We start from the raw sequence: 56,602 nt of genomic DNA, 5'->3' as shown, positions 1-56,602 counted from the left end.
CGCGGAACTTCAACTGAATATGATAGAGGTTCAGCGGCAGGTTCTTGTAGGACTTCACATAGGAACGGAAGATGTCGGTGATCATCTCCTCATTGGTGGGGCCGTAGAGCATCTGGCGATCCTGGCGGTCCTTGATGCGCAGCATCTCCTTACCGTAGTCGTCGTAACGGCCGCTTTCCTGCCAGAGTTCCGCGGATTGCAAGGTCGGCATCAGAAGCTCGATGGCGCCGGAGCGGTTCTGCTCCTCGCGGATAATCTTGTTGACCTTGTCCAGCACACGCTTGCCCAGCGGCAGCCAGGAATAAATGCCAGCCGACTGCTGCCGGATCATGCCGGCGCGCAGCATGAGACGGTGAGAAACGATTTCCGCTTCCTTGGGGTTTTCCTTCAGGATGGGCATGAAATAACGGCTGAGACGCATGACGGCTTCCATTGATGCGGACGATAGCGCGCGAAGCTGCGGGAATCGCCCCGAATAGAGGGATATTGGCGCCGGATATAGCGGTTTCCGGGGCGGATGAAAACCCGCCATGAAAAGAGCGTTTAATGGGCATTTCGTTGTATTTTCGCGATAGCTAATTCGCGCCAAAACGCTTTGGCCGAAATATTATTCTTGATCGGGTGCGACAAAATGCACCACAGGGAATTTTTTGCCGACTGTAACAAATATGCAAAAAATGAGATGACAAGGCTGGGGGTTTGAGCTAGCTTTAGCTTACAAAAGAGGCAGGAAGTTTAAATTCTTGTCATTTTCGCGGTCAGTCTTGGGAGGATCAGATCTTAGGCGCGCTCGTTCGCAGCCCCGGTAACGGTTACAGATCACGCGAAAACTGGAAAACAAGGCTGAAAGGCCTTGTTTTTTTTTGCCCTGGCAAATTGCCCCGCTCGCTTCGTCATTCCGCAGAGCTCCGCGATGAATTGAGATCAGCAAGCTCCTGCTGTTTGCACGATAGATATGACATCCATATGACAGTGTTTGGCCGGATTGATGGCGGACTGCCCGATGCTTAGGCAGTTCCGGGGTTCGTTCTCGGGCCGACCCGTCAAGACGCGACTGGGGCGGATACCGCCCCGCTGTCTTTAGTCGAAAACGGGAATAATTCTCGGCAGATCATCAAGGCTGACACCGAACCACCAGGTTCCGCCATACCATAGGCCACAGATCAAAGCCGAGATCAGGGTCGTCCACAAAACGATCCGCCCGCCCTTGAAGCGGGAGGGTGCGCTGGCGACCGTGCCCAGTGCGACATCTCCGTCTTCATCCTGGGTGCGCAGGCCAATCGGCAACACGATGAAAAGCACCGTCCACCAGACGATGAAATAAACGGCGAAGGCCGAAAGAAGCGGCATGTGATCCTCCTGCGCAATGGGCTTCTTGTAACGCATTCATCGGCGAACCGGAATCAATTCTCGGCAAGAAGCGCAAAAAGCCTTGGGAGGACAACCAGAACCGCGCTTTGAGCAGGTGCCATCAGGGCGCTGACGAAGGCGGACGACCTCTCCTCCGTCATGCCGGACTAGATCCGGCATCCAGCCACGGCGCGTCTGCGCCGTGAGACGAGTCTTTGCGCGATCAAGGACTTGATCGCACTGGACCCCGGATCTAGTCCGGGGTGACGGAGTGCGGATGATACTATCGCCTGAAAGCTCCTGCCTCCCGGCTCAGACCTTGGTTACGAAAACCGTCACGATCGGCTTCTTGCCCCAACTCTGGTTGGCGGCGGCGCGTACGGCGCGGCGCACGGCTTCACGCAGCAGTTCCAGATCCTTGCGGCGGGCGCGCGGAATGCTCTCGACGGCGCCGAGCACGGCGTCATAAAGCGTGTCCTCCATCGCCTCATCCTCATCATCGAATTCCGGCAGGCCGAAAGGCACGACATCGGGATCGCCGAGGAAGTCGTAACGGCTGTCCAGCACAACATTGACGGCGACGTGGCCGGCGAAGGAGAGCTTGCGGCGATTGCTGATGCCCATCTCGTCCATGTCACCGACGAGATTGCCGTCCTTGAAGACGCGGCCATGCGGCACGTCATCGATCACTTCCGCCGGGCCGGGTGCGAGGCGCAGAACGTTGCCGTTGCGCACCTTCGGCACCTGCGAGATACCGGCCTGTTCGGCCAGTTCCTTCTGCGCCACCAGATGCGCCGCCTCGCCGTGCACAGGCACGACGATCTGCGGCTTCGTCCATTCATACATCTTGAGAAGCTCGTTACGGCGCGGATGGCCGGAGACGTGAACGAGCGCCTCATTGTCGGTGACGATGTGGACGCCCTGTTCGATCAGGCCGTTCTTGATATCGATGATCGCCTTTTCGTTGCCTGGGATGGCGCGTGACGAAAAGACGACCGTATCGCCGGAGGCGAGCGCCACATTACGCATCTCATCACGGGAAAGCTTGGCGAGTGCTGCGCGCGGTTCCCCCTGCGAACCCGTCAGGATCAGCACCACACGATCACGCGGAATATAACCGAATTCATCTTCAGCGAGGAACGGCTTGATGCCTTCCATAATGCCGAGGTCCTGCGACACGTTGACGACACGCTTCAGCGACGAGCCGAGCAGCAGCACTTCACGACCGGCAGCCTCAGCCGCCTGCGCGATCGAGCGGATACGCCCGACATTGGAGGAGAAGGTGGTAACGGCCACGCGGCCTTCGGCATTTTCGATGATCTGGCGCAGACCTTCCGAAACCTCATGCTCGGAAGGCGATACACCATCACGCACGGAGTTCGTGCTGTCGCACATCAGCGCCAGCACGCCCTCTTCACCGATGGCGCGGAAGCGGGCTTCATCCGTCAACGGCCCAAGTGAAGGCGCCTCATCGATTTTCCAGTCACCGGTATGGATGACATTACCGAGCGGTGTGCGGATGACCAGCGACATCGGCTCGGGAATGGAGTGATTGACGCCAACCGCTTCGATTTCGAAGGGGCCAACATTGATGCGGTCACCCGCCTTGAACGGCGTGATCGGAATTTCCGCGCGGCTACCCTCATAAGCGCGCTTTGCCTCCAGCATGCCAGCGGTGAACGCCGAGGCGTAGACCGGCACGTTGAGGCCGGGCCAGAGATCGTTCAGCGCACCATAGTGGTCCTCATGCGCGTGGGTGATGATGATGCCCTTGAGGTTCTTTTTCTGCGCCTCGATATAGCTGATATCGGGCAGCACGAGATCGACACCAGGCAGATCGAGACCGGCAAAGGTCACGCCGCAATCCACCATGATCCACTGGCGCTTGCTCGCCGGCCCGTAGCCGTAAAGCGCCAGATTCATGCCGATTTCACCCACGCCGCCAAGCGGCACAAAAACCAGTTCGTCCTGTTGAGCCATTGTTTTTCTTATCCATTCAAAAAAGCGCGCAGGACGGCATCACGCCGCGCCATGCCGCTGCTATCAGCATCGGACCTCTTGAACCATCTGATCGACCGGGCCGATGCGGAGCCGGTTTGTCACCCTGCATTTCATGAGCTGCAGGAAAGCTCCAACCTATGGGATCCGGTTCGGCGCGGGTTTTTTACCCGCACCGTGCACCTCATCCGAAAAACACGTCGCCAGCGGCAATGGAGCGTCTTGCGCCCTCGTCCTCATCCAGCAGCAGATAACCATTATCATCAATTCCGACAAAACGCCCGCCGATCGAACGATCCGGGAAATTGACGGTGATATGTTCGCCAATGCCGCAGGCCGCTGCCCGCCAGCTGGCGATGATGGCGGATACGCCCCTGCCCTCATCCCATTCCCTCAGAACCTCGGCCGTTTCACGGAAGAGATGGGCAAACAGTTCCTCGGGCGAGCAAGACGCACCATGTTCCGACAGCATCGTAACGGGATAAAGCGGATTATCAGGTTTATGGGCGATATTGATACCAATGCCGATGACGATGGCGCGCCGGCCGTCAGGCAAAAGCTCGGCTTCCATCAGAATGCCGCAGGTCTTGCGGCGGCCGATCAGCACGTCATTTGGCCATTTGATCTCAAGAGCCTCACCACCCGGCGGCAAAACCGCGCGAATGGCGCGATAGACCGCGAGCGCAAAAGCGAGCGGCAGGGAGCCGATGCGCTCAATCGGCGCGGGATCGATCAGAAGAAGGGAAGCGTAGAGATTGCCGGGCTCCGACACCCAGGGACGCCCACGGCGGCCCCGGCCGCCGGTCTGGCGGATGGCGGTAACCCACAGGTTGCCGCCATCACCCGCCCGCGCCCGGGCGAAACATTCCAGATTGGTCGATGGCGTTTCCGCCATCGCCTCGTGCCTGATATCGTCGATGGACATCCGGCCCGTATTCCTTCGTGTACTGCTCAAAAGAAGGTCTTCGCCGCAGCAGTGACCGCGTTGCCAAGTGCACCGCCGAAGACGATGAAGGCGACGGTGAAGAAGGCCGACAGCGCATAAACCACTTTGAGTTCGCCCGACGGACGCTCGAACTTGTCCTTGGCTTCATCAAACCACATGACCTTGACGACGCGGATGTAATAATAAGCGCCGACAACCGAACCGATCACACCGATGATGGCGAGCGGATAAAGCTTCGCTTCGATGGCGGCCAGGAACACGTAGTACTTGCCGAAGAAGCCGGCGAGCGGCGGAATGCCGGCAAGCGAGAACATCAGGATCGTCAGCACAACCGCCATGAAGGGATTGGAAGACGAAAGACCGGCGAGATCTTCGACATTCTCGACATTGCCGATTTCCTTGCGGCGCATGGCGAGGATGCAGGCGAAGGTGCCAAGCGTCATGACCATGTAGACGGCCATGTAAAGGATAACGCCAGCAACACCAGCCTGCGTGCCAGCAGCAAGACCGACCAGCGCATAACCCATGTGACCGATGGAGGAATAGGCCATCAGGCGCTTGATGTTCTTCTGGCCGATTGCGGCGAAGGAACCGAGCAGCATGGACGCAATGGAGATGAAGACGACGATCTGCTGCCAGTCGGCAAAGACCGGCTGGAACGCCTCGATGACGATGCGAACGAGGATCGCCATGGCGCCGATCTTCGGTGCTGCCGAGAGGAAGGCCGTAACCGGGGTCGGCGCGCCTTCATAAACGTCCGGCGTCCACATGTGGAACGGAACGGCGGAAATCTTGAATGCCAGACCGGCCAGCACGAAGACCAGACCGAAAACGAGACCGAGCGAACGGGTTTCCGAGGCCAGAACCTGGGCAATTTCCGTGAAGCCGGTATTGCCGGTGAAGCCGTAGACCAGCGACATGCCGTAAAGCAGCATGCCGGAAGAGAGCGCACCGAGAACGAAGTATTTCAGGCCCGCTTCCGTAGAACGCAGGCTCTCGCGGTTGATGGCGCAGACGACGTAAAGCGCCAGCGACTGCAGTTCCAGCGCCATGTAGAGCGAGATCAGGTTATTGGCCGAGATCATCAGCAGGATGCCGAGCGTCGCGAGAACCAGCAGCACCGGATATTCGAAACGGCCGATCGGTTCGAAGCGTCCCTGGCCAACGGCCAGGATCATGGCGGTGATGGAGCCGATCAGCGCCAGCACCTTCATGAAATTACCGAAGGCATCGGCGATGTAGACACCGCCGAAAGCAACACCCGATGCGGGGGCAAAGATGATCCAGAGACCGACGACGAGCAGGAGGGCAACGGCAAGGCCGGTGACCGTCGTTGTCGACTTGTCGCCCGAGAAGACGCCAATCATGAGCAGCGCCAGCGCGCCGACCGCAAGGATCAGCTCGGGCGTCGCAATGTGCAGACTGGCAAAAAGGATTTCAGCGGTCATGTCCAACGGGTCCTGTCGTCAATTCATAGTGAGCGCAACATTTTGCGCCGCCTGCAATGCAGCCGTATAGTTGTTTACCAGAAGATCGACCGATGCGGCTGTCGCATCGAACACCGGAGCCGGATAGACGCCGAAGAAGATGGTCAGCACAACCAGCGGATAAAGGATGACCTTTTCGCGGGCCGAGAGATCGAGCAGGCTCTTCAGGCTTTCCTTCTCCAGCGCACCGAAGATCACGCGGCGATAAAGCCACAGCGCATAAGCGGCCGAGAGAATGACACCGGTTGCGGCAAACAGCGCAACCAGCGTGTTGGCGCGGAAGACACCGACCAGCGTCAGGAATTCACCGATGAAGCCTGATGTGCCGGGCAGACCGACATTGGCCATGGTGAAGATCATGAAGGCGACCGCATATTTCGGCATGTTGTTGACGAGACCGCCATAGGCCGCGATTTCGCGGGTATGCAGACGGTCGTAAACAACGCCGACGCAGAGGAAGAGCGCGCCCGAGACGATACCGTGCGACAGCATCTGGAAGATCGCGCCCTGCACGCCCTGAACGTTGGCGGCGAAGATACCCATGGTCACGTAACCCATGTGGGCAACAGATGAGTAGGCAATCAGCTTCTTGATGTCGTCCTGCATCATCGCCACCAGCGAGGTGTAGATGATGGCGAGAACCGACAGCGTAAAGACGAAAGGTGCGAAATAGTCCGACGCCAGCGGGAACATCGACAGCGAGAAGCGGATGAAACCGTAACCGCCGAGCTTCAGCATGACGCCAGCCAGAATGACCGAACCTGCGGTCGGGGCCTGAACGTGGGCATCCGGCAGCCAGGTGTGCACCGGCCACATCGGCATCTTGACCGAGAAGGCGGCAAAACAGGCGAGCCACAGCCAGGTCTGCATGCCGGCCGGGAAGCCGTATTTCAGCAGTTCCGTCATATCGGTCGTGCCGGCCTGCCAGTACATGGCCATGATCGCGAGCATGGTCAGAACCGAGCCGAGCAGCGTGTAGAGGAAGAACTTGTAGGAGGCGTAAACGCGATCCTTGCCGCCCCAGACGCCGATGATGATGAACATCGGGATCAGCGTCGCTTCGAAGAAGACGTAGAAGAGAACGGTATCCAGCGCCACGAAGACGCCGATCATGACAACTTCCAGCAGCAGGAAGGCGATCATGTATTCCTTGATGCGCTTCTCGACCGAATCCCAGCTTGCCAGCACGCAGAAAGGCATGAGGAAAGTGGTGAGGATAACGAAGAGCATGGAGATGCCATCGACGCCGAGATGATAGGCGGCGATGTTGCCGAACCATTCATGCTTCTCGACCATCTGGAAGCCGGGGTTCGAATTGTCGAAACCGATCCAGATGAACAGCGACACGATGAAAGTGAAAACGGTCGTCAGCAGCGAGACATTGAGAATGTTGCGGCGACCATAGGGGCCGTTCTCATTCGTCAGAAGCAGGAGCACCACGCCGACGAGCGGCAGAAAGGTGACCGTTGAAAGAATGGGCCAATCGGTCATCAGAGGGCACTCCCGAGCATCATCCAGGTGACAAGCGCCGCGATGCCGATCAGCATCGCAAAGGCATAATGATAGAGGTAACCGGATTGCAGGCGGACCATGCGGTTGGTCACGTCAACCACACGCGCTGCAATGCCGTTGGGTCCATAGTGGTCGATGACGGCAACGTCGCCCTTCTTCCACAGGAAGCGGCCGAGCGCCTTCGCGGAACGAACGAAGAGGAAGTCATAGAGTTCGTCGAAATACCACTTGTTGAGAAGGAACTGGTAAAGGCCACGATGGGTCTCGGCCAGACGCTTCGGCGTCTCAGGCGACTTGATGTACATGTACCAGGCGGTCACGAAACCAAGGGCCATGGCGAAGAACGGGCTCCATTTCACCCACAGCGGAACATGGTGGAACTCTTCGAGGATCTCGTTTTCCGGGAGCGTGAAGAGAGCGCCCTTCCAGAATTCGGCATATTCGTGGCCGAAGAAGTAACCTTCGAAGGCAACGCCGGCGAAGATCGCGCCAACGGTAAGGATGAAGAGCGGGATCAGCATGACCATCGGCGATTCATGCACATGGTGCATGACGTCGGCAGACGCACGCGGCTTGCCGAAGAAGGTCATGAAGGCGAGACGCCAAGAGTAGAAGCTGGTGAACAGCGCGGCGATGACCAGCAGCGTGAAGGCGAAACCGGACAGAACCGAATGCGAGGCATAAGCGGATTCGATGATGACGTCCTTGGAAAAGAAGCCGGCAAAACCGATCATCGTTCCCGGGATACCAACGCCGGTCAGCGCCAGCGTGCCGACAGTCATGGTCCAGAAGGTGATGGGGATATGCTTGCGCAGACCGCCCATGTAACGCATGTCCTGCTCGCCATCGACGGCATGGATAACAGAGCCGGCGCACAAGAACAGCAGGGCCTTGAAGAAGGCGTGCGTGAAGAGGTGGAACACGGCAGCACCGTAAGCACCGACGCCGAGCGCCACGAACATGTAACCGAGCTGCGAGCAGGTCGAATAGGCGATAACGCGCTTGATGTCGTTCTGCACCAGACCGACGGTCGCCGCGAAGAAGGCGGTGATCGCTCCGATCAGCGTCACGACGGTCAAGGCATCATGCGAGAGTTCAAACAGCGGCGACATGCGGGCGACGAGGAAGACGCCGGCAGTAACCATGGTTGCGGCATGAATAAGCGCCGAAACCGGGGTTGGGCCTTCCATCGCGTCCGGCAGCCAGGTGTGCAGCAGGAACTGCGCCGATTTACCCATGGCGCCCATGAAGAGCAGCAGGCAGACGCCCGTCATCGCGTTGGCCTTGTCCAGCTGCATGCCGAACAGGTTGATGACGGTTTCGGTCGAGGCAGCGCCCTCAGCCGGCAGATAAGTGCCGGCGGCAGCAAAGATGGTTTCGAAGTTGATCGAGCCGAACAGCACGAAGACGCCGGAGATGCCGAGGATGAAGCCGAAGTCACCGACGCGGTTGACGATGAAGGCCTTCATCGCGGCAGCCGATGCGGACGGCTTCTTGAACCAGAAGCCGATCAGCAGATAGGACGCCAGACCCACGCCTTCCCAGCCGAAGAACATCTGCAGCAGGTTGTCGGAAGTCACCAGCATCAGCATTGCGAAGGTGAAAAGCGAGAGATAGGCGAAGAAGCGCGGACGATGCGGATCGTGGTGCATGTATCCGATCGAATAGAGGTGCACCAGCGTCGAGACGGTGTTGACCACGACGAACATGACGGCCGTCAGCGTGTCGATGCGGAACGCCCATTCGACGTCGATACCGCCCGACTGGATCCAGCGCAGCACGGTGACCTTGATCACCTCGCCCGGCTCGCCATGGGCGAGTGCGACATTGAAGAACACGATCCAGGACAGGATGGCAACCACGATCATCAGACCGGTGGTGACATATTCCGATGCCTTGGCGCCGATGGAGCGGCCGAAGAGGCCCGCAATCAGGAAGCCGATCAGTGGAAGAAAGACGATAGCCTTGTAGATCATAGCCTTATCAGCCCTTCATCATATTGACGTCTTCCACGGCGATCGATCCGCGGTTGCGGTAGAAGACAACGAGTATTGCAAGACCGATCGCCGCTTCAGCGGCTGCAACGGTCAGAATGAACAGGGCGAAGACCTGGCCGACGATATCGTTCAGGAATGCCGAGAAGGCCACCATGTTGATGTTGACCGCGAGCAAAATGAGTTCGATCGACATCAGGATGACGATGACGTTCTTCCGGTTGAGGAAGATGCCGAAGACGCCGATCGTGAAGAGGATCGCGCTGACCGTCAGGTAGTGGGAAAGACCGATTTCCATATTCTGTTTCCTTGGATCCGTTCGCGCCTCAGATGCCCTGGCCCGGCTTGACCTTGACCGTGGTAACCGCGGTCTTGGGGTCACGGCCGACCTGCGTGGCAATGTCCTGCCGCTTGATGTCGGTGCGATGACGCAGCGTCAGCACGATGGCGCCGATCATGGCCACCAGCAGCACGAGGCCGGCGAGCTGGAAGAAGTAGACGTAATTGGTATAAAGCACGTCACCGAGCGCCGCCGTATTGGTGCGTTCGGCAACCGGCGGGATCGGCATGGTGATGGACTTGGCCGCCTGCGGGTTGAGCACGCTGCCGCCCACGACGACGATCAGCTCAGCCGCAAGAATGACGCCGATCAGCGCGCCAACAGGCGCATATTGCAGCACGCCGGAGCGAAGCTCGGCGAAATCCACATCCAGCATCATGACGACGAAGAGGAAGAGCACCGCCACGGCGCCGACATAAACCACCAGCAGGATCATGCCGAGGAATTCGGCTCCCGTCAGCAGGAACAGCGCAGCTGCGTTGAAGAAGGTCAGGATCAGAAACAGCACCGAATGAACAGGGTTCTTCGATGCGATGACCATGAACGCAGACGCCACGGCGACGAAAGCGAATATATAAAAGAATACAGCGTGCAGACCCATTTTGGTGCCTTCTTGTCCTCATCGGGAGAAATGGCCGGAAGCCCCCTCGCCCGTTTCGTCCCCGCCGGCGAAAACCGCGCAGGCATTTTACTTTTCATCGCTCTCCGGGGTTGCTCCCCGGAAAGACGGTTGCACCTTAACGGTAAGGTGCATCCAGTGCGAGGTTGCGCGCGATTTCACGCTCCCAGCGGTCGCCATTGTCGAGAAGCTTCTGCTTGTCGAAATAAAGCTCTTCGCGGGTTTCCGTCGCGAATTCGAAGTTCGGGCCTTCAACGATGGCGTCCACCGGGCAGGCTTCCTGGCAGAAGCCGCAATAGATGCACTTCACCATGTCGATATCGTAACGCACCGTGCGGCGGGTGCCGTCGTTGCGACGCGGGCCGGCTTCGATGGTGATCGCCTGAGCAGGACAGATCGCTTCACACAGCTTGCAGGCGATGCAGCGTTCTTCACCGTTCGGGTAGCGGCGCAGAGCATGTTCACCACGGAAGCGCGGCGACACCGGACCCTTCTCGAAAGGATAGTTGATCGTCGCCTTCTGCTTGAAGAAGTGACGCATGGTCAGGAAGATCGCGCCGACGAATTCCTTGAGGAACAGCGAGTTGACGGCTTGGGAGAGGCTTGCCATCTCAGTCTCCAGATCTTTGAGCGAGGAGTTCAGACATCAACCGGCCCACCCCGTCAGCTTCAATACGAATGCAACAATAACGACCATGGCGAGCGACAGCGGCAGGAACACCTTCCAGCCAAGGCGCATGAGCTGGTCATAGCGGTAACGCGGAACGAAGGCCTTCACCAGAGCGAACATGAAGAATACCATGCAGCCCTTGATGGCGAACCAGACGATGCCCGGCACCCAGTTCAGGAACCATACATCGACGATCGGCAGCCAGCCGCCAAGGAACAGGATGGTCGTCAGGCAGCAGATCAGAACGATCGCAGCATATTCACCGAGCATGAACATCATGTACGGCGTGGAGCCATATTCCACCATGTGACCGGCAACCAGTTCCGATTCCGCTTCCGGAAGGTCGAAGGGCGGACGGTTGGTTTCGGCGAGACCCGAAATGAAGAACACGATGAACATCGGGAACAGCGACAGCCAGTGCCAGTCAAGGAACGATGCCGGCAAGCCGAGCATGGTGCCGAGGCCGGTACGCTGCGCCAGAACGATATCCGTGAGGTTCAGCGAACCAACGCAAAGCAGAACGGTGACGATGACGAGACCGATCGAGACTTCGTAGGACACCATCTGTGCCGCCGAACGCAGCGCGCCGAGGAACGGATATTTCGAGTTCGAAGCCCAGCCGCCCATGATGATGCCGTACACTTCAAGCGACGAGATCGCGAAGATGTAGAGAATGCCGACATTGATATTCGCGACGACCCAGCCTTCATTGAAGGGAATGACGGCATAGGTGGCGAGCGCCAGCGTCACGGCAACCAGCGGCGCCAGCAGGAAGACCGCCTTGTTGGCGCCGGCCGGAATGACGGGCTCCTTCAGGATGAACTTCAAGAGGTCAGCGAAGGACTGGAAAAGACCGAAGGGACCAACGACGTTCGGACCACGGCGCAGCTGTACGGCCGCCCAGACCTTGCGGTCTGCAAGCAGCAGGAAGGCGATGGCCACCAGAAGGCAAACGAGAAGCAGCAGGGACTGGCCGACCATGATCAGCGCGGGCCAGACGTAGCTCCAGAAAAACGATTCCATAATCCCCTACCCTTACTCTGCCGCAGCCTGGAAATTGTTGCGGGCCAATGCGGAGCACTCGGCCATGACGGCAGAGGCGCGCGCAATCGGGTTCGTCAAATAAAAGTCTTTTACCGGCGAAGCAAACGCCGACTTCACGAGCGAGCCGGTTTTAGCAGCCAGAGCCTCGATATCCGAAGCCTTGCCGGCAACGATCTCGTCGGTTTCCGCCAGATGCGGATGAGCGACGTAGAGCTGGCCGCGCAGGGCGGACAGCGAATCGAACGGCAGCTTCTTGCCGAGGACGTCGGACAGCGCACGCAGGATCGCCCAGTCTTCGCGGGCCTCGCCCGGTGCGAAACCGGCACGGTTGCCAAGCTGGACGCGGCCTTCGGTGTTGACCCAGATACCGGACTTCTCCGTATAGGCCGCACCCGGAAGGATGACGTCGGCGTTCATTGCACCCTGATCGCCATGGCTGCCAATATAGACGGCGAACTTCGCGCCCTTGTTCGACAGGTCGAGTTCATCGGCGCCGAGCAGGAAGAGAACATCCATCGAGGCGACCATGTCGGCTGCAGCAACACCGCCCTCACCCGGCACGAAGCCGATATCGAGACCACCAACGCGGGCAGCGGCAGTGTGCAGGACCGAGAAGCCATTCCACTCTTCGGTGACAGCGCCGACGGAGGTGGCGAGCTTGGCAGCGGCGGCAAGAACGGCAGCGCCATCAGCACGGGACAATGCGCCCTGACCGATGATGATCAGCGGATTCTTGGCGGACTTCAGCTTGTCAACGAAGCTGTGCGAACCATTGGCGAGATCGGACAGTGTTTCAGCGCCCGAGCCGAGATATTCGTAATTGTAACGCAGCTCACCGGCTTCACCGATAACACCGATCGGGAAACCGCCGCGACGCCAGCGCTTGCGGATGCGGGCGTTGAGGACAGCTGCTTCGTAACGCGGGTTGGAGCCAACGATCAGCAGGGCGTCCGCCTGTTCGATACCTTCGATGGTGGAATTGAACAGGTAGCTGGCGCGGCCGAGCGACGGGTCAAGCGCTGCGCCATCCTGGCGGCAATCAACATTGGCCGAGCCGAGCGACGCGAGAAGCGACTTCAGCGCGAACATTTCTTCGACAGACGACAGATCGCCGGCAATCGCGCCGATCTTGTTGCCTGAGGTCGCAGCCACAGCCTGCTTGATCGCACTGAAGGCTTCGCCCCAGGTTGCGGGCTGCAGGCGGCCATCCTTGCGGACGTAAGGCCGGTCGAGGCGCTGAGTCTTCAGGCCATCCCAGATGAAGCGGCTCTTGTCGGAAATCCACTCTTCGTTGATGGCCTCGTTGACACGCGGCATGACACGCATGACTTCGCGGCCGCGGGTATCGACGCGGATGGCCGAACCGAGCGCATCCATCACGTCGATGGTTTCGGTCTTGTTCAGTTCCCACGGACGGGCCGTGAAGGCGAAAGGCTTGGAGGTGAGCGCGCCGACGGGGCAAAGGTCAACGACGTTGCCCTGCAGCTCCGAGGTCATCGCCTGCTCGAGATAGGTGGTGATTTCGGCATCTTCGCCACGGCCGATGAGGCCGAGTTCGGCAATGCCAGCCACTTCCGTGGTGAAACGGACGCAGCGCGTGCAGTGGATGCAGCGGTTCATGACCGTCTTGACGAGCGGTCCGATGTATTTGTCTTCAACCGCGCGCTTGTTTTCCGCATAACGGGAACCGGCGATACCGAAGGCCATGGCCTGGTCCTGCAGGTCGCATTCGCCGCCCTGGTCGCAGATCGGGCAATCCAGCGGGTGGTTGATGAGCAGGAATTCCATCACGCCTTCGCGTGCCTTCTTGACCATCGGCGTGTTGGTGAAAACCTCAGGCAATTCGCCGTTCGGGCCGCCGCGAACGTCGCGCACGCCCATGGCGCAGGAAGCGGCCGGCTTCGGCGGTCCGCCCTTTACCTCGATGAGACACATGCGGCAGTTACCCGCGACCGACAAGCGCTCATGAAAACAAAAGCGCGGAACTTCGGCGCCAGCCTCCTCGCACGCCTGCAACAGCGTGAAATGATCCGGAACCTCGATCTCTTTACCGTCAACCTTGAGCTTTGCCATGGTTCTACTTACGTCCTGTTGCCTGTTCGTCCCATGTCTCACACGGTCCGCAACAAATCCTTAATCACGCCCGGCACTGATGATGTCTGCCAGGCGCTTCATGGTGTCGCGAGGCCGGAAATCTCCGGCTCCGCCCGAAGCCTTGGTGCTTATTCAGCGGCTTCCAGAACAGCGCCATCATCCATGGCCCTGTAGGTATATTGGTCGATGCGCTTTTCGATTTCCGGACGGAAATTGCGGATCAGCGCCTGTACCGGCCATGCGGCGGCGTCGCCGAGCGCACAGATGGTGTGGCCTTCGATCTGCTTCGTCACTTCGAACAGCATGTCGATTTCGCGCTTCTGCGCATTGCCCTTGACCATGCGCTCCAGCACGCGCCACATCCAGCCCGTGCCTTCACGGCACGGCGTGCACTGGCCGCAGCTTTCGTGCTTGAAGAAGGCCGCGATGCGAGCGATCGCCTTGATGACGTCGGTGGACTTGTCCATGACGATCATGCCGCCTGTGCCGAAGGAGGATTTCACTTCGCGCATGCCGTCGAAATCCATGATGGCGTCCTTCATGTCCTCACCGCGAACGATGGGGCACGATGCGCCGCCGGGGATGACGCCGAGCAGATTGTCCCAGCCGCCGCGAATGCCACCGCAATGGTGTTCGATCAGTTCGCGGAAGGACAGGCCGAGCGCGTCTTCGAAAGTGCAGGGACGCTCGACATGGCCGGAGACCATGAACAACTTGGTGCCAACGTTGTTGGGACGGCCGATGGACGAGAACCAGGCAGCGCCGCGGCGCAGAATGGTCGGGGCAACCGCGATCGATTCAACGTTGTTGACGGTCGTCGGGCAGCCATAAAGACCCATATTGGCCGGGAACGGCGGCTTCAGACGCGGCTGGCCCTTTTTGCCTTCCAGGCTTTCGAGCAGTGCCGTCTCTTCGCCGCAGATGTAAGCGCCCGCGCCGTGATGCACGTAGATGTCGAAATCCCAGCCATTCTTGTTGTTACCGCCGAGCAGACCGGCATCGTAACATTCGTCGATGGCCGCCTGAAGAGCCTCACGTTCGCGCATATATTCGCCGCGAACATAGATGTAAGCGGTGTGCGCGCCCATGGCGAAACCGGCGATCACGCAGCCTTCGATCAGCGTGTGCGGATCGTTGCGCAGGATTTCGCGGTCCTTGCAGGTGCCGGGCTCGGATTCATCGGCGTTAACGACGAGATAATGCGGACGGCCGTCATTTTCCTTCGGCATGAAGGACCACTTGAGACCCGTCGGGAAGCCAGCGCCGCCGCGACCGCGAAGGCCCGAAGCCTTCATCTCGTTGATGATCCAGTCACGGCCCTTTTCGATGATCTGCTTGGTGCCGTCCCAGTGGCCGCGCGCCAGCACGCCTTTCAGGGACTTGTCCTTGAGGCCGTAGAGATTGGTAAAGATGCGATCCTGATCTTTTAACATGCTTCACCTCTTACCGCGGCTTCTTGCCGAAGACCCTGATATACTCGGCTTCGCCACCCTTGGCGAGCGCCTCGGCCTGCTTGACCCAGTCATCACGGCCGATACGGCCCTTGAAATTCAGATATCCATCGACCCAGTCGCATTCGGCCTGCTTCCAGCCGGCGATCTGCGCATAGGTGAAGATGCCGAGCTCGTTCAGCGTACCCTCAATCTTGGGGCCGACGCCGGAAATGAGCTTCAGGTCATCAGGGGCAGCTGGCTTTTCGATGCCTGCCGGACGATCCGCGGAATCCAGCGACGGCTTTGATGCTGCCGCTTCCTTGCCGACCGATTCCTTTTCGCCAGCCTTTGCGTTTTCAGCAGCAGCCTTGGGCTCGTTGGCCGGCGTCTTCAGCTTCGGATCGGTTTCCGGCGCATCCGTCTTCGGCTTGGCGGCGTTGGACGGCGGAACCTGTGCGGCATCCGCTGGCACTTCAGCCGGCTTGTCGAGATTGGAACGGTCAGGCTTGATCTCTTCCGTCAGCGTCGTCAGGCCGCCAACGGGGACGGACTGGTGACGGTCGATCTGGGGACCGGTGTTAACGGTGTCGCCCTTGCCTGCCTCGAAAGCATCGATGATCTCTTCCAGACGCTCGGGCGTCAGGTCTTCATAGGCATCCTTGAAGATGATGACCATCGGCGCGTTGACGCAGGCGCCCTGACATTCCACCTCTTCCCAGGAAAGCGTGCCGCTCTCATTGGTGTGCAGCGGATCGTGATGGATCTTCTTGCGGCAGACATCCATCAGCGCTTCGGAGCCGCGCAGCATGCAGGGCGTGGTGCCGCAGACCTGAACGTGGGCACGCGTGCCGACCGGCTTCAGCTGGAACTGCGTATAGAAGGTCGCAACTTCAAGAACACGGATATAGGCCATGTCCAGCATGTCTGCGACTTTTTCGATGGCGGCGCGGGTAACCCAGCCATCCTGCTCCTGGGCACGCATGAGCAGCGGGATGACCGCTGATTGCTGGCGTCCCTCGGGATATTTCTTGATCGTCTTTTCCGCCCATGCGGTGTTTTCCGCGTTGAAGGCAAATGCCACGGGCTGGAACTGATCTTCGGCTAGTCGACGAACGGACATACTTCCTCACGCCTTTTCAGTTTAACGTCTCACACCGCGATCTCGCCACCGTGACGAATTCGCAGGCATAAGCCGCCTTGTCTTTTTGCATGAACACAATGAACTTGCTGCCATTGGGAACCGAGGCCTTGATCTCGTATCCCGACGACAGAAGCTGCTTGATGGTCGAAGAGCCGCCGCTCGACAGCGCTACAGCACCCTCGTCCGTTGCCGTCTGGGCAAGAACGGGTGCCGTCATCGCTGCGAGAAAAGCCGAAATGGCCAGCGGCAGACGCATCAGCGGTCGACCTCCCCGAACACGATGTCGAGAGAGCCGAGCACGGCTGTAACGTCGGCAAGCTGATGGCCCTTGCACAGAAAATCCATGGCCTGCAGATGGGCATAGCCCGGAGCGCGGATCTTGCAGCGGTAAGGCTTGTTGGAACCATCGGCAACCACATAGACGCCGAACTCGCCCTTTGGCGCTTCGACGGCGGCGTAAACTTCGCCAGCGGGAACGTGGTAACCTTCGGTGTAGAGCTTGAAGTGGTGGATCAGCGCTTCCATCGAACGCTTCATCTCACCGCGCTTGGGCGGAACCACCTTGCCATCCAGCGAGGAGACCGGGCCGATGCGGTGCTTGCCGGACAAAAGCTCGACGCACTGCTTCATGATCTTCACGGATTCGCGCATTTCCTGCATGCGGATCAGGTAACGATCATAGCAGTCGCCGTTCTTGCCAACAGGGATGTCGAATTCCAGATCGGAATAGCACTCATAAGGCTGCGAACGACGCAAATCCCAGGCAGCGCCGGAACCACGCACCATCACGCCCGTAAAGCCCCAGGCAAAGGCATCTTCCAGCGAGACGACGCCGATATCGACGTTACGCTGCTTATAGATGCGGTTATCCGTCAGGAGGCCCTCGATATTGTCGAGGACGGTGATGAAGGGATCGCACCACTTGCCGATATCGTCAACCAGTTCCGGCGGCAGGTCCTGGTGAACGCCGCCCGGGCGGAAATAGGCCGAGTGCATGCGCGCGCCACAGGCGCGCTCATAAAACACCATCAGCTTTTCGCGCTCTTCGAAGCCCCAGACCGGCGGCGTCATCGCGCCCACGTCCATGGCCTGCGTGGTCACGTTCATGATGTGCGAGAGGATGCGGCCGATTTCCGAATAGAGAACGCGGATCAGCTGGCCGCGCATCGGGATTTCGAGGCCGAGCAGCTTTTCGACGGCGAGCGCGAAAGCGTGCTCCTGGTTCATCGGCGCGACGTAGTCGAGACGATCGAAGTAAGGAACGGCCTGCAGATAGGTCTTCGTCTCGATCAGCTTTTCGGTTCCGCGATGCAGAAGACCGATATGCGGATCAACGCGCTCGACGATTTCGCCGTCCAGTTCCAGAACCAGACGCAGCACGCCGTGCGCGGAGGGATGTTCCGGACCGAAGTTGATCGTGAAGTTGCGGACGTTATGCTCAGTCATTCTAGTGCTCCGCCGAGGTGATCATGGCGATGAATTCGGGGCCGGTCATGTTCTGCGTGATCTCAGCGAAGGAATAGCTCGAAGGCTTTTCATCCGTAAAAATCTGCGACGCGAACCTGAAACTGGAAGGGTTGTCAAAAGCCTGCAGCGACACGGCAAAATGCTTGCCATCCTTGGAACGCCACATCAGCGTGCTGCCGCAATTCTTGCAGAAGCAGCGCTCGCCCCACTCCGACGAGGAATAGACGCCGAGGCTCTCTTCGTTTTCGACGGAGATATCAGCGCATTCGACAGCCAGAAACGCGCCGCCGGACCAGCGGCGGCACATGGAGCAATGGCAAACGCCGAATTCGCGGGCGCCGATGACGGCCTCAAGGCCGACGGCGCCGCAAAGACATTGCCCATGCTCTGTCGCGGAGACCTGGCTCATTGCTTGGCCTTTTCGTCGCCAGGAAGAACGTAATCGGTCCCTTCCCAAGGGGAAAGGAAGTCGAAGTTACGGAATTCCTGCTTCAGCTCGACCGGCTCATAAAGCACGCGCTTCAGAACGTCATCGTAACGCACTTCAACAAACCCGGTAACCGGGAAATCCTTGCGCAGCGGGTGGCCTTCGAAACCGTAATCGGTGAGAATGCGGCGAAGGTCCGCATGGCCCTCAAACGGAATGCCATACATGTCCCAAGCTTCACGCTCGAACCATTCCGCACCCATGTAGACGGAGGTCGCAGAAGGAACGCCCTCGTCCTCCTCCACCTGCAGCTTGACGCGGACGCGCAGATTCTGGCGCGGCGACAGCAGGTGATAAACGACATCGAAACGCTTTTCGCGCTGCGGCCAGTCAACACCGCAGATATCGATGATATTGACGAATCCGCACTGCACATCGTCGCGCAGGAAGGTCAGAAGCGCGATTACGCTTTCAGGCGTCGTGTTCAGCGTCAGCTCGCCATAGGCGATATCGGCCGACACCACGAGTGAACCGCGCGCTTCCTTAACGTAAGCAGCAAGATCGTTGAGAGCTTCGCTCATTCTAAATCCGTCCTTTGCCCTTAGCGCTCGATCGTACCGGTACGCCGGATCTTTTTCTGCAGCAGAAGCACGCCGTAAAGCAGCGCTTCAGCCGTGGGGGGACAGCCCGGAACGTAGATATCCACCGGCACGACGCGATCGCAGCCGCGCACGACGGCGTAGGAATAATGGTAGTAACCGCCGCCATTGGCGCAGGAACCCATGGAGATGACGTAACGCGGTTCCGGCATCTGGTCATAGACCTTACGCAGAGCCGGAGCCATCTTGTTGGTCAGCGTGCCAGCGACGATCATCACGTCCGACTGGCGCGGCGAGGCGCGCGGGGCGACACCGAAGCGCTCCATGTCATAACGCGGACCGGAAGCCTGCATCAGTCCTTCGACGGCGCAGCAGGCGAGACCGAACTGCATCCACATCAGCGAGCCGGTACGGGCCCAGGTGATCAGTTCGTCAGTCGAGGTTACGAGGAAGCCCTTATCGGCCAGCTCGTCGTTGATTTCCGTGAAGTAGGCATCGTTGCTGCCAACCGGCTTGCCGGTCGAGGGATCGATGATCCCCTTCGGCTGCGGCGCGACGAGCGTGCTGTTGTTCTGGCTCATGCCCATTCCAGCGCTCCCTTCTTCCACTCATAGATAAAGCCGATGGTGAGAACGAGGAGGAACACCATCATCGACCAGAAACCGAACCAGCCCATCTCACCGAAAGACACCGCCCATGGGAACAGGAACGCGACTTCAAGGTCAAAGATGATGAACAGAATCGACACCAGATAAAAGCGGATATCGAACTTCATGCGGGCATCGTCGAAGGCGTTGAAACCGCACTCGAAAGCGGAGAGCTTTTCCGGGTCCGGCGCCTTGTAAGCGACAGCGAAAGGCGCAATCAGAAGCGCCAGGCCGATGACAAGAGCGATACCGATGAATATTGCGATCGGAATGTAGGAACTGAGGAGTTCAGTCATGGTCTCTTCCCTGCCCGGCCGGGTGCCGGGCCTGCCTTTGTGACCTTAGTCTCAAAGAGCGGACAAATATGTTGCAACGCCAAAGTGGTTAGCGCAGCCGCGCCCTCTCTGCAAGAGTTTAGGCACCATTTCAAGACACCTGCCGCATTGATTGGCAACAATATTGCCGGAAATGACGCAAATTTGGGCCACATTTCCGGCCTAAGCCCCTCAAATACAATAATAATCGATTGAAGGACGCAACCGCAAAAAAGTCACGCGATTTTTACGCCCAAACGTTGGCGAAGTGACGATATCGGGAAATCGAAACTTGACTAATAAAAGCAGGAAAAATCCCGCGGGAAACGGCTGGAATCAGAGACCTGAATCGCTGAAGACAAAGCCGCGTAGACCGCGCATCGATTGTTCAGATGGAGACATTTCAAGAAGGAGAAATGGCGCGAGTGACGGGGCTCGAACCCGCGACCTCCGGCGTGACAGGCCGGCACTCTAACCGACTGAGCTACACCCGCGCTCCACAGACATTCATCTGCGTTTTTTTCCGAGGAACAGGATGGCGCGAGTGACGGGGCTCGAACCCGCGACCTCCGGCGTGACAGGCCGGCACTCTAACCAACTGAGCTACACCCGCTTATCCTGACGGACAGAACCTTGGTTCCGCCGTACGAACCAGCCTCGGCTGTTCGTTGAGCGGCTAACTACGGCGTTCGTGCGGGGGTGTCAAGCAGGTTTCACGACAAAAGAATAAGCTTTTTCATTTTGATCAGGAAAAACCCTGGGGCCTTTTATCGACGCTCCGGCAAATGCCCTGTTTTGCGGGCTTTTCCCAACGAAAACAAAAAACTTGTCCACAGCCAGCCGCTTTATCAACGTCATTTCTACGGGGCCGTCATGACGTCATTGGTTTCTGAATTTACCAAAAAGCCCGCAGTTCCCGGCTTTTTACCCCTCCCCTTCGGCGGAGGGAAAAACCTCCCCGAAAAAAAACAAAAAAACTTCACAAAAGCCCTTGCGGTTTTTTTCCGATCCGAATACATCACGGCCACCGACGCGGCGGACATGATCCGCAAGACGCGAAGGGCGATTAGCTCAGTTGGTAGAGCGCCTCGTTTACACCGAGGATGTCGGGAGTTCGAGTCTCTCATCGCCCACCATTCCTTCTCACAGTGATTTAAAGAACCCTTGCCGATTGCGGTTTGAACCGTATGCGGTTGCGCTTCACCATGTATGCTTGGCTTCGATGCGCAGCCCCTGCCCTCGGTGGCATGGAAGGGGCCATGGTCGCGCGCTACTGCGGTGTAGAATCACATTTCCCAGTTGCCGCGTCGTGCCAAACCGGGACTTTCGTTTCAGATTCGCACAGCCGCAGCCATCCCTGTTTCACCCCGCAACATACCGAAAAATAAGCAGATTTAGAATTTTTAAAGAGATTTCGGGCATTGTTTTCAGGCCGTTTCATGATGAGCGGTAGAACTGATGGATGAAACCATGTCACTCGACGCGTTTGTTACACTCGCGCTTATTGCGCTGCCTGTTTACATTTTTTTCCGCTGGGTCCAGCAGGATTCGGAGAAACCAGATATTTCCAAAAACAAGAATTCCATGGGGCGGTGATCCGGGCGCTGGGATCGCACCATTATCCCGGACGACCTCCGGAGGGAACTTTCGATCACCGATGCGAAGCGGCAATGCCTTTTGAGGGCTTGCATATGACGTATCGTATAAACGCCCGGCATTCAGACCCATACCGCATTAAAAAAGCCGGGCTATGCCCGGCTTTTTTAATGCGGCGCTATCGTGTGCAATCAGTTGATCGCCTTCATCTCGACCTTGAAGAACAGCGTCTCGCCGGAAGAATCATCGACGCCGTCATTATCTGTCACGGCATAGGCCGTTCCCGCCTTGTCGAAGGTGAAGCCTTCCAGCTTGTCGACGACATAGCCGTTGGTCTGGGCCTTGAGGTCGGGCAGGAAGTCATGGGTTTCCTGCTTGGTAACGCGCGGCAGCTCGCCACCGATCTTGCCCGGCTTCAGGTCGGCAATCGCCACCCGGTAGAGCTTCTTGATCTTGGCCTTGTCACCGATCTGGTTGTCGCGCTCGACGATATAGACATTATCGCCCTGCGCGGTGATTTCAGACAGGCCGACCCAACCGGCTTCGGTCTTGTCGAGCGGGTAGCGCACCGCGCCCCATTCCTTGGACTTCGGATTATAGGAGACGAGCTTCACGAAGCCCTTCTCATCCGTGCCCCATTCGCGCTGCACGGCCATCCACAGCGTGGCGTCGTCGCCCTTGCCGACCATGGTCACGCCTTCGAAACCGAAGCGGGTATCGCCGGCGAGCAATTCCTTTGGCAAGGCGATCTCGGCCTTGATCTCACCCTTGGCATTGACGTTGTAGAGCGCATGCGGAACAAGCTTGGCGCTGTCGCCTTCGGAGGCCAGCCAGAACCCGCCCTTGCCATCCAGCGTGATGCCTTCGATGTCAAGCTTCTGCGCCGCAATGCCGTCGCGCTTGACACGCAGCACGTTGGTGATGGTGGCGGGCTTCTTGGTCGCGTCGATGGTGTAGATCGACGGCTGGTTACCGTAGACCGAGTCGGACACGGCATAGAGGATGCCTGGCTTCTCGGCATCGCCTACCAGACCGGAAAGAGCGCCCCAGCCGATAGGCGCACCATCGACGGTGGCGGATACCAGCTGCGGATAGGCCGGCTCACCTTCGGCGCGTTCATAGATCATGACATGCGAGCGGGCGCCGCCGTCTTCCACCAGATCAGCCTCATTGGCCATGACGAAGAGGTTGCGCGCGGGGATGGCGACAGCGCCTTCCGGCGAAATGCCCGAAGGCAGGAGCTGCGTGAGCTGCGGCTCTGCGCCGGTATCCTTGTAAACAGCGGCAATCGAGGCGCGCTCGGCAAGCACGAAGAAGTACTTCTGGCCATCAAACGTCGCCGTTTCGAGGCCTTCCGGCTCTATGCCCTTTGCCTTGGAGCGCTTTTCCGGATAGTGGCCAATGGCCGCTACCGCGTGCTCGAGCGAAGCGCCAGCCTCATAGAGAAGCTTGCCAGTCTTGTCGAAAATGGTGAAGCCGCGTGCACCGCCCTGCCAGTCGCCTTCATTGGCGATGACGATACGGTCATTGTCCAGCCACTTGACGGCGTCAGGTTCGCGCTTGCGGCCTTCCTGCTTGTCGGTGAATTTCAGCTGGCCATCGGTCTTGGTGTCGATGCCTTCCAGATTGACGGTGCCGGCAGAGAAATGCGTCTTCACCGTGCCGGTCTTGCCGTCGATGATCACGATATGGTTGTTTTCCTGCAGCGTCAGCGCGATCTCGCCATTGGCATTGATCGAAACGAATTCCGGTTCCGGATCTTCAGGGGAAATCTCGGCGAGACCGGTAACGTCGATCTTCTTCAGCGTCGCGCAGTCGGCAACGCCGTCCTTCAGGCCGACAGTGACGAGATAACCGGCTGGCATCTGCGGCAGAGCGCCTTCGTTCACCTCTTCATCACGTTCGTTTTCGATAGCGATGGCGGCAAAGGTTTTATCCGGAGACACCGCGACTGAATCCGGTTGACCGCCGAGATCACAGCTCGCCTCGATCTTCTTGGCGGCGATATCGACAGTCACGAGCTTGCCGGAGGGCTTGGCGCGGTTTTCCGACGTATTGACGCCGGCGAGAACCTTGAGACCGGCCACGGCAACGGAGGTCGGCTCACCTTCCAGCAGCAATGCGCCGCCGGCCTTGGGAGCCTTGGCATCGGTGATGTCGATGAAGCCGATGCCGCCGAGCGGGCTGTCCGAATAGATCAGCGTCTTGCCGTCTTCGCTGGCGGTGATGATTTCAGCCGAGGTCACGGACTTGGCGTCCTTGTCCGCGGGCAGGTTTTTCGCTACCGGGAAAGAAGCAATGCGGTTAAAAACCGGCTCTGCGGCCGCCGGAAAGGCTGCAGATGTAAGCAGAGCCGCAGTCAAGGCCATCTGAGAAAATCGGAACGCCATTTTATCCCCCTTGGGTTCAGAAATATCCCAAGGCTTCTGCGTCACGGACATGACAGTGGCATGACACTTCATGGCCCGGAATCAAAAAGCCCGGCCGCAAAGGCCGGGCTTTCGTGTTTTGCGCATATTCCGTATATCGCAACGCCGTGTGTCCGGATGGAGGCTACACAGGCACGCCCGACTTTCATTCCATACCATTCGGCATAAACGGCGCCGCTCGAAAGAACTTTCGAAAGGCACGCTCCTTAGACCGGTTGATGGCGTGAGCGCGTCAAAACATGCTTCCTCGTGAACCTGAAAAGCCGCCGCCCGCCGCGGGCGTTACGGCTTTCCGGAAACCTTACGAGTTGACGGCGTCCTTCAGGCCCTTGCCTGCGGAGAACTTCGGAACGTTGCGAGCCGGGATATCGACTTCAGCACCCGTGGAAGGGTTACGGCCCTTGGAGGCTTCACGACGGCTGACGGAGAAGCTGCCAAAGCCGGCGAGGCGGATATCGCCACCGTTCTTCAGTTCGCTCTGTACGGTTTCGAATACGGCATCAACAGCGGAAGCAGCATCTGCCTTCGTGAGACCAGCCTTTTCGGCAACAGCAGAGACGAGCTCGTTCTTGTTCATGTTTCCACCCCTTTCAATGGTTTGAAACGACTCAAATTAAGCCGGCGCAGAATACGTTCGTATCCGCGCGCAGCAACTCAAAAGCGCTGGAATTGCCTGAAAAACAAGGGGTCTGCGGTTTTTTTCACAAAAAAGGCCGACATTTCTGCCGGCCTTCCCCATAATCGTGCCAATTTCGCATCACTTGCGCCGACCTGAAGCCGTACCTTCGTCGTGAAGCCTAACGCATTGAATCTACGCAGGACCTGTCGCGAGCACCGATTCCAGCCCTCGCGACGACGCGTCTCAATGCGCGATGGTCTGGCTGCCGTCATCAACGCCTTCGACCGTTGCGATCACCGGCGTCTCGATGCTGCCATCCCACTCGATGGGCTCCGGCTGGCGGATGAGGGCGTGCTTGATAACCTCGCCCATGCGCGACACCGGAATGATTTCCATCTCGTTCTTCACATTGTCCGGAATCTCCGCCAGATCCTTGGCGTTTTCTTCCGGGATCAGCACCTTCTTGATGCCGCCGCGAAGCGCTGCAAGCAGCTTTTCCTTCAGGCCACCGATCGGCAGAACGCGACCACGAAGCGTAATCTCGCCCGTCATCGCCACGTCCTTCGAGACCGGAATACCGGTCATGATGGAGACGATCGCGGTTGCCATGGCGACACCGGCGGACGGACCGTCCTTCGGGGTTGCCCCTTCCGGAACGTGCACGTGGATGTCGCTCTTGTCGAAGCGCGGCGGCTCGATGCCGAAGTCCACGGCGCGCGAACGGACATAGGATGCCGCCGCCGAAATGGATTCCTTCATCACTTCCTTGAGGTTGCCGGTAACCGTCATGCGGCCCTTGCCCGGCATCATCACGCCTTCGATGGTGAGCAGCTCACCGCCGACTTCCGTCCAGGCAAGACCCGTGACGACACCGACCTGATCCTCGCGCTCGGCCTCGCCGTGGCGGAACCGCGGAACGCCCAGATAATCCGGAACGTTTGCTGCGGTAACCTCAACAGACTTGACCTTGCCCTTGATGATCTCGGTGACAGCCTTGCGCGCCAGCTTCATCAGCTCGCGTTCGAAGCTGCGCACGCCCGCCTCGCGGGTGTACTGCTGGATGACAACCATCAGGGCATCATCGGTGACCGAGAATTCTTCCGGACGCAGGGCATGTTCCTTGATCGCCTTGGGCAGCAGGTGACGCTTTGCGATTTCGCGCTTTTCGTCTTCCGTGTAACCGGCGATGCGGATCACTTCCATACGGTCCATCAGCGGGCCGGGAATGTTCAGCGTGTTGGCCGTGGTCACGAACATCACGTCGGACAGGTCGTATTCCACTTCCAGGTAGTGATCCATGAAGGTGGAGTTCTGTTCCGGATCGAGAACCTCGAGCAGCGCCGACGACGGATCGCCACGGAAATCCATGCCCATCTTGTCGATTTCGTCGAGCAGGAAGAGCGGGTTTGCCTTCTTGGCCTTCTTCATCGACTGGACGATCTTGCCCGGCATGGAGCCGATATAGGTGCGGCGGTGACCGCGGATTTCCGCTTCGTCACGAACGCCACCCAGCGCCATGCGCACATATTCGCGGCCGGTCGCCTTGGCGATCGACTTGGCGAGCGAGGTCTTGCCGACGCCGGGCGGGCCGACGAGGCACAGGATCGGGCCACGGATCTTCGTCGCACGGGCCTGCACGGCCAGATACTCGACGATACGCTCCTTGACCTTGTCCAGACCGAAATGGTCCTGATCCAGAATCTTCTCGGCATTGTTGAGGTCCGCCTTGATCTTGGACTTCTTGCCCCAGGGCAGACCAAGCAGCCAGTCCAGATAATTGCGCACGACGGTGGCTTCCGCGGACATCGGGCTCATCTGGCGCAGCTTCTTCATTTCCGCTTCGGCCTTTTCCTTGGCCTCCTTGGAAAGCTTTGTCTTGGCGATGCGCTCTTCCAGCTCGGCCATCTCGTCACGGCCGTCCTCGCCGTCGCCGAGTTCCTTCTGGATCGCCTTCATCTGCTCGTTCAGGTAATATTCGCGCTGGGTCTTCTCCATCTGGCGCTTGACGCGCGAGCGGATGCGCTTTTCGACCTGAAGAACGGAAATCTCGCCTTCCATGAAGCCAAGCGCCTTTTCAAGCCGCTGCTTCACGCTGACGGTTTCCAGCATTTCCTGTTTTTCGGTGATCTTGATCGACAGGTGCGAAGCGACCGTGTCGGCGAGCTTCGAGTAATCATCGATCTGACCGGCAGCGCCGACAACCTCGGGCGAAATCTTCTTGTTGAGCTTCACATAGCTCTCGAATTCCGAAACGACCGAACGCGAGAGCGCCTCGATCTCGACCGGATCTTCGGCAGGCTCCTGCAAAGGCGTGGCCGAGGCTTCGTAGAAATCCTCGCGACCGGTGTAGCTGTCGATCTGGGCGCGGCCCTTGCCTTCCACCAGCACCTTCACGGTGCCATCGGGAAGCTTCAGAAGCTGCAGGACATTGGCGACCGTGCCGACCTTGTGGATGGCTTCAGGCGCCGGATCGTCGTCGCTGGCGTTGATCTGGGTAACAAGCATGATCTGCTTGTCGGAGCCCATGACTTCCTCGAGCGCACGGATGGATTTTTCCCGCCCGACGAACAGGGGAACGATCATATGCGGGAAAACGACAATGTCGCGCAGGGGAAGTACCGGATAGGTACCGCCAGATGCCGCAGACGTGATGTTCGTCATATCATTTCCTTTCCATGGTCCCTTTCGGGACACTTCGCCGAACGTCTTGGGGGCGTCCGGCATACTCATTTCTCGAGACTGAAAGTGGAGTTTCGAAACACCGATTTCAAGTCGTCGGAGCAGACGGCCTTACCCGACGGCAGGACCGTGAAATTCAACAAAAACTCAGCGCTGGCTAATACTACCGACATTTCCGGTTATCCTCGAGGGCTCAGGAACCGGGTCGCCGACGAAATTCACATTTCCGTCATATCGCGCTGCAAATCAGTTGTAAGACTTTATCAGCAAAGCGCAATCCGCTCCAAACGCAAAATCGGGCTTCGTCAAGTTAGCCGCAAGTTTCGTAAGGCCCATCTAATAGAAAAGGCCCGCACGGATGCGGGCCTCTGATTTCATCAAACATCACAGCAGCCGATTACGCCGAGACGTTGGTCTTTTCTTCCTGACGGTCCGCATAGATGTAGAGCGGACGCGCGACACCGCTGACGACGTCGTTGGAAATGACCACTTCGCGCACGCCCTCCAGCGTCGGCAGTTCGAACATGGTATCCAGCAGGATCTTTTCCATGATCGAGCGCAGGCCACGGGCACCGGTCTTGCGGGTGATCGCCTTGCGGGCGATTTCGCGCAGCGCGTCCTCGTGGAAGGTCAGCTCGACGTCTTCCATCTCGAACAGGCGCTGGTACTGCTTGACCAGAGCGTTCTTCGGCTCGGACAGGATCTGGATCAGCGCATCTTCATCTAGGTCTTCCAGCGTCGCCAGGACGGGCAGACGGCCGATGAATTCCGGAATGAGGCCGAACTTCACCAGATCTTCCGGCTCCAGCTCGCGCAGCACTTCGCCCACACGACGGTCGTCTTCCGCCTTGACGGTCGCACCGAAGCCGATCGAGGTCTTTTCGCCACGGGCCGAGATGATCTTGTCGAGGCCGGCAAAAGCGCCGCCGCAGATGAACAGGATGTTGGTCGTGTCCACCTGCAGGAACTCCTGCTGCGGATGCTTGCGGCCGCCCTGCGGCGGAACGGAAGCGACCGTGCCTTCCATGATCTTCAGAAGCGCCTGCTGAACGCCCTCGCCCGATACGTCGCGCGTGATGGACGGGTTATCCGACTTGCGGGAAATCTTGTCGACTTCGTCGATATAGACGATGCCGCGCTGGGCGCGCTCGACATTGTAATCCGCCGCCTGCAACAGCTTCAGGATGATGTTTTCCACGTCCTCGCCGACATAACCGGCTTCGGTCAGCGTCGTTGCGTCCGCCATGGTGAAGGGAACGTCGATGATGCGGGCGAGCGTCTGGGCAAGATAGGTCTTGCCGCAGCCCGTCGGGCCGACGAGCATGATGTTCGACTTCGCCAGCTCGACATCGCCATTCTTGGAGGCGTGCGCGAGGCGCTTGTAGTGGTTGTGAACGGCCACGGACAGGATTTTCTTCGCCTGCTTCTGGCCGATGACGTATTCGTCGAGGATCTTGATGATGTCCTGCGGGGTGGGTACACCCTCGCGCGACTTCACCATAGACGTCTTGTTCTCCTCGCGGATGATGTCCATACACAATTCGACGCATTCATCGCAGATGAATACCGTCGGTCCGGCAATGAGTTTCCGGACTTCGTGCTGGCTCTTGCCGCAGAATGAACAATAGAGTGTATTCTTAGAGTCGCCGCCGTTGCTGCCGCTGACTTTGCTCATATCTCTTTCCTTCCAGCACGCCGCAGGTCCGTCAAACGGATCGCGGTCAACTTACCGCCCGCAGATACGGCCGCCCTTGGGGTGCATTGCCGTATCCGCCTCGTTTCCCGGGGTACTAACCGTATCAGATACAGGAGCTGATAACCGGCGGCAACGAATTCCCCATTAAACCAAAGGCCGCGTCATAAAAAATCAACATAGCCTTTATATATACTAATATCGCTTTCTGTTCCGGTTGAAAGCCCCGAAATTACTTTTGCGGGGTCAAACAAACGTCAAAAAGCGTCGCGCCTCAATTCGCGACGGCGCCTTCGATTTCCTGGCGCGAGGTCAGGATCTTGTCGATCACGCCCCAGTCCTTCGCCTCGTCTGCATCCATGAAATGGTCGCGATCAAGGGTTTTTTCAACCTCTTCGAGCGTGCGGCCGGTATGCTTCACGTAGACTTCATTGAGGCGGCGCTTCATCTTGATGATGTCGCGGGCGTGGCGTTCGATATCCGAAGCCTGACCCTGGAAGCCGCCCGATGGCTGGTGCACCATGATGCGTGCGTTGGGGGTGGCGAAACGCATTCCCTTTTCACCGGCAGCGAGAAGCAGCGAACCCATGGAGGCAGCCTGGCCGACGCAGAGCGTGGAGACCGCAGGGCGGATAAACTGCATCGTATCGTAGATCGCCATGCCGGCGGTCACGACGCCACCTGGCGAATTGATGTAGAGCGCAATTTCCTTCTTCGGGTTCTCGGCCTCGAGGAACAGCAGCTGCGCGCAGACGAGCGACGCCATCTGGTCTTCCACCGGGCCGGTGAGGAAAATGATGCGTTCCTTGAGAAGACGGGAAAATATGTCGTAGGAGCGTTCGCCGCGATTGGTCTGCTCAACGACCATCGGCACCAGAGCCATGGCGGTATCAACTGGATTTTTCATGTCCGTCCTTTGTCAACTCTGCCCGTTGCGGAAACCGCCCCGGAATCACTTCTAACCTTCATACTCCCTACATAGAGTGTCCCTGCCCCGTACTTCAAGACACGAAGCCGCATATCCTTAACGGCTCAACAGCGTTTGCAGGGCTTCGGAGGCCGGCCGCGGCGGGCTTTTGCACCCGTTCGTCCCGGCCGCAGCCATTTGTCTCCCCGCCATCAATTTTTTACCAAGACTGGCGAGCACCAAAAAAATGTACTTCATGCACAGATATAACTTCTAACCAGCAAGAACTCGTTAGTATTTGCTGCTGATACTGAAAAACGAATTTCGGTTCCCATCGGCGAACAGCCCTATCCGGGCGAAATGGCAGCTCAACAATTCAGCGGGAATAACGCACGTCGTGCGAGCTTCTCCGCTTTTGCCGCATGATGGCGCAGATAGGATTTTGCAATGCTGGATGCAAAGACGAGCACGCTACTATGGGCGGCGGAGACGTTCACCCTTGCCGTGCTTTTGGGAACGCTGTGGCTGCACCGCCCTTCCCGCCGGCACAATCTCTATTTCGCCGCCGGCTTTCTCGCCACCGGCTTCGGCACCGTCATGGTGGCGTTTCGCGGAGATATTTCCAGTTTCCTGTCCATTCAGGTCGGCAACGCGCTGGCGCTTTCCGCCTTCGGCTTCTGGCTCGCGGGCCTCTTGTCCCTGGAGAAGCGCAAGCTCGCTGGCTGGATTGCCATCCCGGCCCTCCTGTGGATCGCCGGAATGTTCGTCCCACCCGTGCGAGAAAACATGGTGGCCCGAATCCTGCTTTATCACGCCAGTGCGGCCACGGGCTATTTCATGCTCGCCGGTGTGCTTCTGGCAAATGGCGAGCGCAGGTCGCGCAGCAGAAAAGTTCTGGCGACGATTCTGATCCTGCAGGCTTTTGCCGGCGCCGTCGTCGCCTCCATTGTCATCCCGGCCAATGCGGCTGCGCCCAACGCCATTCCTCTGACATCGGCGCTCGCTTTTTCCGGCATGCTCGGCTTCACGGCCATCATCATGATCAGCGCCAAGATCATCATGGAGGATACGGAGCTTCGTCTTCACCGGCTCGCCATGACCGATCACCTGACCGGTGTCCTTAACCGGCGTGGTCTGCTGGAGGAGTTCGACCGCATCAAGAAGCGCTCACACGGCTCCAGCCGATATGTGGCGCTTGTTCTCTTCGACATCGACCATTTCAAGAAGATCAATGACAGATACGGCCACCAGTCCGGCGACGCCGTACTCGTGCATTTCTGTCAAATCGCGCAACGCGCGATCGGCGACCGCGGCCTTTTCGTGAGGATGGGCGGCGAGGAGTTCGCGCTGGTGGCGGAGGTCGAAAGCCCCTCCAGCACCGTCACGCTTGCCGAATCCATCCGTAACAATCTGCTTCTTTCGAAAATCACCTCACGCGGCGAACCCATCAAGGTGACGACCAGCGTCGGCATATCCGAAGCGATGATCAAGGACGCCGAGCTGAATGTGATGATGACCGAGGCCGACCGAGCGCTTTATGCCGCAAAGAAAGCCGGGCGCAATCGGACCGTAATCCACGTAAATTCGGCCAATGTCGTCGTGCCCGCCTCGGACCGTGACGAAAACCCTATGGATAACAATGCCGACCGGCAGGTCGCGGCGCTGAACCGGATATCCGCAATTGCCAGCCGGTGAAGGTGTAACCATTTGGTGACATATAAAGGAACGCCTGCCGCCCTTCCCAAAGCGCCAAGCGCGGAATAAACCATCAGCATGACAGCGACGTTTCCCTTTCTCAAAATCGATTCCGCCACCCGCCACGTTTCACTCGATGCGCGCGACCCGGCTTTTTACAACGATCCGAACCCCGTCTACGCCGCCCTGCACGCGCAATGTCCCACTTTCTACTGGGAAGAGCAGCGGCAATGGTTTTTCACCTCTTATGACCATGTCAGCTCGCTGCTGCGCGACCGCCGGTTTGGACGACAGATCCTGCATGTGGCAAGTCGTGAAGAGATCGGCCTGCCAGAGCCGCTTGAGCATGTGAAGCATTTCGACCTGGCCGAGCAGCACTCGCTTCTGGAACTGGAGCCGCCGGAGCATACGCGGCTGCGCACGCTGATCAACCGCGCCTTCGTGTCACGGCATGTCGACAAGATGAAGCCGGAAATAGAGGAACTCGCCAACCGGCTGATTGACGCTTTCGAAGAGAAGGGCGAGACGGAACTGCTTTCCTCCTATGCCGATATCATCCCGGTAACGATGATCGCCCGGATGATCGGCATTCCCGAGGAAATGGGGCCGCAGCTGCTGAAGTGGTCGCATGCCTATGTCGGCATGTACATGTTCAAGCGCACACCGGAAGACGAGCTTCTGGCCGACAGGGCAGCGAAGGAATTTTCGGATTATGTGCGCGGCGTGATCGCCGAGCGGCGGGCCAAGCCTGAGGACGACCTGCTGAGCCACATGATCCATACCGAGCACAAGGGTCAATATCTGACCGACGACGAGCTGGTGTCCACCACCATCGTCCTGCTCAACGCGGGCCATGAAGCGACCGTTCATCAGATCGGCAATTCCGTGCGTATCATTCTGGAGAGCGGGATATCGCCGCAGACCTTGTTCAGCGACGAGGCCGCCACGGAACGCACGGTGGAGGAAACCCTGCGGATCTGCGCGCCGGTGCACATCTTCCAGCGATGGGTTCTGGAGCCGGTCGAGATTGACGGCGTGCAGTTCAAGCGCGGCGACAAGGTGAGCCTGATCCTGGCTGCGGCCAACCTCGATCCGTCAAAATTCCCTGATCCACTGACCTTCCGGCCGGAGCGCAACGAAGGCGCCAATGTCTCCTTCGGCGCCGGCATCCATTTCTGTATCGGCGCCCCATTGGCAAGACTGGAACTGAACCTTGCCCTGCCACTGCTTTTCAAACGCCTGCCGCGCCTGAAAATTGCCGAGCCGCCCAAGGTCAAGGATGTCTATCATTTCCATGGGCTGGAGCGGCTCGATCTCAGCTGGTAGCGTGTGCAGGCCTTAAATCTGGGCCAGACCGCCATCGACCGAAAGCTCGACGCCGGTGATGTAACTGGCCTTTGAAGAGGCCAGAAACAGAACGGCCTCAGCGATCTCGTCGGGGTCGGCCATCCGGCCGATCGGCGCGGCATCCTTCAGATAAGCCTCGAAACCGGCGATCTTTTCTTCATCAAGCTTCAGGCCGTTTTCCATGATCGGCGTGCGGGTCACGCCCGGGCTAACCGTATTGACGCGGATGCCCCGCGCCTTGAGGTCGTTGGCAAAACTGCGGGCGAATGAACGAACGGCCGCCTTGGAAGCATTATAGGCGCTCAACCTCTCCAGGCCCTTGTTGCCGACGATCGACCCGGTGAGCACGATCGAGCCGCCATCGCGCAAGACCGGCAGCAATGTCTGCACGGTGTAGAAAACGCCCTTGACGTTGATGTCGAAAATCCGGTCGTACAGCGCCTCGTGGGTATCACCGAGGTCATTGTTCTCGGCGATGCCGGCATTGGCGACGAGCACGTCCACCTTCCGGCCATCTGCTTCAATGCGCGCCTTGAGCCGCTCCAGATCGGAGAGCTTGGCAACATCGGACGCGAAGCCGATCGCCCCCTGCCCGAGCCTGGCGACCGCTGCCTCGAGATTGGCGGTATTGCGGCCTGTCACGTAAACGGCGGAGGCTCCGCCTTCCAGAGCCAATCTCGCGACGGAAAAGCCGATGCCAGTCGACCCACCGGTGACGACCACGACCTGCCCACTGAATAATCCAGACATTGCAAACTCCATGAATGTCGTAATTTCCGAATAACCATAATTCGGTATTTCGGTTTTATTGAAATATTGAAGCTTGTCAATCCGTGTGCTAGAGGCGGTCCATGGCTCAGTTTTTTCATCCCGCACGCGAAGACATTTCGCTCACGGCCGTGCTCGCCGCTCTTGGCGAACCGGCACGCATGGGCATCATCCGAAAATTATGGGGCTCCGAGACCGGACAGAATTGTGGTGCCGCAGCACCCTGCCAGGACATGCCGCGTTCAACCCTGTCCAGCCATATGCGGATCCTGCGGGAGGCAGGGTTGATTCGAACCCACAAACAGGGTGTCGAGAATATCAGCGTCGTCCGTGTCGACGATTTGGAAGCCCGCTTTCCCGGGCTCCTTCAATCCATCATCTCGTTCGACCAGCAATAGCGTGACCGAGTGGATTTCCGCCGTCACAGCCTGATGACATAGTCTTTTCGTGTTGTCTCCACGACTTCCCAGGTGCCGGTAAAGCCGGGCCGCAGCACAAGCCTGTCGCCCGGTCTGAGGTCACGCGGGGGCCCGCCATCCTCGGTCAGGATGGAATGGCCCTCGAGGATGCTGAAATATTCCCATTCGTCATAGACGACACGCCATTTTCCAGGTGTGGATTGCCAGATGCCTGCATAAATACCGCCCGGCGCTTCCTCCAGATTCCATGTGGTGAATTTGGGGTCGCCGGAGATCAATCGCTCCGGCGCTGGCGCACCATGCTCTGCTTCGAGGGGAGCATCTTCGAATGTCAGTAGGTTGCTCATCGCGACGCCGACCTCTCAGACTTTTGCAAGCGATTGTTCAAGATCGGCAATGATGTCGTTGACATCCTCGATTCCGACGGACAGACGCACCACATCCGGACCGGCGCCAGCCGCCGTCTGCTGCTCCGGCGTCAGCTGGGCATGGGTGGTGGAAGCCGGGTGGATTACGAGCGAGCGCGTGTCACCGATATTGGCGAGATGGGAGAATAGCTGCAGCCCTTCGACCAGTGCCTTGCCGGCCGCATAACCGCCCTTGACGCCAAATGTAAAGACCGAACCCGCGCCCTTCGGCGAGTAACGCTGCTGGAGGGCGTGATTGTCGCTTTCCTCCAGGCCGGCATAATTCACCCAGCCGACCTTGGGATGTGCCTTAAGCCATTTGGCGACGGCAAGCGCATTGTCTGAATGGCGTTGAACGCGCAGCGGCAGGGTCTCAATTCCCGTGAGAATGAGGAAGGCGTTGAAGGGCGAAATCGCCGGGCCGAGATCGCGCAGGCCAAGCACGCGGCAGGCGATGGCAAAGGCGAAATTACCGAAAGTCTGGTGGAGCACGACGCCGGAATATTCGGGCCGGGGCTGTGACAGGGCCGGAAACCGGTCAGTTGCCGACCAGTCGAAGGTTCCGCCGTCAACGATGATGCCGCCCATGGAATTACCGTGGCCGCCGAGGAATTTCGTCAGCGAATGCAGTACGATGTCTGCACCGTGTTCCAGCGGTCGCAGCAGATATGGGCTTGCCATCGTGTTGTCGACGATCAGCGGCAGGCCGTGCCTATGGGCAACTTCGGCTATTGCGGCGATATCCACAAAGGTGCCGCCTGGATTTGCAAGGCTTTCTATGAAGACGGCGCGTGTGCGCTCATCGATCTGCTGTTCGAAACTGGCGGGATCGGTGGCGTCGGCCCAGCGAACCTGCCAGTCGAAACCTTTGAAGGCGTGGCCGAACTGGTTGATCGATCCGCCGTAAAGCTGACGGGCGGCGATGAAATTGTCGCCGGACTGCAGCAGCGTATGAAAAACCAGCAATTGTGCGGCGTGGCCGGAGGCGACGGCAAGCGCTGCGGTACCACCCTCAAGCGCGGCCACACGCTCTTCCAGAACCGCCTGAGTGGGGTTCATGATGCGGGTGTAGATATTGCCGAACTCTTTCAGCCCAAACAGGGCGGCGGCATGATCCGCATCACGGAAAGCGTAGGCCGTCGTCTGATAGATGGGTGTCGCCCGTGCGCCGGTCGTAGGATCAGGCTGTGCGCCCGCATGGATGGCCAGCGTTGAAAAACCGGGATTGCTGCTCGGCATGATGTTTCCTCCAATGGAATTCTGGAGGGATCATAATGCCTTGGCGCCAAATGATAAGCCCAATCCGTACCAACTATCGTGCGATATTGAGACGCGGATACTCAATTGCCGGGCAACGGTTCATCACCACGTCAATGCCATAAGCCTCGGCCTTGGCGGCGGCATTATCGTCCCGCACGGATAGCTGACCCCAGATCACCTTTGGGCGTTGCGGCAGCAAGATCGCCTCGTCGACAATCGCGGAAAGATATTCCGGCGCACGAAACACATCGATCATATCAACAGCCTCGGGAATATCGGCCAGCCGGGCATAGACCGCCTGTCCCAGTATCTCTTTGCCCGCCTGACCCGGATTCACCGGAAACACGCGATAGCCCTTGGACAGCAGGAAGCGCATGACGCCATGGCTCGGCCGATCCGGATTGGGCGAAGCTCCCAGCAGGGCGATGGTTTCGACATTCGCCAGGATTTTCCTGAGGTAATCCGCTTCGTAAGTATCATGCTGCATGTCAACTTATTCCTTTGGCATACCACCTGATCCAGAGAGGCGCAGGCGTCTGGAGCGTTGCTTCAATGCCCACCAGCCTCTCCTCTCCAGCATGGTTCCAGCGCCGGCAACCTTCACGCCGTTTCATGCGATGCCATTCTCATCTGGGACGCTCCGGTCTTCTCCGGAACCCCGAAAGCGCAACAAACAATATCTCCGCCGGATCGGCACTCTGCAACCCCGTTTTCATCCACGCAAAATGATTTCACAAAATCGCGCACACACCGGGTGTATTGAGTATTTTCATCCACTTTTCAAAAATTGCGCCGAACGGCCATCGAAACAGGGGAAACAACATTAGCGTGCATTCCATGCGCTCTTCGTCTCCTGTTTGTTTTCATTCCGTTCACCGGTTATTTAGCCGCGACTAATTTTCAAAAAGTTATTTCGTAAACCAACCATTCTATAAGTCTGCAACGTTATAGTGGAGTTTCGATGGGGATTCTGAAATTTATTTTCATTGATGATCATACGATTTTAGTCGCCCGCACGCTCATTTGAAACGCCAGGCGCAATACCAACAACTGGGATAAATGGTGTGCTCTGTCATTTTTCAAGGAAATCCGCAGCGCGAGGCAGAGCCGCAAGCCGTGCATCAGACGTTATTTTCCGGATTAAATCAGAAGCAGGAAAGCGTGTCTCATGCGCGATATTGGATCTCGTTTGTTCATGACGCATAGAAATCAAAAATTTGACGCGTGTCATAATCCATAAAAACAAAGCCCGTAGGCACCGGATTGGGACGACCTCGGCGAGGCAATTGAAAGCGTACCCTGCCCGTCCGGAAAATGACTTCCAGTTTCTGAGGCCAATGCTGTAGATTGCCCGAAAAGCCCGCGAGCGAGTCTCTGACTGTGACATTCGACATTCTTATTCTGGTGCTTCTGGGCGCAATGCTGCATGCCGGATGGAATGCGCTGGTCAAATCCGGTTCCGATAAATCGCTGGACGCCTCGTTGATTGCGGCGGGAGCTGCAGCCTGTTCGCTGCCGTTTCTGCCTTTCCTGCCGTTTCCCTCGCCAGTCGCCATTCCCTTCCTGATCGCCTCAGCCGTCCTGCAATTCGCTTATTTCCGCCTTGTCGCCGCCGCCTATACGATCGGCGACATCGGCCTTGTCTATCCCGTCATGCGCGGCGTGGCACCCTTGATTGTGGCGGCGACGAGCAGCCTGTTCCTGAGCGAGATTTTGAGCCCGCTGGCGATTGCGGGCATCGGCGTTATCTCCGCGGGGATCCTGACGCTTGCTTTCGAGGCAAGGCGCGGGGGCGGAAAGGCGATCATGGTCGCCCTGCTCAACGCTTTCGTGATTGCATCCTACACCTTCGTCGACGGTGTCGGCGCAAGGCTTTCCGGCAACGCCATCTCCTACACGCTCTGGATGTCTCTGCTGCCACCCGTGCTGCTGTTCGGTTTCGCGTTTTACCAGCGGGGGACTGGCCCCGTCGTCCAGCATGTCCGGCGCAACTGGTGGCGTGGCCTTATCGGTGGCGGCGGCTCCATACTCTCCTATGGGCTGGCGCTTTACGCCATGACCAAAGCGCCTGTCGCCGTCGTCGCAGCGCTCCGGGAAACCTCCATTCTTTTCGCGCTGGTGATATCAGTGGTGATCCTGAAAGAACGCGCCAGCATCTGGCGCTACCTTGCCGGAGGCATCATTGCAGCGGGCGTTCTGGTGATGCGGCTGGGGTAAAACGAGGTCAGATGATGGGGTAAAATAATACCCCATAACCAACCGTTTGTTTTTACTTGATTATTTTTGCGACCTCAAAAATCGATCATATTGACGCTTTCGTTCGCGCACCGTATAAGCGCGCCAGATCGGATTCCAGCCGGAATAGGGTCATTTGCGGTAGCCCTTATCGGCAACCAAACCAAGCAACAAGAAACGCCCGTATGCTCTTCATGAAGAGGATGACGGGTCCACGTTAGAAAGTGAAATTCATGTCTACTTTCGTTCAGAAGCCCGCTGAGGTGGAGAAGAAGTGGGTCATCATCGACGCCGAAGGCCTCGTTGTTGGTCGCCTCGCCACCATCGTTGCAACCCGCCTGCGCGGCAAGCACAAGGCTACCTACACCCCCCACGTTGATGATGGCGACAACGTCATCGTTATCAATGCGGAAAAGGTTGCCCTCACCGGCAAGAAGTATTCCGACAAGAAGTACTACTGGCACACCGGTCACCCGGGTGGCATCAAGGAGCGTACGGCTCGCCAGATCATCGAAGGCCGCTTCCCGGAGCGCGTCGTTGAAAAGGCCGTCGAGCGCATGATCCCGCGCGGTCCGCTCGGCCGTCGTCAGATGAAGAACCTGCGCGTTTACGCCGGTTCCAACCACCCGCACGAAGCACAGCAGCCGGTCGTTCTCGACGTTGCCGCGCTCAACAAGAAGAACGTAAGGAGCGCCTGATAATGGCCGATCTTTCCTCTCTGAAAGACCTCGCCCCGGCTTCGGAAGCTTCGGCTCCCGTGCATGTCCGCAAGGTTGATACTCTCGGCCGCTCCTACGCGACCGGCAAGCGCAAGAACGCCGTAGCCCGCGTATGGGTCAAGGCGGGTTCTGGCAAGATCATCATCAACGGCCGCGATTTCACCACGTATTTCGCACGTCCGGTTCTGCAGATGATCCTCCAGCAGCCGATCGTTGCCGCTGCCCGCACGGGTCAGTTCGACATCATCGCTACCGTTGCCGGTGGTGGTCTGTCCGGTCAGGCCGGCGCCGTTCGTCACGGTCTGTCCAAGGCCCTCACCTACTTCGAACCGGGCCTGCGCTCCGTTCTGAAGAAGGGTGGCTTCCTGACCCGCGACAGCCGCGTTGTCGAGCGTAAGAAGTACGGTAAGGCCAAGGCCCGCCGTTCGTTCCAGTTCTCGAAGCGCTAATCGCTTCCAGGAACGGTTCGTTCAGAACTGTGAAAGGCGGGGCTTCGGCTCCGCCTTTTTTATGGCCTCCTCCCTTGTTTTTTCATCGGGAAGACAGCAACCTCGGCGCAAATCGCAATGGGGTGATCAATGCCGGCCAAAACCATCGACCATGCCTTTACCGCAATGTCCCTGACATCGGCTGCCACGGACCCGACCCATGCCGGTGTCCTCTCCTTCATGCGGCGCAAATATACCAAAAACCTCAAAGGCGTTTCGACTGCCGTGTGGGGTATTCCCTTCGACGCGGCGACCTCCAACCGTCCCGGCGCACGTTTCGGGCCCCAGGCGATCCGCCGCGCTTCGGCGATTTTCGATAATGATCCGCAATATCCTTTCGCGCGCGATCTCTTCGTCCATATGCCGACCATTGATTATGGCGACTGCCTGCTTGACTACGGCAACCACTGGAAAACGCCTGACACGATCGAAAAGGAAGCGCGCAGGATCATCTCCAAGACGGATTACCTGCTGACGCTCGGCGGCGATCATTTCATCACCTGGCCATTGCTGAAAGCGCATGTGGCCAAGCACGGCCCACTCGCGCTGGTGCAGTTCGACGCGCATCAGGATACATGGTTCGACGATGGCAAGCGCATCGACCACGGCTCCTTCGTGGCCCGCGCCGTGCGCGACGGGCTGATCGATGCCGACCGCTCGATCCAGATCGGCATCCGCACCCACGCGCCTGACGATTTCGGCATCCGCATTCTTCACGGTTACGAGGTGGAGGACATGCGGGCCAGCGATATCGCGTCGCTGATCGTCAAGCACACGGGCGGTATGCCCACCTATCTCACCTTCGATATCGATTGCCTCGATCCCGCCTTCGCGCCGGGAACCGGCACACCCGTCGCCGGCGGGCCGACCAGCGCTAAAATTCTCTCCGTTTTGCGTGGGCTTGGCCAGCTCGATATTCGCGGCTCCGACGTTGTGGAGGTGGCACCCGCCTACGACCATGCGGATATTACCGCCATTGCCGGAGCGACCGTTGCAATGTATATGCTTGGCCTGCGTGCCGAACGGCTGGCCAAGGCTGGCTGACAAAGACGACGGCACTTGCCAAACTGATTCCGACTACCCTCGCAACCCTCTGAAAAGTCAGGACAAGGACATGACAGCGAAGATCTTCATCGATGGCGAACACGGCACCACGGGTCTGCAGATCCGCACGCGCCTTGCCGGTCGCCGCGATATCGAGCTGCTGTCCATTCCGGAAGCCGAGCGCCGCAATGCCGCGATGCGCGAGGATATGCTCAATAGCGCCGACATTTCGATCCTCTGCCTGCCGGACGACGCGTCCCGGGAAGCCGTTTCCATGGTGGCTGGCAACAATAATGTCCGCATCATCGATACCTCCACCGCTTATCGCGTTCATCAGGACTGGGCTTACGGTTTTGCCGAAATGGATAAGGACCAGGGCGAGAAGGTTCGCTCTGCCCGCCTCGTCGCCAATCCCGGCTGCTATCCGACCGGTGCGATCGCCCTTATTCGCCCGCTGCGGGCCGCTGGCCTCCTGCCCGACGGTTATCCTGTCAGCGTCAATGCGGTCTCCGGCTATACTGGCGGCGGCAAGCAGATGATTGCGCAAATGGAAGACCAGAGCCGCGACGATGCCATCAGTGCCAATAATTTCCTTTATGGCCTGACGCTCAAGCACAAGCATGTGCCTGAAATGACCATTCACGGCCAGCTTGACCGCGCGCCGCTGTTTTCGCCCTCCGTAGGTCGCTTCCCGCAGGGCATGATCGTCCAGGTGCCGCTGTTCGCCGCCGACCTTAAGGAAGGCACTGATATCGAAACGATCCATGCGGCACTCACCGCCCATTACGCTGGACAGGATATCGTCAGCGTCGTGCCTCTGGCCGAGAGCAAGGGGTTGGCGCGTATCGATGCCGAGGAATTGGCTGGCAAGGATACGATGAAGCTCTTCGTCTTCGGCACCGAGGGCGGCGAGCATATCAACCTCGTCGCGTTACTCGACAATCTCGGCAAGGGTGCCTCCGGTGCTGCCGTGCAGAACATGGAACTGATGCTCTCTGCATGAGACGTTGCTCATGACCATGACCACGCCCTCTTTTCCGGCCTCGTGGAATATCGAGGCCGTAAAGCAGATTGCGGATACGCCTGCCGGGGTGGTCTACGAGCTTGTGCGCGATGACGGTTCCCTTGCGGTCGCCAAGGTTCTGAAGAAGACAGTATTGACGGACAGCCTTCGCGGCGCGGATTTCATCGAATGGCGCGCCGGGATCGGCTGCGTGGAGTTGCTTGACCGCTCCGATGATATTCTTCTGATGGAACATGCCGGCACGGAGACCCTGCGCGACGTGCTGTTCCGAGACGGTGACGATCATGCCACCACGGAAATCGCAGCGGAGGTCCTGCTTCGATATCACCAGCCGTCCGAGCAGCCGCCGCCCTCAAGTCTGCTGACGCTGCCTCTCTATTTCGAAAGTCTGTTCCGCAAGGCCGAACAGGATCGTTCCGACGGCATCGACAGCGCCTATATCGAGGCCGCCACGCTTGCGCAGGAACTGATCGGCCAGCAGCGCGATATCAAGCCGCTGCATGGCGATCTGCACCATGAGAATATCATGCGCAGCGATCGCGGCTGGATCATCATCGATCCGGCTGGCCTGATCGGCGATGCGGCGCTCGATGTCGCCAACATGTTCTCCAATCCGCTCGACCGTTTTGACCTCACCCGCAGCGAAGCGCGCATCGCCTCCATGGCGGCGATTTTTGCGAAGGCTCTCCAACGGGACGAACGGCTATTGCTGCAATATGCCTTTGCCTATGGCTGCCTTTCTGCCGCGTGGCATGAAGAGGACGAAAATGCGGAAGAACGCGACAACGAACTCGCTGTCGCGGCAACCATTAAGGCCGTCCTGAAACAGTTCTGAGCGAGTTCAGTCCCTGACTTCAACCGCAACTGGCGGCGGATATTCTCCAATGAATCCGCGCCAGTGGGCAACCGCAAAACCGAGCACGACCAGCGCCATGCCCTGATGGGCGAGCGCGACATGAATATCCACATGCATGAGCAGCGTGGTTACTCCCAGCGCCGCCTGAATGCAGACGAGCACGAAGAACAGCACCGCGCGGCGGGCGTGCGGCGTACCCGGCAAGGCGCGCGCCATCGATGCCATATGCCACAGCGTGGCGGCAAACAGCGTATAGGCGCCCAGGCGGTGAATGAACTGCACCGTCTTGGGGTTTTCGAAGAGGTTGATCCACCAGGGCTGCTGCAGGAAGAGATCGCCCGGCACCAGCGAACCATCCATCAGCGGCCACGTATTATAGGACAGGCCGGCATTCAACCCCGCCACCAACGCGCCGAGATAGATCTGGAAGAGACAGAGCACCGTCAACAGCGCGGCAAAGCCCCTGCCCGTCTTTTCGTCGGTGGCCTCGGGGGAATGATGGGACAGGCCGCGCAAAATCCACATGCAGCCCGCAAAGATGAGGCAGGCGATGGTCAGATGTGTGGCAAGACGATATTGCGAGACATCCGTGCGGTTGACGAGGCCCGAAGAGACCATCCACCAGCCGATGAAGCCCTGGAAGCCGCCAAGCGCCAGTAGACCGACCAGTGGTAGCCGGAGGCGCTTTTCGACGCGGCCTGTCAGCCAGAAGAAGGCGAGCGGCAAAGCAAAGATGAGGCCGATGGCGCGGGCAAGCAGGCGATGCGCCCATTCCCACCAGAAGATCGTCTTGAACTCGTCGAGCGACATGCCCTTGTTGATTTCCTGATATTGCGGAATGCGCTTGTAGAGCTGGAACTCCTCTTCCCATTCCGCAACGGAGAGCGGCGGTATCGCGCCATGGATCGGTTTCCATTCGGTAATCGACAGGCCGGATTCGGTCAGGCGGGTTGCGCCACCAACGAGCACCAGACAGAAGAGTGTGAAAAGCACGAGGCGCAGCCAGACGCGCAGCAGGCGGCGGTCCTTCTCCTGCTTCTGCAGGGCAGCCTGCACCACCATTTCCGCGGAACCATTGGCCATCGTCATGCCGCTCGAACTCATCTTTCAGTCTCCTTCATACAGCCATGTTGATTAGCCCCAACCGGCACCACAAAACAAGGCCTCAGGGTTTGCGGCATCCGGTCGCGGCGCTATAGTCATGCACCTGTTCAATCACGGAAGATTTCATGCACCCTCGCCTCAGATCGCTTATCGGCACCATCGTCATCATCTGCCTCGTCGTCGTTTACGCCGTGGTGGCGACGGCCATTGCATCGGCGGCGCTGGCGCAATCGCCCTGGTGGGTGCATCTCGCTTATTTCGTGCTGACAGGAATTTTGTGGATTTTGCCGGCGATGCTGATCATCAAATGGATGGCCGGGCCAAAAAAACAGGGCTGATGCGGGACCACCGCGTGACACCTTAAGGTCGCAATTTTATAAACCGATTGTTTGCCGCTCAAAGATATAGTCCGACCGAAACAACCGGAGAGAGTGGATGGCGGCTGAGGGGCCGGTCTTTACCAGCGACGAGGAAGCGCCGACCGCCGTGCAAAACGAGCGGCGGGGCGCTGACCGTCTGTCGGTCGATCTCGTCGATGACGCTTCCACCATCCATAGCGATTGGAAGCGGCTGGAAAACGATCCGCTCAATTCCCTGCATCAGGGTTTTGGCTGGTGCTCCATCTGGGCAAAAACGCAGGACAGCGCGCTCCTGGCGCTTCGCGGCCGGCAGGGCGGCAAGACGATCTTCCTGCTTCCGCTTGAAATCGTGCTGGAGGGCGGCATTCGCAAGGCGCGTTTCCCCGGCGGCCGTTTCAACAATATCAATACCGGGCTTTTCGACCCCTCCTTTGCCGAACAGGCCGGAGAGGAAATCGCGGCGGCGATTGCCCGCGAGGCGCGGAAGCTGCTGCATGGCCGGGCCGACATTCTGGCTTTGCAGAACATACCGCTGACGTGGCGCGGCAGGACCACCCCCCTGTCGCATCTAGCTTCGGTCGAAAACCAGAATCCGGCCTTCCAGCTTCCGTTGCTCGAAAGTTTCGAGGCCACGCTCCGGCAGGTCAATGCCAAGAGACGTCGGAAGAAATTCCGGATCCAGAGCCGGAGAGCCGAGGAAATGGGCGGCTACAGCCATGTGATCGCGCATTCTCCACAGGAAAGATGTGAATTATTGCAGGCCTTCTTCCGGCAGAAAGCCGCCCGTTTTGCATCGCAGGGCATTCCGGATGTCTTTCGCGACCAATCGGTAAAGGATTTCTTTTACGACCTGGCCAATTTTCCCGAGATGGGCACAGACAGTCTGCTGGAGCTGCATGCCATTCGCCTGCACGGCGAGAACGAGGGCGTCATCGCCGCAATAGCCGGTCTTTCGCGCAAGCAGGACCACATCATCTGCCAGTTCGGTTCGATCGATGAATCCGTTTCGGAACTCAGCCCCGGAGAATTGCTGTTCTGGCTTATGATTGAAAGGGCGTGCCACCAAAGGGCTGCGATCTTCGATTTCGGGGTCGGCGACCAGCTCTACAAGCGCAGCTGGTGCCCGCTTTTCACCGTGCAGCACGATATATTCCTGCCGATAACGGTGAAAGGTCGCGTCGCCGCAGCAGCCTATGTCGCGATCGCCCGAACGAAAAGCCTGATCAAATCCAATCCGGCTCTCTATGCGCTCATTCAGCGTTTCCGCGCCGGCCGGCCGACAGCAGCCTCGACAAGGGGTCTCGACTGAACAGCCGGTCAGGCCGCGCTCAGGTGGTCCGGCTTTCGCATGCCGATCATCGGCAGAGCCTGCTCGTAGCCATGAGCAACCAGTTCTCCGAGCGTTTTCTCCAGCATCTCCACGTCCTTGCCTGGAACCGAGACGATGATTTCTGCCGGCAGATTGCGCAGCATTTTTTCAAGGCTCGAAATCTGCACCGCTCCACACTCCACAAGCACCGTGTCGTAAGCGTCGGAAAGCGCACCGAGGATCATAGTTAGGCGGTCCAGAGCACGCATCGCCTCGCGCGGCTGCGCATTGCCGCGTGGAACGATATGCGCATCTGACAGACGGTCGCCGTGAATGGTTTCACCGAAGGCGGCCGCTCCTGCCAGAAGGTCCATGACACCGGGAAGTCCGGCCTCGGGCGACATCAGCCGCGTCGGGCAGGCAGATGCCGTCATGTCGACGAGAACGACCGAACGCCCCATTTCAGACAATGCGCGCGCCAGCATGACGCTCGTGGTCGAACCGCTGTCACCGGCCGGAGATACAATGGCGGCGACGGGTTTGGCGAGCCGTGTAGACAGAAAGCCCGCCACGGCGTCGATCGAAAAGTCACTGGCGACATCGGCATCCTCATCCACCACCGCCTCTTTCACAGCCGCGACATCTTCTGCCGCCAATGCCGGCGGCATGGCCGTGGCTGCGGGCGGGTCACGCCGTTTCTCTTCTACGGCGGCGGGCTGTTGTGCCGCAACCGGCATGGCGCGGACGCCCGGCGCCACATTTTCAGCAGGTGCCGACGCCGGCTGCTCGGGCGCATCCGTCGTCTCATCCGCTTCAACCGGCCCGCGTGCAGGTGGTGGCGGATCGGAAAGCGGTGGAACCTGACTTCTTCCGACCGGTTTCAGCGCCCTACCCGTAAAGAGTTCCACCAGCATGACGACAATGCAGGACAGCAGAAATGCTGCGAGCGTGACAACGATGGTGATGGCACCGGTTTTCGGGAAATAGGGTTCGCGTGGCTCAACTGCCGTCGAAATCACACGCGCATCGGCCGGCGTGGAATCCGCAGAGCCAGCCCTCGACGTCGCCTCGCGATAGCGGGCGAGATAGGTTTCCAGAAGCTGCCTCTGCGCGGATGCTTCCCGCTCCAGGTCGTTAAGGCCCACCTGCTGCTCACCGGCACGCACGCTTTCCGATTTCAGCACGTTCAGTTGCTGCACCAGTTGCCGCTCCCGAAGGCGTGAGACATTGGCCTCATTTTCGAGACTTGCCAGCACCTTGCGGGTTTCTTCCTGAATTTGCCTTTCGATGCCATCGAGCTGGTTGCGCAGCGCCCTTATGCGGGGGTGACCTTCCAGCAGCGAAGACGAAAGATCGGAAATCTGGCTGCGAATGTTGGTTTCGTTTTCCTTCAGCCTCTGGATGGTGGGAGAAGCGACGACATCGGGAAAGGTATCGAGAGGACGACCGCTGGCAAGCGCGTTGCGCACGCCTTCTGCGCGCGCCTCCGCATTGGCGCGCTCGCCGCGGATACGGCCGAGTTCCGTGGAGATGTCGCTCAGCTGACGTGTGGCGAGCGTTTCGCCCTGCCCGGCCGACAAAAGATCGGAGGAGGCACGATAATCCGCGACCTTCTTGTCCGCCTCCCGCACCTTTTCGCGCAGCGTGGCTATTTCCGGCTCAAGCCAGCGCGCTGCTTCCGTGCTGGTATCGAGCTTCGCGCCGCTTTGCAGCGCGAGATAGGCCTTCATCATCTCGTTCGGGATGGCCGCAGCGAGCTTCGGGTCCTCTGAAGAAAACTCGACCGTGATGACACGAGAACTCTCGACCTGATAGACCTGCAATTTCTCGCGGAACGCCTTCAGCACCCGCTCTTCAGGCAGAACCTGGAGTGGATCCTTCTTGACGCCGACGGCAACCAGCAGGCTCGAAACCAGCGAAGGATGCGCCTCCGGATCGAATTCCTCGAGTTCATAGAGCTTCATGTCCCTGGCGACCTGCTTGATGAGGTCGACGGACTGCAGGATCTGCACCTGGCTGGATACTGTCAGTTCGTCCAGCACTGGCTCGGCCGGCGCGTTGGACTGCTGGGAAGCGCCAAAGGAAGCAGCACGGGATTCAATGAGCACGCGCGCCTCGCCCTTATAGGCGGGCGACATCATGCTGGAAACGACAAAGGCGGCGCCGCCGGCCAGCAGCGTTATGGCCGCGATTCTTCCCCGACGCCGCCATATGGCCGCGACGAGTTGCGCAAGATCAATATCCACATCCCTGTCGTCAATGCGATCGCCGTTCATACGGGCTCCGTAACCGAGATAAACCTCGGGCGCTCAAATAAAGATGGTCAATTTTCGCGAAGTTTAAGTCTTGCGGGTAACACAACCGTTAATCACCGAGACTCCGACGAAATAAAGCCGATATTACCAGGCCTGACGCTGCGCGTTTACCGTGCATTAACCCTAACAGAACGATAAGAATGATCAAAGTTCGACTCGGAGCCAGATGAGATGCCGCTCGCCGGATCACGACATGTCACCGCACTGACGTTTGCCGTTCTGACGGCCCTTTCCGGCTGTTCGGCCTATCAGCCTGCGCCACGGTCATTCAATGAGGCCGCACTGCAACCCTATCACGTCGACAGCGGCGACAGACTGCGTATCAACGTGTTCGAACAGGCCGGGCTGACAAATACCTATACGGTCGATCAGGCGGGCTATGTCGCCTTCCCTCTCGTCGGTCAGGTGCCCGCGCGGGGCAAGACGCTGCCGCAGCTGGAAGCCGCGATTGCGGCCAAGCTTCGGCAGGGATATCTGCGTGATCCCGATGTCACGATCGAGATAGATCGTTATCGCCCCGTCTTCATCATGGGCGAGGTGGGCCGTCCTGGCCAATATTCCTATGTGCCGGGCATGACGGTGCAGAACGCCATCGCCATTGCCGGCGGCTTCAGCCCGCGCGCCAATCAGGCAGATGTCGACGTCACCCGCAAGATAAACGCGGAAGTGATGACGGGCCGGATCGGTATCACCGCACCCATTCTTGCGGGTGATACCGTCTATGTGCGTGAACGATTCTTCTGAAAGGGGCGCGGCGAACGTGTCGGACGACGGCCCTCCCCTGCGCATCATTCACTGTTTTCGCTCGCCGGTGGGCGGCGTTTTCCGCCATGTGCGTGATCTTATCGAAGAACATGTCAGGCAGGGCCACAAGGTTGGCATCGTCTGCGACAGCTCCACCGGCGGCGCGCATGAGGAGAGGCTTTTCGCGCAGATTGCGCCGCTGCTGGAGCTCGGCCTGACGCGCCTGCCCATCCGGCGCTCCATTACCCCGGGCGACCTGCTGGCGCTTTGGAAATCCTACAAACACATCAAAAGTTTGCGGCCGGACATTCTGCACGGGCACAGCGCCAAGGGTGGCGCTTTGGCCCGGCTGATCGGCTCATTGCTGCGGGCGAACAGGTATCGCGTAGCCCGCCTCTATTCACCGCACGGTGGAAGCCTGCATTATGCCCGCAACACCCTGAAAGGACAGCTCTTCCTGCGGCTGGAGCGGTTTCAGGAACGTTTCACCGATGCGCTCTGTTTCGTCTGCAAGTTCGAGCAGGCGGCCTATGAAGCCAAGGTTGGCAAGCCGCGCACCCGTACCGCGATGATCTATAACGGCGTACAGGAAAACGAGTTCGAACCCGTCCCCGCGCAAGAGGGCGCGGCGCATTTCCTCTATATCGGCATGCTCCGCGACCTTAAGGGGCCTGACCTCTTCATCAAGGCCTTCGCGGAAATGGAGCGCGGCATCGGCCGGCCGATGTCCGGTGTCATCGTCGGCGACGGGCCGGACAGGGACAAATACGCGACGATGATCGACAAGGCCGGTCTTTCCCGGCGCATTTCCATGCATGCCGCCATGCCCGCCAGACAGGCCTTCGCCCTGGCCACGACGGTGGTGGTCCCCTCGCGCGCGGAGGCCATGCCCTATATCGTGCTGGAAGCACTTGCGGCGGGGAAAACGGTCATCGCCTCCCATGTCGGCGGGATTCCCGAAGTCTTGGGAGAAGAAAGCGACGCGCTCGTCCCGGCCGGCGACGTCGAGGCGCTGGCGAGGGTCATGGCCAGGGATGCCGAAGATGCCGGTTGGGCGAAACGGATCATGCCCCACCCCGACAGCTTCAGGGCGAAGTTTTCGACGCCGGTCATGGCGGATGACATGATGAAGCTCTATCGCGACCTGCTGTTGCTCTAAAATCATTTCAAAGACACGATTTTTGATTGTATATTCCGTCATCCTCAAGAAACCCATCATAAACGTTTCTTAGCATGTTTCGGCTAGTTTCCAGATCGTGGAGCGCCGTGCGTCCGTCCGGATGCATCAGGCCCGCTCCACCACTTTGAAGTTGCGTATCGTCCGGTCGGAAATCGATGCCGATTTTCACGCCGATGCGCTGGAGGGTGCGGACCAGGCAATGACCAAGGCTGACAAGGATAGACTGCAATTCGATCTGGCGTCGTTGCGCAAACAGATTTCCGAGCAAGAGGCCAACGGGCCTTCGACATCGGAAGCCGTCGTTCTCAACCCCCTCGCACGGCAGATTGCCAACCAGCTTCGCGGCGGCAATCACTCCCCGAACATGGTGATAGGCCAGTTGCGGCTTCTGGAATTCACCATGCTCGTGGTGATCGCCGCCATCATCAACGGCGTCGCCGCCGATCGGGGTATTGAGACCTTCTTGGCGGTTTTTGGCGGCGGCGTACTGGGGGCCGCGCTCTGCGTCTTTCTTCTTCAGGCCGGCGACTGTTATCAATTGCCGACGCTACGCACGCCACTGTCGATGTTCGCTCGCATTCAGGGCGCGGTCTGCCTGTCTTTCGTTGGCACAGCCTGTTTCCTTCTGCTCTTTTTTCCCGATGCGCTGCATTCCTGGCAAGCCTTCGGCATCTGGTATGCAATCGCCGCGATCGCCATTTTCACCGGAAGACTGATCCTTGGCTTCGCCATCCGCCACTGGGGCCGCAATGGCGTCATGGAACGCCGGGCGGTCATCGTCGGCGGTGGTGATGCTGCCAAGGATCTCATTCGCTCGCTCGAGCAGCAATCCGACAACGACATCCGCATCTGCGGCATCTTCGATGACCGGCAAAGCGCGCGCTCTCCCGACGTCGTCGCGGGTTATCCCAAGCTCGGCACTTTCGCCGAACTGGTGGAATTCGCCCGCCTGACCAAACTGGATATGCTGATCATTGCCCTGCCGTTAAGCGCCGAGGCACGCATTCTCCAGCTTTTGCGCAAGCTTTGGGTGCTCCCGGTCGATATCCGCATTGCGGCGCATGCCAACAAGCTGCGCTTTCGCCCGCGTGCCTATTCCCACGTCGGCAAGGTGCCGATGCTTGACGTTTTCGACAAACCGATCCGGGACTGGGATTCCGTCGCGAAGCGGCTGTTCGACATCACCTTCAGCCTCATCGGCATCGCCCTTCTGTGGCCGGTCATGGTGGGCGCGGCAATCGCCGTCAAAACGACGTCCAAGGGGCCTATCCTCTTCAAGCAGAAGCGCCATGGCTTCAACAATGAAACCATCAACGTCTGGAAGTTCCGGTCCATGTATACGGAACTCAGCGACCCGACCGCAAAAAAGGCCGTCACTAAGAACGATCCGCGCGTAACGCCCGTTGGCCGCTTTCTGCGCAAGTCCTCGATGGACGAGCTGCCGCAGCTTTTCAACGTTCTTCATGGCGACCTGTCGCTGGTCGGGCCCCGCCCGCACGCGGTTCATGCCCAGACCGGCGACCTGAAATATACCGAAGTGGTGGAGCATTATTTCGCAAGACACAAGGTCAAGCCCGGCGTAACCGGTTGGGCCCAGATCAATGGCTGGCGCGGAGAAATCGACCATGGCGACAAGATCAAGTTTCGCACCGAATATGATCTCTATTACATCGAGAACTGGTCGCTGTTTCTCGATCTCAAGATCCTGTTCCTGACGCCAATCCGGCTGCTCAAATCGGAAAACGCCTATTGACCCACACCGGTTATCAGCACGCCCCGGATTTCGATGCGCCTTTGGCTGCCATGCGGCTCATCGGTTCGTTCTTCATTGCCTTCGGCGTGTTTCTTTCCGGCTTCGTTATCTCCGAGCCAGCGCCCTATGAGCTGATGATGGTCGGGCAAGTGGCCCTGTGGTTTCTGCTTGGCCTGCGACTTTCGCGCACCGTCGTCCTGCTGCTGTGCCTGTTGCTCGCCTTCAATATCGGCGGATATCTCTCGCTCACCACCATGGCCGACCTGGATGAGGGGCCGCTTTATCTCGCCGTTTCGACATTTCTGGCGCTGACTTCGGTGTTTTACGCGGCAATCATCGAGGACCGATACCAGCGGCTGCTTTTGATTTTCCGGGCGTGGCTGGCGGCGGCGGTGATCACCTCCCTGCTCGGCATCATCGGCTATTTTCATGCCATTCCGGGCTTCGAAGTCTTCACCCTTTACGATCGCGCCAAGGGCGCCTTTCAGGATCCGAACGTCTTCGGTCCCTTTCTGGTGACACCATCGCTTTATCTCATCTACGGCCTGCTGACCGGCAAGACGATGCACGCACCCTGGCGAATCCTCGGCCTGCTGATCCTGTCGCTTGGCGTGTTCCTGTCGTTTTCGCGTGCGGCCTGGGGGCTGTTTCTGTTTGCCACCGTACTGCTCGTCTTCGTCATGATGCTGAAGGAACGTACGGCGGCGTTTCGCCTGAAAATCCTCGTGCTGTTTCTCATCGCCGCCGGACTGATGGTAGCGGCTGTCCTCATCGCGCTGCAGTTCAAACAGGTGGCCGATTTGTTCTCCAGCCGCGCCTCGGCCGTGCAATCTTATGATGGCGGCCATCTGGGACGGTTCGCCCGCCATTATCTCGGTTTCCTGCTGGCGATGGAACATCCGCTCGGTATCGGCCCGATGGTGTTCGACAATATCTTTCCAGCAGCCGAGCACAATATCTGGCTGAAAAGCCTGACGACACATGGCTGGTTCGGCTTCGTCATCTATCTCGTCCTGATCTGCTGGACCATCGCCGCCGGTTTCAGACATCTCTTGCGCCCGCGCCCGTGGCAGGCCTTCCTGATCATTTCGTGGGTGGCTTTCGTCGGGCATGTGATGATTGGTGCTGTCATCGATACCGACCACTGGCGACACTTCTTCCTGCTGCTCGGCATATTGTGGGGTTGCATGGCACTGGAAAAACGCGAAGGCCTGCGCCGGCGTGCGGTTGGCGCATAAACAGCTGACCTTACGGAACCTTCCACGATTTCATGCGTTTAGCCCCCGATTCTGATTGTCAAACGGGGAGACATCTTATGACGCAGACCAATAATCTCTATCTCATCATCGGCGCGCTGATTGTCGTCATCGCAGGCCTTGGCATTTACGTCTGGCATGAAGAAAGCAAGCCCAAGGGGATCGAGATGAATATCGGCCCGAATGGTGTTTCCGTTCAGGAAAACTGAGCCGCAAGCGTCGCGCAAAGTCCGACCATTAAACCGGGTGCGTTCCAGCCAAAAAACGGCTGGAAAGCACCCGGTCTTCTTATGAAAGAGGACAAATGGCAGGAATCGCAGATTCACGCCGCGCCGGCCCGGTACGGATGATGCGTATCTGGTCCGATCATGGACATCCCGCGCAATGGTCTCCTCCATCGACCTTTCCACACGTCTCACCGCCACCAAACTGGCACTCAAGGCCATCAGGGAACAGGAAGACAACTCCGCTGCGACTTCCACATCATCACGGACGACGCTCCTCAATTCCTATGGCATCGACACCACCACCTCCACCTCGTCCAGCAATACGCGGCTGACGCAGCTTCTGGCGCAATATGCGCAAACCTCGGGCAATGAGGCGGAGAGCGGTGATACGGACAAGACGGCCGCTTCCGGGGACATCACCCAGGCGGATTTCATGAAGGATCTGAAAGCGACGCTCGAAGAACTGTCCGGGGATCCCGCCAAGGCAGCGCAGGCCAAGGCGATGCTGGAAGCATTGGCTGCCGGCACGCTGACGGTGTTCAACCCGGCGGACGGCGTAAAGATCAAAGCGTGGGATGTGACAGACGACCCCAAGACCGCCTCGAAACCCGCCACAGCGATCGCAACGGCGGGCTGGAGCGACTTCCTGAAGGATCATCTGAAACGCGATGGAGCGGCCTATGCAAAGGGCGCCAACGGGGCTTATATTGATGGTATTTCCGGCGACAACGCGTTTTTTGGCAGTGTCGGCAGCCGTTATTATTATCTCACCTGGCCGCAGGCTAAGGACGGCACACTCACCGTTTGACAGCAACGGCTGACGCAGAAGCGCTGCGACATCGATGATGCCGCAGCGTTGCTTTATCCGTTTCAGGCAACCGGTGTAGCAGGCTGATGGCTCCCGCCCGAAAGTGCTTTCTGTAGTTCGGCTTCCTGCTCCGGCGAGAGCGATGTTTTGATAACCCTGCCGCGCAGCCCTTCCAGTTCCGCCAGAACCTTTTCCGGCTGCACCTTTCGGATCAATACGAAAAGAGCCGACGACCCGTTTGGAATGGTCTCGCCCAGGGATTTGATGAAATCGTCATCGATGCCGTAATCCGTCAGCGAGCCCGCAAGCGCGCCCGTTCCCGCGCCAATGGCACCGCCGATCGCAAATCCCGCCAGCGGGTTGAGGAACAGCAGGCCGACGAGGCCGCCCCACAGGCCACCGGACAGAAATCCGGAACTTGCACCGATCGCTGTCAGGTTGACGCTCTGCTTCAGATGAACCTTGCCATTTTCATCGCGAACCACGACAACGGCATCTTCCAGATCGACCAGATACTCCTTCTTCAGGCTCGCAAGCTTCAGAAGGACCCGGTCGGCCTCTTCCGTTCCGTCAAAACCGACAACGACAAGTTCGGACATTGTTTGTCTCCCTGAGTTTCAATTCCGCTGCGAATGAACGTTAAAGATCGCGGCAGGTTCCGGCCATGATGAAAAGATGATGTGTCAGGTGTTTGACAGCCACGCAGCCAGCAAAACGCGGTGCTCCATTGATCCCATTCCCGCAGTCCACATCCTTTGTTCGTTTTTTTTAGAAAAGGCCATTTTCCGCTTGCGCCCTAACAGGCTTCTATATAAACGGCTTTCAGGTTCGGAGCGTAGCGCAGCCCGGTAGCGCACTTGACTGGGGGTCAAGGGGTCGTGGGTTCGAATCCCGCCGCTCCGACCATTAAATCAGATAGATAGCCAGTTCCCCCAGAGCTGGCTATATTTGTTTTAGCGCTCCAGTAACGAGCGTTATGCGCAGGTTTCAAACATCCTGTTCGGGTGTGCATTTATTCAAGCCTTGAAAACGAAGTGTGCTGAGATGGCAAAAAAACCGAAAATAGAACACTCGGAATTTTCAGGCGAGTTTGAAGACGAGGGTATCACTGTCCTTGTTGACATCTACCGGCCCGCGGGCACCCAGCAAGACTGGACCCTGGAAGTTATCAGCGAGCACGACGATGTCACCACCTGGGACGAACCTTTCGCAACCGACAAAGACGCATGGGAAGAATTCCTGGCTACCTGCGAAAAAGACGGTATTCGCAGCTTTCTGGATAGCGAGGATCCTTCGGTCCATTAACCCATCGGGCGACGCCGCGCTTGGGTTGGGTTAAAGCTCCTGTAGGACCCCAGGTCCACCGGCCCATTTTGCTTAGGTGCTCACCGGCAAATTCTACAAAAAAAGCGGGCGCGATATGCCGTCGTCCTCCGTCAAACGACGATGTGCATTGCCGTGTTGACTCTCTGCTAAAATTAGAACATTTAGTGAACAAAAGAGAGGTCACCCACCATGTCCGACGCTAAAAAGATCCCCCCCATACGGCCTGACGACATAGCAGGATACGTCATCCAGTGTCATGACGGTAATGCAAGGGCGGCCGTCGAGGCGCTACTCGGCGAAATCGAGCATTTGCAGGAGCAGCTGTCCCTCGCTGTCGCCATCATGGGAAAAGGATATACGCGCGGGTGGACGCCGGACATGGAGCGCGATTAGAAATCGCCTTATCCACAGCTGGTCTCCGATACCCATGACGCGGTCAAGTCGAACAGATTCCACGCGCCGATAAAAGCTCCCCCTGCCGACAGAGGGCCGAAGCGCGGGTGGACAATTCACAGAAGCATTACAGCCAATGGCGCTTCAGAAACGGAGCGTTATCAGTTGCGTCCCGACCGGTCGAAGCCTTGCTCAATATTCATTGGAAGCGATGGCAAAGTCGTCAGTGATCGGCATATCCTCCACATTTTCCCAGGTCCGGTCCATGGCATAGGTTTGCGAGAGATAGGGAATGCCGATGTGGCCATAGCGAACCGAGAGCTGACTTTCTGCTTCCTTTTCCCCAAGACGCGCGACGCGACTGAGATAAAGCGCGGTCGCGAGGCCCGTCCTGTCCGCACCCGCCTTGCAATGAATGAGAATCGGTTTCGGCGCGTCACGCATGATCGCGACCAGGTCGTTTACCTGGCTCATGTTGAGCTCCTGGCTCGCGGACATGCCAAAATCAATATGATTCAATCCGAGTTTGCGCGAGGTCTCGACCTCATCCCGGTACCACGCCTGGGATTCATTTGACCCGCGCAGATTGATCACCGTCCTTATTCCGTGATCCTTGGTGTAGCGAACAAGTTGCTCGCTGCTCGGCTGGTTGGAGCGATAAAGCTGCCCGGCCATCACCTCGTGGAAGTTGCCAAGGAGTTGAATGGCATAGAGATATCCGCCTGCCGCAAGCACGACGAGGCCCATGCCCCCAAAGGAGCACTTCCAAAATCTTCGCATAATAAAACGGTTCCCTGATTGGACACGGGAACCGATACAGGTGGATTCTGACAGTAGGCTGAAAGTTATGCGACAGTATTGTAAGAGTAGAAAAATTGCTTTCGATCAACGCACGAAAACGTAAACCGCATAGATGGCGATAAGTGCCGCCGCCGCCGCGGCCGTGATGGCGCCGAGGCGTTTTTCGATGAAATGGCGGACCGATTCACCGTATCTCTGCAGCAAACCGGCAAGGATGAAAAAGCGCGCGCCGCGCGTGACGACCGCCGACAGAATGAACAGGCCAAGGCTGATATTGGCCGCGCCCGACAGAATGGTAACCACCTTGATTGGCGGCAGGTGCGCAAGGCCCGATGTCACCAGCAGAAGAACGATGGTTTCATAATCCACCGAGTTCTTCAGATGCTCGAAGCTGTCGAGCTTGCCGTAAAATTCAAGAATGGGCCGGGCAATGCTCTCAAATGCATAATGACCGAGGAACCAGCCCGCTATGCCCCCAGAACCGAGGCGACCGTGGCCACGAGCGCGTAAAACATCGCTTTTTTCGGCTTCGCCAATACCATGGGCAAAAAAAGCACGTCGGCAGGAACGACGAAAACGGAGCTTTCCACGAAAGCCACGATCGCCAGCCACCACACGGCGGTTTTGCGCGCCGCGAGCGCCATCGTCCAGGCATAGATGTTTTTCAGCATTTTCATGTCCCCGGGGAAGAATGGTCAGGAGGCAGACGGAGGCAAGACACAGGCGGAATTTCACCCGGTCAATCAACGGCAGGCGGCGG

The 56,602-nt window shown here is 58.6% G+C and carries 52 protein-coding genes, 4 tRNA genes and 1 pseudogene (1 of these 57 only partly in view); 21 read left to right on the top strand and 36 right to left on the bottom strand.

What is annotated here, in order from left to right:
- The 22 genes from proS to BTN45_RS04615 form a co-directional block, all read right to left on the bottom strand.
- Positions 1–421: the start of a proline--tRNA ligase gene (proS, locus tag BTN45_RS04720; RefSeq protein WP_142181485.1), read on the bottom strand. The gene continues 902 nt to the left of window position 1, outside the view; the window shows 421 of its 1,323 coding nt (coding positions 1–421); it begins with the start codon at positions 419–421; its stop codon lies beyond the left edge, outside the window.
- A 659-nt stretch (positions 422–1,080) separates the two neighbouring features.
- Complete coding sequence (locus BTN45_RS04715; RefSeq protein WP_006697998.1) at positions 1,081–1,386, bottom strand: DUF1467 family protein; 306 nt, start codon at positions 1,384–1,386, stop codon at positions 1,081–1,083.
- A gap of 276 nt (positions 1,387–1,662) precedes the next feature.
- Positions 1,663–3,330, bottom strand: a complete 1,668-nt coding sequence (locus tag BTN45_RS04710) for a ribonuclease J (protein WP_035207842.1) — start codon at positions 3,328–3,330, stop codon at positions 1,663–1,665.
- Between the two features lie 202 nt (positions 3,331–3,532).
- Positions 3,533–4,273, bottom strand: coding sequence for a biotin--[acetyl-CoA-carboxylase] ligase (locus BTN45_RS04705; RefSeq protein ID WP_207589111.1), 741 nt, complete (start codon positions 4,271–4,273; stop codon positions 3,533–3,535).
- Between the two features lie 26 nt (positions 4,274–4,299).
- Positions 4,300–5,742: an NADH-quinone oxidoreductase subunit NuoN gene (nuoN, locus tag BTN45_RS04700; protein WP_006697996.1), complete on the bottom strand. Its 1,443-nt coding sequence runs from the start codon at positions 5,740–5,742 to the stop codon at positions 4,300–4,302.
- An 18-nt stretch (positions 5,743–5,760) separates the two neighbouring features.
- Entirely contained in the window at positions 5,761–7,272 is a 1,512-nt protein-coding gene (locus BTN45_RS04695; RefSeq protein WP_112554958.1) for an NADH-quinone oxidoreductase subunit M, read from the bottom strand.
- Positions 7,272–9,269 carry an NADH-quinone oxidoreductase subunit L gene (nuoL, locus tag BTN45_RS04690; RefSeq protein WP_004441331.1) on the bottom strand — a complete coding sequence of 666 codons (1,998 nt, stop codon included), beginning with the start codon at positions 9,267–9,269 and terminating at the stop codon, positions 7,272–7,274. Before nuoL ends, BTN45_RS04695 begins: the two co-directional genes overlap by 1 nt.
- A gap of 7 nt (positions 9,270–9,276) precedes the next feature.
- Positions 9,277–9,585, bottom strand: a complete 309-nt coding sequence (gene nuoK / locus BTN45_RS04685) for an NADH-quinone oxidoreductase subunit NuoK (RefSeq protein WP_003521516.1) — start codon at positions 9,583–9,585, stop codon at positions 9,277–9,279.
- Between the two features lie 28 nt (positions 9,586–9,613).
- Positions 9,614–10,228: an NADH-quinone oxidoreductase subunit J gene (locus tag BTN45_RS04680; protein WP_004441329.1), complete on the bottom strand. Its 615-nt coding sequence runs from the start codon at positions 10,226–10,228 to the stop codon at positions 9,614–9,616.
- A 136-nt stretch (positions 10,229–10,364) separates the two neighbouring features.
- A complete protein-coding gene (gene nuoI, locus BTN45_RS04675; RefSeq protein ID WP_004441327.1) occupies positions 10,365–10,856 on the bottom strand; it encodes an NADH-quinone oxidoreductase subunit NuoI in 492 nt (163 codons plus the stop codon).
- Between the two features lie 36 nt (positions 10,857–10,892).
- Positions 10,893–11,939: an NADH-quinone oxidoreductase subunit NuoH gene (gene nuoH / locus BTN45_RS04670; protein ID WP_004441324.1), complete on the bottom strand. Its 1,047-nt coding sequence runs from the start codon at positions 11,937–11,939 to the stop codon at positions 10,893–10,895.
- Positions 11,940–11,951: 12 nt separating this feature from the next.
- A complete protein-coding gene (gene nuoG, locus BTN45_RS04665) occupies positions 11,952–14,033 on the bottom strand; it encodes an NADH-quinone oxidoreductase subunit NuoG (protein WP_207589106.1) in 2,082 nt (693 codons plus the stop codon).
- Positions 14,034–14,182: 149 nt separating this feature from the next.
- Entirely contained in the window at positions 14,183–15,487 is a 1,305-nt protein-coding gene (gene nuoF / locus BTN45_RS04660; RefSeq protein WP_004441321.1) for an NADH-quinone oxidoreductase subunit NuoF, read from the bottom strand.
- A 10-nt stretch (positions 15,488–15,497) separates the two neighbouring features.
- Positions 15,498–16,607, bottom strand: a complete 1,110-nt coding sequence (locus BTN45_RS04655) for an NADH-quinone oxidoreductase subunit E (protein WP_207589105.1) — start codon at positions 16,605–16,607, stop codon at positions 15,498–15,500.
- A 16-nt stretch (positions 16,608–16,623) separates the two neighbouring features.
- Positions 16,624–16,884: a hypothetical protein gene (locus tag BTN45_RS04650; protein WP_207589104.1), complete on the bottom strand. Its 261-nt coding sequence runs from the start codon at positions 16,882–16,884 to the stop codon at positions 16,624–16,626.
- Positions 16,884–18,074 carry an NADH-quinone oxidoreductase subunit D gene (locus tag BTN45_RS04645; RefSeq protein ID WP_004441317.1) on the bottom strand — a complete coding sequence of 397 codons (1,191 nt, stop codon included), beginning with the start codon at positions 18,072–18,074 and terminating at the stop codon, positions 16,884–16,886. The genes BTN45_RS04650 and BTN45_RS04645 overlap by 1 nt, the downstream gene beginning before the upstream one ends.
- A 1-nt stretch (position 18,075) precedes the next feature.
- A complete protein-coding gene (locus BTN45_RS04640; protein ID WP_004441314.1) occupies positions 18,076–18,504 on the bottom strand; it encodes a GFA family protein in 429 nt (142 codons plus the stop codon).
- Positions 18,501–19,103 carry an NADH-quinone oxidoreductase subunit C gene (locus tag BTN45_RS04635; protein WP_004441311.1) on the bottom strand — a complete coding sequence of 201 codons (603 nt, stop codon included), beginning with the start codon at positions 19,101–19,103 and terminating at the stop codon, positions 18,501–18,503. Before BTN45_RS04635 ends, BTN45_RS04640 begins: the two co-directional genes overlap by 4 nt.
- A 20-nt stretch (positions 19,104–19,123) precedes the next feature.
- A complete protein-coding gene (locus tag BTN45_RS04630) occupies positions 19,124–19,708 on the bottom strand; it encodes an NADH-quinone oxidoreductase subunit B (protein ID WP_003496467.1) in 585 nt (194 codons plus the stop codon).
- A complete protein-coding gene (locus tag BTN45_RS04625) occupies positions 19,699–20,064 on the bottom strand; it encodes an NADH-quinone oxidoreductase subunit A (RefSeq protein ID WP_003496469.1) in 366 nt (121 codons plus the stop codon). Before BTN45_RS04625 ends, BTN45_RS04630 begins: the two co-directional genes overlap by 10 nt.
- Positions 20,065–20,499: 435 nt before the next feature.
- Positions 20,500–20,576 (bottom strand) — tRNA-Asp (locus BTN45_RS04620).
- Positions 20,577–20,618: 42 nt separating this feature from the next.
- Positions 20,619–20,695, bottom strand: a tRNA-Asp gene (locus BTN45_RS04615).
- Between the two features lie 447 nt (positions 20,696–21,142).
- Between BTN45_RS04615 and BTN45_RS04610 the strand changes: the two genes are divergently transcribed.
- Positions 21,143–21,218 (top strand) — tRNA-Val (locus BTN45_RS04610).
- 651 nt (positions 21,219–21,869) lie between these two features.
- On the opposite strand, the gene BTN45_RS04605 is transcribed toward BTN45_RS04610, so the two are convergent.
- The 5 genes from BTN45_RS04605 to clpP all read right to left on the bottom strand — a co-directional run bounded on the left by BTN45_RS04605 (position 21,870) and on the right by clpP (position 30,005).
- Positions 21,870–24,068: an esterase-like activity of phytase family protein gene (locus tag BTN45_RS04605; protein ID WP_207589103.1), complete on the bottom strand. Its 2,199-nt coding sequence runs from the start codon at positions 24,066–24,068 to the stop codon at positions 21,870–21,872.
- A 340-nt stretch (positions 24,069–24,408) separates the two neighbouring features.
- Complete coding sequence (gene hupB / locus BTN45_RS04600) at positions 24,409–24,684, bottom strand: DNA-binding protein HupB (protein ID WP_003502360.1); 276 nt, start codon at positions 24,682–24,684, stop codon at positions 24,409–24,411.
- Positions 24,685–24,969: 285 nt separating this feature from the next.
- On the bottom strand, positions 24,970–27,387 hold the full coding sequence (gene lon / locus BTN45_RS04595; protein WP_004441301.1) for an endopeptidase La: 2,418 nt from the start codon (positions 27,385–27,387) through the stop codon (positions 24,970–24,972).
- A gap of 415 nt (positions 27,388–27,802) precedes the next feature.
- Positions 27,803–29,080 carry an ATP-dependent Clp protease ATP-binding subunit ClpX gene (gene clpX / locus BTN45_RS04590; RefSeq protein ID WP_003521528.1) on the bottom strand — a complete coding sequence of 426 codons (1,278 nt, stop codon included), beginning with the start codon at positions 29,078–29,080 and terminating at the stop codon, positions 27,803–27,805.
- A gap of 292 nt (positions 29,081–29,372) precedes the next feature.
- Positions 29,373–30,005 (bottom strand): ATP-dependent Clp endopeptidase proteolytic subunit ClpP, encoded by a 633-nt coding sequence (gene clpP / locus BTN45_RS04585; RefSeq protein WP_004441299.1) that lies wholly within the window; start codon positions 30,003–30,005, stop codon positions 29,373–29,375.
- Positions 30,006–30,452: 447 nt separating this feature from the next.
- Between clpP and BTN45_RS04580 the strand changes: the two genes are divergently transcribed.
- The gene (locus BTN45_RS04580) at positions 30,453–31,700 is read left to right on the top strand and encodes a GGDEF domain-containing protein (protein WP_004441298.1); all 1,248 of its coding nucleotides are present in this window, start codon (positions 30,453–30,455) and stop codon (positions 31,698–31,700) included.
- 78 nt (positions 31,701–31,778) lie between these two features.
- On the top strand, positions 31,779–33,026 hold the full coding sequence (locus BTN45_RS04575; RefSeq protein ID WP_112765741.1) for a cytochrome P450: 1,248 nt from the start codon (positions 31,779–31,781) through the stop codon (positions 33,024–33,026).
- A gap of 12 nt (positions 33,027–33,038) precedes the next feature.
- Here BTN45_RS04575 and BTN45_RS04570 read toward each other — a convergent pair whose 3' ends face one another.
- Positions 33,039–33,809 (bottom strand): SDR family oxidoreductase, encoded by a 771-nt coding sequence (locus BTN45_RS04570; protein ID WP_162471989.1) that lies wholly within the window; start codon positions 33,807–33,809, stop codon positions 33,039–33,041.
- An 89-nt stretch (positions 33,810–33,898) separates the two neighbouring features.
- Between BTN45_RS04570 and BTN45_RS04565 the strand changes: the two genes are divergently transcribed.
- Complete coding sequence (locus tag BTN45_RS04565) at positions 33,899–34,213, top strand: helix-turn-helix domain-containing protein (RefSeq protein WP_006697985.1); 315 nt, start codon at positions 33,899–33,901, stop codon at positions 34,211–34,213.
- Positions 34,214–34,236: 23 nt separating this feature from the next.
- Here BTN45_RS04565 and BTN45_RS04560 read toward each other — a convergent pair whose 3' ends face one another.
- From BTN45_RS04560 to BTN45_RS04550, 3 genes are all read right to left on the bottom strand, one after another.
- A complete protein-coding gene (locus BTN45_RS04560; RefSeq protein ID WP_006697984.1) occupies positions 34,237–34,581 on the bottom strand; it encodes a cupin domain-containing protein in 345 nt (114 codons plus the stop codon).
- Positions 34,582–34,596: 15 nt separating this feature from the next.
- Entirely contained in the window at positions 34,597–35,880 is a 1,284-nt protein-coding gene (locus BTN45_RS04555) for an O-acetylhomoserine aminocarboxypropyltransferase (RefSeq protein WP_004441291.1), read from the bottom strand.
- A 73-nt stretch (positions 35,881–35,953) separates the two neighbouring features.
- Positions 35,954–36,388: a CoA-binding protein gene (locus BTN45_RS04550; protein ID WP_004441290.1), complete on the bottom strand. Its 435-nt coding sequence runs from the start codon at positions 36,386–36,388 to the stop codon at positions 35,954–35,956.
- A gap of 893 nt (positions 36,389–37,281) precedes the next feature.
- Between BTN45_RS04550 and BTN45_RS04545 the strand changes: the two genes are divergently transcribed.
- The 6 genes from BTN45_RS04545 to BTN45_RS04520 all read left to right on the top strand — a co-directional run bounded on the left by BTN45_RS04545 (position 37,282) and on the right by BTN45_RS04520 (position 42,246).
- On the top strand, positions 37,282–38,118 hold the full coding sequence (locus tag BTN45_RS04545; RefSeq protein WP_048902806.1) for an EamA family transporter: 837 nt from the start codon (positions 37,282–37,284) through the stop codon (positions 38,116–38,118).
- 251 nt (positions 38,119–38,369) lie between these two features.
- The gene (gene rplM / locus BTN45_RS04540) at positions 38,370–38,834 is read left to right on the top strand and encodes a 50S ribosomal protein L13 (RefSeq protein WP_004441288.1); all 465 of its coding nucleotides are present in this window, start codon (positions 38,370–38,372) and stop codon (positions 38,832–38,834) included.
- A 2-nt stretch (positions 38,835–38,836) separates the two neighbouring features.
- Entirely contained in the window at positions 38,837–39,304 is a 468-nt protein-coding gene (gene rpsI, locus BTN45_RS04535; RefSeq protein WP_003521540.1) for a 30S ribosomal protein S9, read from the top strand.
- A gap of 129 nt (positions 39,305–39,433) precedes the next feature.
- The gene (gene speB, locus BTN45_RS04530; RefSeq protein WP_022556026.1) at positions 39,434–40,387 is read left to right on the top strand and encodes an agmatinase; all 954 of its coding nucleotides are present in this window, start codon (positions 39,434–39,436) and stop codon (positions 40,385–40,387) included.
- Positions 40,388–40,457: 70 nt separating this feature from the next.
- Positions 40,458–41,390, top strand: a complete 933-nt coding sequence (gene argC / locus BTN45_RS04525) for an N-acetyl-gamma-glutamyl-phosphate reductase (protein ID WP_004441284.1) — start codon at positions 40,458–40,460, stop codon at positions 41,388–41,390.
- 10 nt (positions 41,391–41,400) lie between these two features.
- Entirely contained in the window at positions 41,401–42,246 is an 846-nt protein-coding gene (locus tag BTN45_RS04520) for an aminoglycoside phosphotransferase family protein (RefSeq protein WP_207589101.1), read from the top strand.
- A gap of 6 nt (positions 42,247–42,252) precedes the next feature.
- Here BTN45_RS04520 and BTN45_RS04515 read toward each other — a convergent pair whose 3' ends face one another.
- Entirely contained in the window at positions 42,253–43,356 is a 1,104-nt protein-coding gene (locus BTN45_RS04515) for a COX15/CtaA family protein (RefSeq protein WP_207589635.1), read from the bottom strand.
- A 140-nt stretch (positions 43,357–43,496) separates the two neighbouring features.
- Between BTN45_RS04515 and BTN45_RS04510 the strand changes: the two genes are divergently transcribed.
- Together BTN45_RS04510 and uppA are read left to right on the top strand one after the other, a co-directional pair.
- On the top strand, positions 43,497–43,709 hold the full coding sequence (locus BTN45_RS04510; protein ID WP_006697979.1) for a DUF2842 domain-containing protein: 213 nt from the start codon (positions 43,497–43,499) through the stop codon (positions 43,707–43,709).
- A gap of 97 nt (positions 43,710–43,806) precedes the next feature.
- Entirely contained in the window at positions 43,807–45,039 is a 1,233-nt protein-coding gene (gene uppA, locus BTN45_RS04505; RefSeq protein ID WP_207589099.1) for a polysaccharide biosynthesis GNAT family N-acetyltransferase UppA, read from the top strand.
- Between the two features lie 8 nt (positions 45,040–45,047).
- On the opposite strand, the gene uppB is transcribed toward uppA, so the two are convergent.
- The gene (gene uppB / locus BTN45_RS04500; RefSeq protein WP_207589098.1) at positions 45,048–47,315 is read right to left on the bottom strand and encodes a polysaccharide biosynthesis protein UppB; all 2,268 of its coding nucleotides are present in this window, start codon (positions 47,313–47,315) and stop codon (positions 45,048–45,050) included.
- A 210-nt stretch (positions 47,316–47,525) separates the two neighbouring features.
- Here uppB and uppC point away from each other — a divergent pair, with 210 nt between their 5' ends.
- The 6 genes from uppC to BTN45_RS04470 all read left to right on the top strand — a co-directional run bounded on the left by uppC (position 47,526) and on the right by BTN45_RS04470 (position 53,322).
- The gene (uppC, locus tag BTN45_RS04495) at positions 47,526–48,098 is read left to right on the top strand and encodes a polysaccharide export protein UppC (RefSeq protein WP_004441270.1); all 573 of its coding nucleotides are present in this window, start codon (positions 47,526–47,528) and stop codon (positions 48,096–48,098) included.
- Positions 48,099–48,114: 16 nt separating this feature from the next.
- Entirely contained in the window at positions 48,115–49,257 is a 1,143-nt protein-coding gene (gene uppD / locus BTN45_RS04490; protein WP_207589097.1) for a polysaccharide biosynthesis type 4 glycosyltransferase UppD, read from the top strand.
- A 220-nt stretch (positions 49,258–49,477) separates the two neighbouring features.
- Positions 49,478–51,031: a polysaccharide biosynthesis glycosyltransferase UppE gene (gene uppE, locus BTN45_RS04485; protein WP_004441267.1), complete on the top strand. Its 1,554-nt coding sequence runs from the start codon at positions 49,478–49,480 to the stop codon at positions 51,029–51,031.
- Positions 51,028–52,269, top strand: coding sequence for a polysaccharide biosynthesis O-antigen ligase family protein UppF (gene uppF / locus BTN45_RS04480; protein ID WP_004441266.1), 1,242 nt, complete (start codon positions 51,028–51,030; stop codon positions 52,267–52,269). Before uppE ends, uppF begins: the two co-directional genes overlap by 4 nt.
- Before the next feature lie 77 nt (positions 52,270–52,346).
- Positions 52,347–52,496 carry a hypothetical protein gene (locus tag BTN45_RS04475; RefSeq protein WP_003521552.1) on the top strand — a complete coding sequence of 50 codons (150 nt, stop codon included), beginning with the start codon at positions 52,347–52,349 and terminating at the stop codon, positions 52,494–52,496.
- Positions 52,497–52,671: 175 nt separating this feature from the next.
- On the top strand, positions 52,672–53,322 hold the full coding sequence (locus BTN45_RS04470) for a hypothetical protein (RefSeq protein ID WP_207589096.1): 651 nt from the start codon (positions 52,672–52,674) through the stop codon (positions 53,320–53,322).
- Positions 53,323–53,384: 62 nt separating this feature from the next.
- Here the strand turns inward: BTN45_RS04470 and BTN45_RS04465 are convergent, their stop codons facing one another.
- Positions 53,385–53,921: a DUF1269 domain-containing protein gene (locus BTN45_RS04465; protein WP_004441259.1), complete on the bottom strand. Its 537-nt coding sequence runs from the start codon at positions 53,919–53,921 to the stop codon at positions 53,385–53,387.
- A 230-nt stretch (positions 53,922–54,151) separates the two neighbouring features.
- Between BTN45_RS04465 and BTN45_RS04460 the strand changes: the two genes are divergently transcribed.
- The 3 genes from BTN45_RS04460 to BTN45_RS04450 all read left to right on the top strand — a co-directional run bounded on the left by BTN45_RS04460 (position 54,152) and on the right by BTN45_RS04450 (position 55,041).
- A tRNA-Pro gene (locus tag BTN45_RS04460) sits at positions 54,152–54,228 on the top strand.
- A 138-nt stretch (positions 54,229–54,366) separates the two neighbouring features.
- On the top strand, positions 54,367–54,627 hold the full coding sequence (locus BTN45_RS04455; RefSeq protein WP_004441257.1) for a hypothetical protein: 261 nt from the start codon (positions 54,367–54,369) through the stop codon (positions 54,625–54,627).
- A gap of 210 nt (positions 54,628–54,837) precedes the next feature.
- Positions 54,838–55,041, top strand: coding sequence for a hypothetical protein (locus BTN45_RS04450; RefSeq protein WP_207589095.1), 204 nt, complete (start codon positions 54,838–54,840; stop codon positions 55,039–55,041).
- Positions 55,042–55,233: 192 nt separating this feature from the next.
- Here the strand turns inward: BTN45_RS04450 and BTN45_RS04445 are convergent, their stop codons facing one another.
- Together BTN45_RS04445 and BTN45_RS04440 are read right to left on the bottom strand one after the other, a co-directional pair.
- Positions 55,234–55,788, bottom strand: coding sequence for a dual specificity protein phosphatase family protein (locus BTN45_RS04445; RefSeq protein ID WP_207589633.1), 555 nt, complete (start codon positions 55,786–55,788; stop codon positions 55,234–55,236).
- A 138-nt stretch (positions 55,789–55,926) separates the two neighbouring features.
- Positions 55,927–56,513 (bottom strand): annotated as a pseudogene (locus BTN45_RS04440) (YqaA family protein).
- Between the last annotated feature and the right edge of the window lie 89 nt (positions 56,514–56,602).

The sequence above is a fragment of the Rhizobium sp. ZX09 genome (assembly GCF_017357485.1).
In the GTDB taxonomy this organism is placed as follows: domain Bacteria; phylum Pseudomonadota; class Alphaproteobacteria; order Rhizobiales; family Rhizobiaceae; genus Agrobacterium; species Agrobacterium pusense.
This window is presented reverse-complemented; position numbering and strand designations above follow the sequence as displayed.

What these genes read in the sequence shown, in the direction of transcription:
- nuoK (WP_003521516.1), bottom strand. Translation starts at nt 9,585, where the DNA reads ATGGAAATCGGTCTTTCCCACTACCTGACGGTCAGCGCGATCCTCTTC.
- uppB (WP_207589098.1), bottom strand. Translation starts at nt 47,315, where the DNA reads ATGAACGGCGATCGCATTGACGACAGGGATGTGGATATTGATCTTGCG.
- BTN45_RS04455 (WP_004441257.1), top strand. Translation starts at nt 54,367, where the DNA reads ATGGCAAAAAAACCGAAAATAGAACACTCGGAATTTTCAGGCGAGTTT.
- BTN45_RS04475 (WP_003521552.1), top strand. Translation starts at nt 52,347, where the DNA reads ATGACGCAGACCAATAATCTCTATCTCATCATCGGCGCGCTGATTGTC.
- nuoF (WP_004441321.1), bottom strand. Translation starts at nt 15,487, where the DNA reads ATGTTAAAAGATCAGGATCGCATCTTTACCAATCTCTACGGCCTCAAG.
- BTN45_RS04705 (WP_207589111.1), bottom strand. Translation starts at nt 4,273, where the DNA reads ATGTCCATCGACGATATCAGGCACGAGGCGATGGCGGAAACGCCATCG.
- BTN45_RS04470 (WP_207589096.1), top strand. Translation starts at nt 52,672, where the DNA reads ATGGTCTCCTCCATCGACCTTTCCACACGTCTCACCGCCACCAAACTG.
- uppE (WP_004441267.1), top strand. Translation starts at nt 49,478, where the DNA reads ATGACCAAGGCTGACAAGGATAGACTGCAATTCGATCTGGCGTCGTTG.
- BTN45_RS04520 (WP_207589101.1), top strand. Translation starts at nt 41,401, where the DNA reads ATGACCATGACCACGCCCTCTTTTCCGGCCTCGTGGAATATCGAGGCC.
- nuoH (WP_004441324.1), bottom strand. Translation starts at nt 11,939, where the DNA reads ATGGAATCGTTTTTCTGGAGCTACGTCTGGCCCGCGCTGATCATGGTC.
- BTN45_RS04635 (WP_004441311.1), bottom strand. Translation starts at nt 19,103, where the DNA reads ATGAGCGAAGCTCTCAACGATCTTGCTGCTTACGTTAAGGAAGCGCGC.
- nuoN (WP_006697996.1), bottom strand. Translation starts at nt 5,742, where the DNA reads ATGACCGCTGAAATCCTTTTTGCCAGTCTGCACATTGCGACGCCCGAG.
- rplM (WP_004441288.1), top strand. Translation starts at nt 38,370, where the DNA reads ATGTCTACTTTCGTTCAGAAGCCCGCTGAGGTGGAGAAGAAGTGGGTC.
- BTN45_RS04715 (WP_006697998.1), bottom strand. Translation starts at nt 1,386, where the DNA reads ATGCGTTACAAGAAGCCCATTGCGCAGGAGGATCACATGCCGCTTCTT.
- BTN45_RS04695 (WP_112554958.1), bottom strand. Translation starts at nt 7,272, where the DNA reads ATGACCGATTGGCCCATTCTTTCAACGGTCACCTTTCTGCCGCTCGTC.
- BTN45_RS04710 (WP_035207842.1), bottom strand. Translation starts at nt 3,330, where the DNA reads ATGGCTCAACAGGACGAACTGGTTTTTGTGCCGCTTGGCGGCGTGGGT.
- lon (WP_004441301.1), bottom strand. Translation starts at nt 27,387, where the DNA reads ATGACGAACATCACGTCTGCGGCATCTGGCGGTACCTATCCGGTACTT.
- BTN45_RS04570 (WP_162471989.1), bottom strand. Translation starts at nt 33,809, where the DNA reads ATGGAGTTTGCAATGTCTGGATTATTCAGTGGGCAGGTCGTGGTCGTC.
- nuoL (WP_004441331.1), bottom strand. Translation starts at nt 9,269, where the DNA reads ATGATCTACAAGGCTATCGTCTTTCTTCCACTGATCGGCTTCCTGATT.
- BTN45_RS04605 (WP_207589103.1), bottom strand. Translation starts at nt 24,068, where the DNA reads ATGGCGTTCCGATTTTCTCAGATGGCCTTGACTGCGGCTCTGCTTACA.
- BTN45_RS04650 (WP_207589104.1), bottom strand. Translation starts at nt 16,884, where the DNA reads ATGCGTCTGCCGCTGGCCATTTCGGCTTTTCTCGCAGCGATGACGGCA.
- rpsI (WP_003521540.1), top strand. Translation starts at nt 38,837, where the DNA reads ATGGCCGATCTTTCCTCTCTGAAAGACCTCGCCCCGGCTTCGGAAGCT.
- BTN45_RS04625 (WP_003496469.1), bottom strand. Translation starts at nt 20,064, where the DNA reads ATGACTGAACTCCTCAGTTCCTACATTCCGATCGCAATATTCATCGGT.
- BTN45_RS04655 (WP_207589105.1), bottom strand. Translation starts at nt 16,607, where the DNA reads ATGTCCGTTCGTCGACTAGCCGAAGATCAGTTCCAGCCCGTGGCATTT.
- BTN45_RS04445 (WP_207589633.1), bottom strand. Translation starts at nt 55,788, where the DNA reads ATGGGCCTCGTCGTGCTTGCGGCAGGCGGATATCTCTATGCCATTCAA.
- BTN45_RS04565 (WP_006697985.1), top strand. Translation starts at nt 33,899, where the DNA reads ATGGCTCAGTTTTTTCATCCCGCACGCGAAGACATTTCGCTCACGGCC.
- BTN45_RS04580 (WP_004441298.1), top strand. Translation starts at nt 30,453, where the DNA reads ATGCTGGATGCAAAGACGAGCACGCTACTATGGGCGGCGGAGACGTTC.
- BTN45_RS04450 (WP_207589095.1), top strand. Translation starts at nt 54,838, where the DNA reads ATGTCCGACGCTAAAAAGATCCCCCCCATACGGCCTGACGACATAGCA.
- speB (WP_022556026.1), top strand. Translation starts at nt 39,434, where the DNA reads ATGCCGGCCAAAACCATCGACCATGCCTTTACCGCAATGTCCCTGACA.
- BTN45_RS04645 (WP_004441317.1), bottom strand. Translation starts at nt 18,074, where the DNA reads ATGACTGAGCATAACGTCCGCAACTTCACGATCAACTTCGGTCCGGAA.
- BTN45_RS04555 (WP_004441291.1), bottom strand. Translation starts at nt 35,880, where the DNA reads ATGCCGAGCAGCAATCCCGGTTTTTCAACGCTGGCCATCCATGCGGGC.
- clpP (WP_004441299.1), bottom strand. Translation starts at nt 30,005, where the DNA reads ATGAAAAATCCAGTTGATACCGCCATGGCTCTGGTGCCGATGGTCGTT.
- uppA (WP_207589099.1), top strand. Translation starts at nt 43,807, where the DNA reads ATGGCGGCTGAGGGGCCGGTCTTTACCAGCGACGAGGAAGCGCCGACC.
- BTN45_RS04560 (WP_006697984.1), bottom strand. Translation starts at nt 34,581, where the DNA reads ATGAGCAACCTACTGACATTCGAAGATGCTCCCCTCGAAGCAGAGCAT.
- BTN45_RS04550 (WP_004441290.1), bottom strand. Translation starts at nt 36,388, where the DNA reads ATGCAGCATGATACTTACGAAGCGGATTACCTCAGGAAAATCCTGGCG.
- clpX (WP_003521528.1), bottom strand. Translation starts at nt 29,080, where the DNA reads ATGAGCAAAGTCAGCGGCAGCAACGGCGGCGACTCTAAGAATACACTC.
- nuoI (WP_004441327.1), bottom strand. Translation starts at nt 10,856, where the DNA reads ATGGCAAGCCTCTCCCAAGCCGTCAACTCGCTGTTCCTCAAGGAATTC.
- hupB (WP_003502360.1), bottom strand. Translation starts at nt 24,684, where the DNA reads ATGAACAAGAACGAGCTCGTCTCTGCTGTTGCCGAAAAGGCTGGTCTC.
- BTN45_RS04510 (WP_006697979.1), top strand. Translation starts at nt 43,497, where the DNA reads ATGCACCCTCGCCTCAGATCGCTTATCGGCACCATCGTCATCATCTGC.
- BTN45_RS04640 (WP_004441314.1), bottom strand. Translation starts at nt 18,504, where the DNA reads ATGAGCCAGGTCTCCGCGACAGAGCATGGGCAATGTCTTTGCGGCGCC.
- BTN45_RS04630 (WP_003496467.1), bottom strand. Translation starts at nt 19,708, where the DNA reads ATGGGCATGAGCCAGAACAACAGCACGCTCGTCGCGCCGCAGCCGAAG.
- uppC (WP_004441270.1), top strand. Translation starts at nt 47,526, where the DNA reads ATGCCGCTCGCCGGATCACGACATGTCACCGCACTGACGTTTGCCGTT.
- BTN45_RS04680 (WP_004441329.1), bottom strand. Translation starts at nt 10,228, where the DNA reads ATGGGTCTGCACGCTGTATTCTTTTATATATTCGCTTTCGTCGCCGTG.
- BTN45_RS04465 (WP_004441259.1), bottom strand. Translation starts at nt 53,921, where the DNA reads ATGTCCGAACTTGTCGTTGTCGGTTTTGACGGAACGGAAGAGGCCGAC.
- BTN45_RS04515 (WP_207589635.1), bottom strand. Translation starts at nt 43,356, where the DNA reads ATGACGATGGCCAATGGTTCCGCGGAAATGGTGGTGCAGGCTGCCCTG.
- BTN45_RS04575 (WP_112765741.1), top strand. Translation starts at nt 31,779, where the DNA reads ATGACAGCGACGTTTCCCTTTCTCAAAATCGATTCCGCCACCCGCCAC.
- argC (WP_004441284.1), top strand. Translation starts at nt 40,458, where the DNA reads ATGACAGCGAAGATCTTCATCGATGGCGAACACGGCACCACGGGTCTG.
- nuoG (WP_207589106.1), bottom strand. Translation starts at nt 14,033, where the DNA reads ATGGCAAAGCTCAAGGTTGACGGTAAAGAGATCGAGGTTCCGGATCAT.